General features: G+C 70.5%; 41 protein-coding genes (1 of these 41 running past the window's edge). 17 read left to right on the plus strand and 24 right to left on the minus strand.

What is annotated here, in order from left to right; translation table 11 throughout:
- The first annotated feature begins 447 nt into the window (after positions 1–447).
- Complete coding sequence (locus ACIRGA_RS16395) at positions 448–1,461, plus strand: asparaginase (protein WP_400941773.1); 1,014 nt, start codon at positions 448–450, stop codon at positions 1,459–1,461.
- Between the two features lie 46 nt (positions 1,462–1,507).
- Here ACIRGA_RS16395 and ACIRGA_RS16400 read toward each other — a convergent pair whose 3' ends face one another.
- The 3 genes from ACIRGA_RS16400 to ACIRGA_RS16410 form a co-directional block, all read right to left on the minus strand.
- On the minus strand, positions 1,508–1,987 hold the full coding sequence (locus ACIRGA_RS16400) for a cysteine dioxygenase (RefSeq protein ID WP_400941776.1): 480 nt from the start codon (positions 1,985–1,987) through the stop codon (positions 1,508–1,510).
- 260 nt (positions 1,988–2,247) lie between these two features.
- Entirely contained in the window at positions 2,248–3,261 is a 1,014-nt protein-coding gene (locus ACIRGA_RS16405; RefSeq protein ID WP_400941778.1) for an NAD(P)H-dependent glycerol-3-phosphate dehydrogenase, read from the minus strand.
- Positions 3,261–4,004, minus strand: coding sequence for a lysophospholipid acyltransferase family protein (locus tag ACIRGA_RS16410; RefSeq protein ID WP_400941780.1), 744 nt, complete (start codon positions 4,002–4,004; stop codon positions 3,261–3,263). Before ACIRGA_RS16410 ends, ACIRGA_RS16405 begins: the two co-directional genes overlap by 1 nt.
- Before the next feature lie 66 nt (positions 4,005–4,070).
- Here ACIRGA_RS16410 and cofC point away from each other — a divergent pair, with 66 nt between their 5' ends.
- The 3 genes from cofC (at position 4,071) to ACIRGA_RS16425 (ending at position 7,993) form a co-directional block, all read left to right on the plus strand.
- The gene (gene cofC / locus ACIRGA_RS16415) at positions 4,071–4,700 is read left to right on the plus strand and encodes a 2-phospho-L-lactate guanylyltransferase (RefSeq protein WP_400942003.1); all 630 of its coding nucleotides are present in this window, start codon (positions 4,071–4,073) and stop codon (positions 4,698–4,700) included.
- A gap of 66 nt (positions 4,701–4,766) precedes the next feature.
- Positions 4,767–7,061: an RNA degradosome polyphosphate kinase gene (locus ACIRGA_RS16420; RefSeq protein WP_400941783.1), complete on the plus strand. Its 2,295-nt coding sequence runs from the start codon at positions 4,767–4,769 to the stop codon at positions 7,059–7,061.
- Entirely contained in the window at positions 7,058–7,993 is a 936-nt protein-coding gene (locus tag ACIRGA_RS16425; protein WP_400941785.1) for an NUDIX domain-containing protein, read from the plus strand. Before ACIRGA_RS16420 ends, ACIRGA_RS16425 begins: the two co-directional genes overlap by 4 nt.
- Before the next feature lie 500 nt (positions 7,994–8,493).
- Here the strand turns inward: ACIRGA_RS16425 and ACIRGA_RS16430 are convergent, their stop codons facing one another.
- The 3 genes from ACIRGA_RS16430 to leuC form a co-directional block, all read right to left on the minus strand.
- Entirely contained in the window at positions 8,494–9,159 is a 666-nt protein-coding gene (locus ACIRGA_RS16430) for an HU family DNA-binding protein (protein ID WP_125691922.1), read from the minus strand.
- A gap of 253 nt (positions 9,160–9,412) precedes the next feature.
- On the minus strand, positions 9,413–10,015 hold the full coding sequence (gene leuD / locus ACIRGA_RS16435; protein ID WP_126733600.1) for a 3-isopropylmalate dehydratase small subunit: 603 nt from the start codon (positions 10,013–10,015) through the stop codon (positions 9,413–9,415).
- 31 nt (positions 10,016–10,046) lie between these two features.
- Positions 10,047–11,465, minus strand: a complete 1,419-nt coding sequence (gene leuC, locus ACIRGA_RS16440) for a 3-isopropylmalate dehydratase large subunit (protein ID WP_400941788.1) — start codon at positions 11,463–11,465, stop codon at positions 10,047–10,049.
- A gap of 79 nt (positions 11,466–11,544) precedes the next feature.
- On the opposite strand from leuC, the gene ACIRGA_RS16445 reads away from it, so the two are divergent.
- Positions 11,545–12,246, plus strand: coding sequence for an IclR family transcriptional regulator (locus tag ACIRGA_RS16445; RefSeq protein ID WP_007031477.1), 702 nt, complete (start codon positions 11,545–11,547; stop codon positions 12,244–12,246).
- A 65-nt stretch (positions 12,247–12,311) separates the two neighbouring features.
- Here ACIRGA_RS16445 and ACIRGA_RS16450 read toward each other — a convergent pair whose 3' ends face one another.
- From ACIRGA_RS16450 to ACIRGA_RS16465, 4 genes are all read right to left on the minus strand, one after another.
- Complete coding sequence (locus ACIRGA_RS16450) at positions 12,312–12,704, minus strand: hypothetical protein (RefSeq protein WP_400941791.1); 393 nt, start codon at positions 12,702–12,704, stop codon at positions 12,312–12,314.
- 104 nt (positions 12,705–12,808) lie between these two features.
- A complete protein-coding gene (locus ACIRGA_RS16455; protein WP_400941793.1) occupies positions 12,809–13,474 on the minus strand; it encodes a winged helix-turn-helix domain-containing protein in 666 nt (221 codons plus the stop codon).
- A gap of 9 nt (positions 13,475–13,483) precedes the next feature.
- Entirely contained in the window at positions 13,484–15,133 is a 1,650-nt protein-coding gene (locus ACIRGA_RS16460; RefSeq protein WP_400941796.1) for a right-handed parallel beta-helix repeat-containing protein, read from the minus strand.
- Positions 15,133–15,786, minus strand: a complete 654-nt coding sequence (locus ACIRGA_RS16465) for a LuxR C-terminal-related transcriptional regulator (RefSeq protein WP_400941798.1) — start codon at positions 15,784–15,786, stop codon at positions 15,133–15,135. The genes ACIRGA_RS16460 and ACIRGA_RS16465 overlap by 1 nt, the downstream gene beginning before the upstream one ends.
- A gap of 159 nt (positions 15,787–15,945) precedes the next feature.
- On the opposite strand from ACIRGA_RS16465, the gene ACIRGA_RS16470 reads away from it, so the two are divergent.
- Complete coding sequence (locus ACIRGA_RS16470; RefSeq protein ID WP_199750104.1) at positions 15,946–16,611, plus strand: response regulator transcription factor; 666 nt, start codon at positions 15,946–15,948, stop codon at positions 16,609–16,611.
- Positions 16,608–17,861, plus strand: coding sequence for a sensor histidine kinase (locus tag ACIRGA_RS16475; protein ID WP_400941801.1), 1,254 nt, complete (start codon positions 16,608–16,610; stop codon positions 17,859–17,861). Before ACIRGA_RS16470 ends, ACIRGA_RS16475 begins: the two co-directional genes overlap by 4 nt.
- A 14-nt stretch (positions 17,862–17,875) precedes the next feature.
- Here ACIRGA_RS16475 and ACIRGA_RS16480 read toward each other — a convergent pair whose 3' ends face one another.
- The 6 genes from ACIRGA_RS16480 to ACIRGA_RS16505 form a co-directional block, all read right to left on the minus strand.
- Positions 17,876–18,448 carry a hypothetical protein gene (locus ACIRGA_RS16480; RefSeq protein WP_400941804.1) on the minus strand — a complete coding sequence of 191 codons (573 nt, stop codon included), beginning with the start codon at positions 18,446–18,448 and terminating at the stop codon, positions 17,876–17,878.
- 19 nt (positions 18,449–18,467) lie between these two features.
- Entirely contained in the window at positions 18,468–33,191 is a 14,724-nt protein-coding gene (locus ACIRGA_RS16485; RefSeq protein WP_400941806.1) for a toxin glutamine deamidase domain-containing protein, read from the minus strand.
- A 15-nt stretch (positions 33,192–33,206) separates the two neighbouring features.
- Positions 33,207–33,533 carry a hypothetical protein gene (locus ACIRGA_RS16490; RefSeq protein ID WP_400941808.1) on the minus strand — a complete coding sequence of 109 codons (327 nt, stop codon included), beginning with the start codon at positions 33,531–33,533 and terminating at the stop codon, positions 33,207–33,209.
- The gene (locus ACIRGA_RS16495) at positions 33,530–33,895 is read right to left on the minus strand and encodes a YbaB/EbfC family nucleoid-associated protein (RefSeq protein ID WP_400941810.1); all 366 of its coding nucleotides are present in this window, start codon (positions 33,893–33,895) and stop codon (positions 33,530–33,532) included. The genes ACIRGA_RS16490 and ACIRGA_RS16495 overlap by 4 nt, the downstream gene beginning before the upstream one ends.
- A gap of 146 nt (positions 33,896–34,041) precedes the next feature.
- Complete coding sequence (locus ACIRGA_RS16500; RefSeq protein WP_400941813.1) at positions 34,042–34,344, minus strand: hypothetical protein; 303 nt, start codon at positions 34,342–34,344, stop codon at positions 34,042–34,044.
- 14 nt (positions 34,345–34,358) lie between these two features.
- Positions 34,359–34,679, minus strand: coding sequence for a hypothetical protein (locus ACIRGA_RS16505; protein ID WP_400941815.1), 321 nt, complete (start codon positions 34,677–34,679; stop codon positions 34,359–34,361).
- A gap of 130 nt (positions 34,680–34,809) precedes the next feature.
- Between ACIRGA_RS16505 and eccCa the strand changes: the two genes are divergently transcribed.
- The 6 genes from eccCa (at position 34,810) to mycP (ending at position 43,751) form a co-directional block, all read left to right on the plus strand.
- Positions 34,810–38,772, plus strand: a complete 3,963-nt coding sequence (gene eccCa, locus ACIRGA_RS16510; RefSeq protein ID WP_400941817.1) for a type VII secretion protein EccCa — start codon at positions 34,810–34,812, stop codon at positions 38,770–38,772.
- 99 nt (positions 38,773–38,871) lie between these two features.
- Entirely contained in the window at positions 38,872–39,246 is a 375-nt protein-coding gene (locus tag ACIRGA_RS16515) for a hypothetical protein (RefSeq protein ID WP_400941820.1), read from the plus strand.
- Between the two features lie 40 nt (positions 39,247–39,286).
- On the plus strand, positions 39,287–40,645 hold the full coding sequence (locus ACIRGA_RS16520; RefSeq protein ID WP_400941822.1) for a hypothetical protein: 1,359 nt from the start codon (positions 39,287–39,289) through the stop codon (positions 40,643–40,645).
- A gap of 10 nt (positions 40,646–40,655) precedes the next feature.
- Complete coding sequence (locus ACIRGA_RS16525; RefSeq protein ID WP_400941825.1) at positions 40,656–41,090, plus strand: hypothetical protein; 435 nt, start codon at positions 40,656–40,658, stop codon at positions 41,088–41,090.
- Positions 41,091–41,100: 10 nt separating this feature from the next.
- Positions 41,101–42,327, plus strand: a complete 1,227-nt coding sequence (locus tag ACIRGA_RS16530; protein WP_400941827.1) for a hypothetical protein — start codon at positions 41,101–41,103, stop codon at positions 42,325–42,327.
- 137 nt (positions 42,328–42,464) lie between these two features.
- Positions 42,465–43,751: a type VII secretion-associated serine protease mycosin gene (gene mycP / locus ACIRGA_RS16535; RefSeq protein WP_400941829.1), complete on the plus strand. Its 1,287-nt coding sequence runs from the start codon at positions 42,465–42,467 to the stop codon at positions 43,749–43,751.
- 65 nt (positions 43,752–43,816) lie between these two features.
- Here the strand turns inward: mycP and eccB are convergent, their stop codons facing one another.
- Complete coding sequence (gene eccB / locus ACIRGA_RS16540) at positions 43,817–45,250, minus strand: type VII secretion protein EccB (RefSeq protein WP_400941832.1); 1,434 nt, start codon at positions 45,248–45,250, stop codon at positions 43,817–43,819.
- A 4-nt stretch (positions 45,251–45,254) separates the two neighbouring features.
- Positions 45,255–46,637 (minus strand): type VII secretion integral membrane protein EccD, encoded by a 1,383-nt coding sequence (gene eccD / locus ACIRGA_RS16545; RefSeq protein ID WP_400941834.1) that lies wholly within the window; start codon positions 46,635–46,637, stop codon positions 45,255–45,257.
- A gap of 102 nt (positions 46,638–46,739) precedes the next feature.
- Between eccD and ACIRGA_RS16550 the strand changes: the two genes are divergently transcribed.
- Entirely contained in the window at positions 46,740–48,146 is a 1,407-nt protein-coding gene (locus ACIRGA_RS16550) for a serine/threonine protein kinase (RefSeq protein ID WP_400941837.1), read from the plus strand.
- Positions 48,147–48,190: 44 nt separating this feature from the next.
- Here the strand turns inward: ACIRGA_RS16550 and ACIRGA_RS16555 are convergent, their stop codons facing one another.
- Genes ACIRGA_RS16555 through ACIRGA_RS16570 form a run of 4 tightly spaced genes read right to left on the minus strand, consistent with a single transcriptional unit; the run spans position 48,191 to position 54,595 of the window.
- Positions 48,191–50,365: a DUF3488 and DUF4129 domain-containing transglutaminase family protein gene (locus ACIRGA_RS16555; protein WP_400941840.1), complete on the minus strand. Its 2,175-nt coding sequence runs from the start codon at positions 50,363–50,365 to the stop codon at positions 48,191–48,193.
- On the minus strand, positions 50,362–51,489 hold the full coding sequence (locus ACIRGA_RS16560) for a DUF58 domain-containing protein (RefSeq protein WP_400941842.1): 1,128 nt from the start codon (positions 51,487–51,489) through the stop codon (positions 50,362–50,364). Before ACIRGA_RS16560 ends, ACIRGA_RS16555 begins: the two co-directional genes overlap by 4 nt.
- A 2-nt stretch (positions 51,490–51,491) precedes the next feature.
- Positions 51,492–52,445, minus strand: a complete 954-nt coding sequence (locus ACIRGA_RS16565; protein WP_038509449.1) for a MoxR family ATPase — start codon at positions 52,443–52,445, stop codon at positions 51,492–51,494.
- On the minus strand, positions 52,442–54,595 hold the full coding sequence (locus ACIRGA_RS16570) for a fibronectin type III domain-containing protein (protein WP_400941845.1): 2,154 nt from the start codon (positions 54,593–54,595) through the stop codon (positions 52,442–52,444). Before ACIRGA_RS16570 ends, ACIRGA_RS16565 begins: the two co-directional genes overlap by 4 nt.
- Positions 54,596–54,723: 128 nt before the next feature.
- Here ACIRGA_RS16570 and ACIRGA_RS16575 point away from each other — a divergent pair, with 128 nt between their 5' ends.
- Entirely contained in the window at positions 54,724–56,040 is a 1,317-nt protein-coding gene (locus ACIRGA_RS16575; protein WP_400941847.1) for a type VII secretion protein EccE, read from the plus strand.
- Here ACIRGA_RS16575 and ACIRGA_RS16580 read toward each other — a convergent pair.
- Positions 56,033–56,509, minus strand: a complete 477-nt coding sequence (locus tag ACIRGA_RS16580) for a TspO/MBR family protein (protein WP_400941850.1) — start codon at positions 56,507–56,509, stop codon at positions 56,033–56,035. The genes ACIRGA_RS16575 and ACIRGA_RS16580 overlap by 8 nt on opposite strands.
- Before the next feature lie 86 nt (positions 56,510–56,595).
- Here ACIRGA_RS16580 and ACIRGA_RS16585 point away from each other — a divergent pair, with 86 nt between their 5' ends.
- Together ACIRGA_RS16585 and ACIRGA_RS16590 are read left to right on the plus strand one after the other, a co-directional pair.
- Positions 56,596–57,342 (plus strand): nucleotidyltransferase domain-containing protein, encoded by a 747-nt coding sequence (locus tag ACIRGA_RS16585; RefSeq protein WP_400941853.1) that lies wholly within the window; start codon positions 56,596–56,598, stop codon positions 57,340–57,342.
- A gap of 83 nt (positions 57,343–57,425) precedes the next feature.
- On the plus strand, positions 57,426–57,551 hold the full coding sequence (locus ACIRGA_RS16590; RefSeq protein ID WP_007031507.1) for a hypothetical protein: 126 nt from the start codon (positions 57,426–57,428) through the stop codon (positions 57,549–57,551).
- A 91-nt stretch (positions 57,552–57,642) separates the two neighbouring features.
- Here ACIRGA_RS16590 and ACIRGA_RS16595 read toward each other — a convergent pair whose 3' ends face one another.
- On the minus strand, positions 57,643–57,671 hold the end of the coding sequence (locus ACIRGA_RS16595; RefSeq protein WP_400941855.1) for a hypothetical protein. 157 nt of this gene lie beyond the right edge of the window; the window shows 29 of its 186 coding nt (coding positions 158–186); its start codon lies beyond the right edge, outside the window; it ends in the stop codon at positions 57,643–57,645.

Consider the following 57,671-nt stretch of genomic DNA (forward strand, 5'->3'; position numbering starts at 1 on the left):
AAGGCTCCTTTCACCGCATTAGACGCGGCGAAGGGAGCCTTCATCCCACCATCGGCCCGCCCAAGAACACGCCACGTTTGACCTTCGGCTCAAAATAGAACGGACCGGTATTCGTCTCCCCACGTCTGAGCAGGGCGACTGTGAAGTGTCGACGGGTCGTCGAAGGGGGCGCGGGTCTCGGAGTTCGATGACGTCGGATGCTCGCCGCGGCACGGTCGAGTGTGGAGGATTTGGGACGGTGAGTGTCCCCGATCGTCCGTTGATCAAGCTCTTACGACCCGCTTCGCAGTCGAGCGGGGAGGAATCCGGACACTCAACGTCCGAAATCCTCCCCACTCGCCGACATCGGGCCCGCCATGGCAGAACGACGAGGGCAAGGCCAGTAGGTAAGCAAATACCGGTCCATCAGAACGACACTTACCACTCACGAGTTTCTAGACTCTCCGTATGAGCGTCTCCCCTGAAAAACGGCCCCTTGTCGCCGTCGCCGCCCTGGGCGGCACCATCTCCATGGTCCCCGGTGACGGCGAAGACCACGCCGTTCCCCGGCTCACCGCCGCCGACCTGCTCGGCGACCTGGGCGAGAACCTCGAGATGGACGTCCGTGCGGAGACGCTCGCGGGGATTTCCAGCGCCTCGATGGACTTCGCGACCCTGATCAGGACTCGGGATTGGGCTGCTCGTGCCGTCGACGAAAGCGCTGAAGGCGTCGTCGTGGTCCAGGGCACGGACACGCTCGAAGAGACCGCGTACTTCTTCGAGCTGACGTGGGCGTCCGAGGCGCCGATCGTGATCACCGGCGCGATGCGCAATCCCAGCCTGCCCAGCGCCGACGGCTCGGGGAACCTCCTCGCCGCGCTGACCGTCGCCGCCGATCCCCGCAGCCGGGGCCGCGGCTCGCTGGTCGCGTTCAACGACGACGTGCACGCCGGACGCTGGGTCCGGAAGACGCATTCGAGCCACGTCGAAGCGTTCTCCTCGAATCCCGCCGGCCCGCTCGCGCTGGTCAGCGAGGGCTTGGTGCACTACTTCCACCCGTCCGCCGACCGTCCGGCGGCGTTGCCGCTGGAGAACGCGGACTTCTCCGGGCTGGTGCCGATCGTCGAAAGCGGCGTCGAGGACACCGGCGAGCTCCTGGAAACGCTGGTCAAGGCCGGGGTCAAGGGAGTGGTGCTCGCCGCCAACGGCGCCGGGCACGTTTCGGCGGGGTCCGCCGACGTGATCGAGCGCGTCCTGCCGGAGGTGCCGATCGTGGTCGCCGGCCGCACCGGTGCCGGGCCGACGTTCCGCGGCACCTACGGTTTCCGGGGTTCCGAATCGGATCTGATCGCGATGGGCGCGACGATGGCGGGCTGGCTGGACCCGCGTAAATCCCGGCTCCTGCTGCACACCCTGCTCGCCACCGGCTCTTCCCGGGAGCGCATCGAGGCCGAATTCCGCCTGCGCGGCGACCTCGCCTGACCGCCGCGTTTAGTCCTCTGAATGCGGAATGAACGCATTCAGAGGACTAAACGCGGGTGGGGCCGGAGATGGGGTCCAGGTGGTACGGCCGCATGGCGCGGGGTCGGTGCCGGTAGACGTGCACGCTGACGGCGGGATCCGGCCCGTCGTTGCGCACTTCGTGGACGTAGCCGGGGCCGAAGACGCGGGACTGCCCTTCCGACAGCGAGTGCAGCTCGGTCACGGCCCTCCCGTCGACCGCGCGCCGGGCGACGGTCTCGCTCAGCTTCCCGCTGACGACGGTGAACGCGCCCGCGGCGAATTCGTGGTCGTGCAGGTCGGTGTGCTGGCCGGGCAGCCAGCTCATCAACCAGATCTCCTGCAGTTCATCGGCGTCGACGAGAGCCGAGAAGCGCTCCTCGGGGTCGTAACGCAGCAGGTGCCGCCAGCGGTCACGGTCCGCGGCGAATTCGAGCGCGACGCGCACCGGGTGGCGCAGGGCGGGGTTTTCGGGAATGACGAGCGTGTTGTCCGGGACGGCGAACATGGGGGTGTCCTCGCAGAAGAAAGAAGGTGTCGAACTGGGCCGGGGCTGGGGTTCACCGACAACAGCGACACGCACACGCGACCGCACCAAGACCCGAGAGGCCCCGCGACACAGTCATCCCACGTGCGAACATGCGCCCAGCGAACCAGTGCGGAGCCCGGCGGTCAACAGATCTCATACCGTGGACCGTGAGTTCCGCACCCGGCGTCCATGCTCGCAGCACGAATCCGCCCCGGTCTGTCGCGATAATGCGGTCTCTCTCAGGACCACTCGTGTTTCTGCGACCGTCCGAGCAGCTCGGCCCCCGCACGCCGCGGGTCGACACCTTCGTGGCACACGCGGTGCATCGCGTCGGTGATCGGCATGTCGACACCGAGGCCCATCGCGAGTTCCCGGATCGACGTGCACGATTTGACGCCCTCGGCGACCTGGCCGCCGGTGGCCGCCAGCGCCTGCTCCAGCGTCTCGCCCCGGCCGAGCCGCTCGCCGAAGGTCCGGTTGCGCGACAACGGCGACGAGCAGGTCGCCACGAGGTCGCCGACGCCGGCGAGCCCGGCGAAGGTCAGCGGGTCGGCGCCGAGTTTCGCGCCGAGCCGGGCCATTTCGGCGAGCCCGCGGGTGATCAGCGTCGCCACGGTGTTCGCGCCGAGCCCGAGCCCGGCCGCCATCCCGCAGCTGAGCGCGATGACGTTCTTGCACGCCCCGCCCAGCTCGCAGCCGACGACGTCGGTGTTGGTGTACGGCCGGAAGTACTGGTTGAAGCTCGCCCGCTGGATCGCCTTGGCGTTGTCGTGGTCGGTGCATGCCAGCACCGCCGCCGCGGGCTGCCCGAGCGCGATCTCCTTCGCCAGGTTCGGCCCGGACACGACCACGATCTGCCCGTCGCCGACCCGCGCGATCTCGGCGATGACCTCGCTCATCCGCTTGAGCGTGCCCAGTTCGACGCCCTTCGCGAGGCTCACGAGGATCGCGTCGGACGGCAGCAGACCGGACCACTCCGACAGATTGGTCCGCAGGGTCTGGCTCGGCACCGCGAGGACCACGGCCTGCGCACCGTCGAGGGCCTCGGCCGGATCGGCCGTCGCGGTGATCCGTTCCGGCAGTTCGATACCGGGTAAATAGGACGAATTGAGATGCCGCTCCCGGATCTCGGCCGCGACCTCGGGCCGCCGGGCCCACATGGTCACGTCGCGCCCGGCGTCGCCGAGGACCTTGGCGAACGCCGTCCCCCATGATCCGGCGCCGAGCACGGTCACCCGCTGGACCTCGGCCATCAGGCGTCGTCCTCCGGCTTCTTCGCGGGCGGTTCCTCCTGGCGGATCTCCGCGAGCAGCGCGGTGATCTCCGTCATCATCAGGTCGGTGACCTCGCGCAGTTTGGACGCGCTGCGGGTCGAACCGTTCTTGTAGGCCGAAAGATCCATCGGCTCGCCGACCAGGTGCGTGATCTTCTTGCGCGGGAACGGCGTGAACTTCTTCGTGTAGCCGTTGAAGATGTGGTTCGTGCCCCAGCGGGCGATCGGGATCACCGGCACGTCGGTCTCCAGCGCGAGCCGCGCGGCCCCGGTGAACGGCTTCTTCGGCCAGCCGTCCGGATCCTTGGTGATCGTCCCCTCCGGGTAGATCACGACGACCTTGCCGTCACGCAACGCCTGGTGGGCGGCCTTGAGGCTGTCGCCGGCGGCGGCCGAACCGCGGGAGACCGGGATCTGCCCGGCGCCGACGAAGATCTTGCCGAAGATCGGCGCCCTGGTCAGGCTCTCCTTGCCGAGGAAACGCGGCACCCGCTTCTGCCGGTGCACGAACACCGCGTCCACCGCCGGATCCATGTGGGACACGTGGTTGAGCAGGAGCAGCGCGCCGCCTTCGCGGGGGATCCGCTCGGCGTTGCGGTAGACCCGCTTGCCGATGGCCGTCGCCGGGTAGAACAGTGCGGCGGCGATGCCCACCCAGATGCCGCCCTTCTCACGCCGGGCCAATTCGTCCTCCTCGAAGTCACACGTGTCGTCCCAGGCCACTGATCCTGCCGCGCGCGTACGAGCGCGGTCCAGGGAGGGTCGGGTAAGAAGAGAGATGTGGACAGTGTGGGTATCGACCTGATCGTGCCGATGAAGCGGCCCGCCCAGGGCAAGTCGCGGCTTCGTGGCGCGGTCGTGCCCGAGCGGCACGCCGAACTGGTGCTGGCGCTGGCCTACGACACGTTGTCCGCGGCGACCTCGGCGGACGGGGTCCGGCGGGTGCTGGTGGTCGCCGCCGACCCGGCGTCGGTGGCGGATCTCACCGAGCTGGGCGTCGAGATCGTCACCGAGCCGTCGCGCGGCGGATTGAACGCGGCCCTGCGCCACGGCGAGGAGCTGCTGCGCCGGGACACGCCGTCCGGTCTCGTCGGTGCCCTGCAGGCCGACCTGCCCGCGCTGCGGACCGAAGACCTCACCGCCGCGCTCGCCGAGGCCGCCGGACGCCGGGCATTCGTCGCGGACCGGCAGGGAACGGGCACGACCCTGTTGCTGGCGGGCGCGGGCCGGGCTTTGGCGCCCCGGTTCGGCGCGGGTTCCGCGCGGGCGCACACCGCGTCCGGTGCGACCCCGCTCACGATCGCCGCGGAATCGCTGCGCGCCGACGTGGACACCGCGGATGATCTCGCTCACGTCCGCGCCCTCGGTGCCGGAAAGCGCACTTCAACGCTGTTGGGGACACCCTGCGTGCCGATGTGACGAGAGTTCACCCTGGCGTCCCGCGCGCGGCGCACATAATCGCCCCGAGTGGTGAACAATGAAGCCGTGAGCACAAATGACGGCGGCACCTCGAACTCGGCAAGGAAGCGGAAGACCTCCGCCGCGAAACCGGAACCGGACAACGGCACGGCGAAACCCGTCCGGGCGCGGAAGACGAACAGCACGGTCCCGCGCGCGGCCGTCCGCGCGACGCGCGGTGGTTCGGCGAGCCGTCCCGCCCAGGAGTTCCGCGCGCTGCCCGCCGCGCCGCCGGCGGTGACGTCGGCGCCGACGGCCGTCGAGACCCTTCCCGACGACCGGTACTTCAACCGTGAGCTGTCGTGGCAGGACTTCAACGCCCGCGTGCTCGCGCTGGCCGAGGACGAGTCGCAGCCGCTGCTCGAACGCGCCAAGTTCCTGGCGATCTTCGCGTCCAATTTGGACGAGTTCTACATGGTGCGGGTCGCCGGGCTGAAACGCCGCGACGAGACCGGCCTCCCGGTCCGCAGCGCGGACGGGCTCACCCCGCGCGAACAGCTGGCGTACATCGCCAAACGCAACCAGGACCTGGTCGAGCGGCACACGAACGCCTTCGAGCTGCACCTGCGGCCGCAGCTGGCCGACGAGGACATCCACATCGTCGGCTGGAACGACCTGACCGGCGCCGACCAGCTCCGGCTGTCCAACTACTTCAGCGAGCAGATCTTCCCGGTGCTCACACCGCTGGCCGTGGATCCCGCGCACCCGTTCCCCTACATCTCCGGGCTTTCGCTCAACCTCGCGATCACCGTCCGGGACCCGGAGGCGGGCACGGAGCGGTTCGCGCGCGTCAAGGTGCCGAGCAACGTGCCGCGCCTGATGCGTATCGAGCAGCAGCCGCGTGAGGTCCGCACCGCGACCTTCCTGCCGCTGGAGGAACTGATCGCCGCGCACCTCGGCGAGCTGTTCACCGGGATGGAGGTCACCGAGCACCACGCGTTCCGCGTCACCCGCAACGCGGACTTCGAGGTCGAAGAGGATCGCGACGAGGATCTTCTCCAGGCGCTGGAACGCGAACTCGCGCAGCGCCGGTTCGGCCCGCCGGTGCGGCTCGAAGTGGCGCAGGACATGAGCGAGCACATGCTCGAACTGCTGCTGCGGGAACTGGAGGTCGACCCGCGCGACGTCGTCGAGGTCCCGGGTCTGCTGGATCTGACCTGCCTGCACCAGTTGTCCGGCGTCGACCGGAAGGAACTCAAGGACCGCCCTTTCGTTCCCGCCACGCATCCGGCGTTCGGTGAGCGCGAGACGCCGAAGTCGGTGTTCGCGACGCTGCGCGAGGGCGACGTCCTCGTGCACCACCCGTACGACTCGTTCTCCACCAGCGTCCAGCGGTTCATCGAACAGGCCGCCGCGGACGACAAGGTGCTGGCGATCAAGCAAACGCTGTACCGCACCTCCGGCGACTCCCCGATCGTCGACGCGCTGATCGACGCCGCCGAAGCGGGCAAGCAGGTCGTCGCGCTGGTCGAGATCAAGGCGCGGTTCGACGAACAGGCCAACATCACCTGGGCCCGCACACTGGAACGCGCGGGCGTGCACGTGGTCTACGGGCTCGTCGGGCTGAAGACGCACTGCAAGGTGTCGATGGTGGTGCGCCAGGAAGGTTCGACCATCCGCCGCTACTGCCATATCGGCACCGGCAACTACAACCCGAAGACCGCGCGCCTGTACGAGGATCTCGGCATCCTGACCGCCGACCCGACGATCGGCGCGGATCTGACGGATCTGTTCAACGTGCTGACCGGGTACTCCCGCCAGGACACCTACCGCAACATCCTCACGTCGCCGCACGGGATCCGGCGCGGCATCGTGCGCGCGATCGGCGAGGAGATCGAACTCGCCCGCGCCGGCCAGACCGCCGGGATCCGCATCAAATGCAACTCGCTCGTCGACGAGCAGGTGATCGACGCGCTGTACCACGCCTCACAGGCCGGAGTGCCGGTCGACATCGTGGTGCGCGGGATCTGTTCGCTGAAACCGGGTGTGGAGGGACTGAGCGAGAACATCCACGTGCGGTCCATCCTCGGCCGTTTCCTGGAGCACTCGCGCGTCTTCACCTTCCTCGCGGGCGGCACGCGGTGGATCGGCAGCGCGGACATGATGCACCGCAACCTCGACCGCCGGATCGAGGCACTGGTGCGGGTCAAGGATCCGAAACTGACGGCACAGCTGGACTACATCTTCGAATCCGCGCTGCACCCCTCGACGCGGTGCTGGGTGCTGAACTCGACCGGCGAGTGGACCCCGTTCCCCGCGTCCGGGGACGACGTCCGCGACCACCAGGTCGAACTGGCGAAGCGGCACGGGGCGGCGGGATGAGCGGGGTCGTGCGGGCGGCGGGAGCCGTTCTCTGGCGTCGTGACGGGGACCGGATCGAGGTCGCGCTGGTCCACCGGCCGCGCTACGACGATTGGTCGCTGCCGAAGGGAAAGCTCGATCCGGGCGAGACCATCGCGGGCGCGGCGGTCCGGGAGATCGAAGAGGAGACCGGATTCAAGGCGGTCCTCGGCCGCTATCTGGTCCGGACGGAATACACCGTGGCGGGAGCGCCGAAGACCGTCGACTACTTCTCCGCGCACGCGGTTTCGGGCTCGTTCGCGCCGAACGAGGAAGTCGACGAGCTGCGCTGGCTCGACGCGGAGTCGGCGGAGAAACTGTTGACGCGGCCCGGGGACGTCCGGGTGCTGCGCGAGTTCTCCGCGCTGCCGCCCGAACTCACCACGGTGATCCTGGTGCGGCACGCCAAAGCGGGTAAACGCGACGAGTGGAACGGCGACGACGACCTGCGGCCGCTGTCCGACGCGGGCCAGCGTCAGGCCGAAGCACTGCGTTCGCTGTTGCGGCACTACGCGCCCGGCAGGGTGCTCTCGGCGCCGCGGCTTCGGTGCGTCCAGACGGTGAACGGGCTCGCCGAGGATCTCGGGATCGAGATCCGGCACGAGCCGCTGCTGTCGGAAGAGGGCTACTGGCCGGACCCGGTACTCGGTGTCGCACGGCTGCTGGCCATCGCCGGTGACGGCGGGACGCCGGTGATCTCCAGCCAGGGCGGGGTGATCCCGGACGTCGTCAGCGCGCTGGCCGACCGCGACGGCGTCGACCTGACCGCCGCGCGTGGCGGTGTGGTGCCGTCGAAGAAGGGCTCGTTCTGGGTGCTGTCGTTCCGTGCCCCGACCGAAGAGGACGGGCCGGTACTGGTGGCCGCGGACTACTTCGCGTCGCCTTTGCCCACGCCCGCTCCGGCGCATCCCTGACGCTTCGCCTGCGCTTATTCACCGAACTCGCGTGTCTGGAGCCGTATCACGCGTGATGGGAGCCGTAACTCACGAGTTCGTCTTCCAATCACGCGAGTTACGGCTCCAATCACGCGAGTTCCGTCTTTGCCCACGGGTGTTCGGCGTCTGGACACAGGAAAGTCGCACGGCTCCCCCACGTGGGTGACCTGCCTTACTCCGGCAGTGTTCTGCCCATCGCTCCACTGTGGAGGGCGGCACCGGGAAATCGCGGTGATGCGTCCATCGGAGTGACCGGTCGAAGCGGATTCTTTTCCGCGACTTCGCCCACCGGCACGAGAATCGCATCACATCCGCCGCTGAGCGGCCGTGGATCCCTTCCGGGACATGAATCCCCGACGCGTCCCGCGCGACCGCGTCGGGCGAAACCAGGCGGTCGCACGGCATACCGGCCGAAAAATGCGGCAGGGCCCCGCGCTGTGCGCGGGGCCCTGCCGTTGGCTCACTCCTGGAGAGGGAGCTTACTTCTTCTTCGCGGCGGCCGAAGTCCGCTTGGCCGGAGCCTTCTTCGCGGGAGCCTTGGCAGCGGTCGCCTTGGCGGCCGGCTTCGCGGCGGCCTTGGTGGCGGTCGCCTTCTTGGCCGTGGTGGCGCGAGTCGTCGCCTTGGCGGCGGTCTTCGGCGCGGCCTTGGCGGCGGTCGTCTTGGCCGCTGCCTTGGTCGCGGTCGCCTTGGCGGCCGGCTTCGCGGCGGCACGCGTCGTCGTGGCGGCGGCGCGGGTCCGCGTGGTCGTGGAACGCGTCGCGGCCGGGCGGCTGGCGGCCGTCCGGGTCGTCGTCGCGCGGGTGGCGGTGGCGCGAGTGGCGGTGCCGGCGGTCGCGCGCTTCACAGCGGTGGCCTTCGGCAGCTTCTTCGAACCACTGATGACGTCCTTGAAGGTCGTGCCGGCGCGGAACGCGGGCACGTTGGTCTTCTTGACGCGAACGGTCTCACCGGTGCGCGGGTTCCGCGCGGTGCGGGCGGCGCGGGCGCGCTTCTCGAACACACCGAAGCCGGTGATGTTCACCTTCTCGCCCTTGTTGACCGTCCGGATGATGATGTCGACAAGGCCATCGACGGCCTCCGACGCGACCTTCTTGTCGCCCAGGCGCTCCGACAGCGCCTCGATCAGCTGGGCCTTGTTGGCCATTCCAGTCCTCCAAGAAGAACTACTTGTACACGGCCCCGTCGGCCGACTTAGCGCACACGGTATTACCAATGCAGCACAAATTCCAAACGACGCGCGGAAATTTCCCTTGTCTCGGGGGCTGTTCCGCCTCCCGAGGGACCCCTTGAGGGCCTCTCGAGGTGCCGTTCGGTGTGGTTTCGGGGGTGGTGTGGAGGACCCCGGCCGGGGTGCGGATTCCCTGCTCAGCAAGGGAATCCGCCCCCTTCGGCCGACCTCAGGAAGAGGCCGCCGGGAGGGTCACCGGCTTCCAGGAGGGGCGCTGGGTCTCGAAAGTGTCGATCTCCTCCGCGTGGCGGAGTGTCAGGGCGATGTCGTCGAGCCCTTCGAGGAGCCGCCAGCGGGTGTAGTCGTCGATCTGGAAGGGCGCGGTGAAGTCCTTGGCCCGTACCGTCTTCGACTCGAGGTCCACCGTGACCTCCGTCCCGGGCTCGTTTTCGAGCAGCTTCCACAGCAGTTCGACGTCCGCCTGCTCGACCTGAGCGGCGACGAGACCCTGCTTGCCGGAGTTGCCGCGGAAGATGTCCGCGAACCGGGAGGAGATCACGACCCGGAAGCCGTAGTCCATCAAGGCCCAGACCGCGTGCTCGCGGGAGGAACCGGTGCCGAAGTCCGGGCCCGCGACCAGGACCGACCCGTTCTTGAAGGGCTCTTGGTTGAGGATGAACGACTCGTCGGACCGCCAGGCGGCGAAGAGCCCGTCCTCGAAGCCGGTGCGGCTCACGCGCTTGAGGTAGACCGCCGGGATGATCTGGTCAGTGTCCACGTTGGACCTGCGCAGCGGGACCCCGACGCCGGTGTGGTGGGTGAACGCGTCCATGTTGGGAACTCCTTCGCGGATGTCAGCGATGTCAGCGAGCGACGGCGGGCTGCAGGTCTTCGGGGCTGGACAGCGTTCCCCGCACGGCCGTGGCGGCCGCCACGAGCGGCGAGACCAGATGCGTCCGGCCGCCCTTGCCCTGCCTGCCTTCGAAGTTGCGGTTCGAGGTCGACGCGCTGCGCTCGCCCGGCTTGAGCTGGTCCGGGTTCATGCCGAGGCACATCGAACAGCCGGCCTGACGCCATTCCGCGCCCGCTTCGGTGAAGACCCGGTCCAGCCCTTCGGCTTCCGCCGCCTGGCGGACGCGCATCGAGCCGGGGACGACGAGCATCCGCACCGAATCGGCGACCTTGTGCCCGCGCAGGACGTCCGCCGCGGCCCTCAGATCCTCGATCCGGCCGTTCGTGCACGAGCCTAGGAAGACGGTGTCCACCGCGATCTCCCGCAGCGGCGTGCCCGGCTTCAGGTCCATATAGGACAGGGCCTTTTCAGCGGCGATGCGCTCGTTCTCGTCGCCGATGCGCTCGGGGTCGGGCACCTCGGCGCCCAGCGGGAGACCCTGGCCGGGGTTCGTGCCCCAGGTCACGAAAGGCGTGAGCTCGTCGGCGTTCAGGTGCACTTCGGCGTCGAAGACGGCGTCGTCGTCGGTGCGGAGTTCGCGCCAGTTTTCGACGGCGGCGTCCCAATCTGCGCCCTGCGGCGCGTGCGGACGGCCCTTCAGATACGCGAACGTCGTCTCGTCCGGCGCGATGAGCCCGGCGCGCGCACCGGCTTCGATGGACATGTTGCACACCGTCATCCGGGCTTCCATCGACAGCTTTTCGATGGCCTCGCCGCGGTACTCGAGGACGTAGCCCTGCCCGCCGCCGGTGCCGATCTTCGCGATCACCGCGAGGATCACGTCCTTCGCGGTGACGCCGGGACGAAGTTCACCGTCGACCGTGATCGCCATCGTCTTGAATGGACGGAGCGGCAGGGTCTGGGTCGCCATCACGTGTTCGACCTCGGAGGTGCCGATGCCGAACGCCATCGCGCCGAAGGCACCGTGCGTCGAGGTGTGACTGTCGCCGCACACCACGGTCATCCCGGGCTGGGTCAGGCCCAGCTGCGGGCCGATGACGTGCACGATGCCCTGCTCGGCGTCGCCCATCGGATGCAGCCGGACACCGAACTCCTCGCAGTTGGCGCGAAGGGTGTCGACCTGGGTGCGGGAAACGGGATCCGCGATCGGCAGCTCGATGTCGATCGTCGGGACGTTGTGGTCCTCGGTCGCGATGGTGAGGTCGGGGCGGCGCAGTTTCCGGCCCGCCAGGCGGAGTCCGTCGAACGCCTGCGGGCTGGTGACCTCATGCAGCAGGTGGAGATCGATGTAGAGCAGGTCGGGCTCGGCCCCCTCGCCGCGCCGCACCAGGTGCGACTCCCACACTTTCTCGGCCAGTGTCCGGGGCATTTCCGGCTCCTCACATGCGATGGAATAGGTACTTCCCACCATCTGGACATCTCAAACTTCGGGAAGATAGTATCGGCTTGTGGGACAGCATAGCGGTATCGGAGTACTCGACAAGGCCGTGGCCGTGCTTCAGGCCGTGGCCGAAGATCCTTGTGGCCTGGCGGAACTGTGCACACGGACCGGTTTGCCGCGCGCGACGGCGCATCGGCTCGCGGTCGGCCTCGAAGTGCATCGCCTGTTGCGCCGCGGCCCCGACGGCCGCTGGCGCCCGGGTACCGCACTCGCGGAACTGGCGGGCGGTTCGACCGATCCGCTGCTCGACGCGGCGAGTTCGGTGCTGCCGAAATTGCGCGACATCACCGGCGAAAGCGTTCAGCTGTACCGCCGCGACGGCGTCCAGCGCGTCTGCGTTTCGACGGCGGAACCGCCGAGCGGGCTGCGTGACACGGTGCCGATCGGGTCACGGCTGCCGATGACCGCGGGCTCCGGCGCGAAGGTGCTCGCCGCGTGGTCGGATCCGCACACACAGCGCACGATCCTCACCGAGGCGGTGTACGGGGAGCGCACGCTGCTCGAAGTCCGCCGCCGCGGCTGGGCCCAGAGCGTGGCGGAGCGGGAGCCGGGTGTGGCGAGTGTCTCGGCGCCGGTGCGGGATTCGACGGGCACCGTCGTCGCCGCGGTGTCGGTTTCCGGGCCCATCGAACGCATAGGGCGTAAGCCGGGAGCGCGCTGGGCCGCGGATCTGCTCGCCGCCGCGGACGCGTTGCAGGAACGCCTCTGAGCCGTAGAGACGCGTGAAGGCCCCCTGCGCCGCAGGGGGCCTTCATCGTTTCCCGGACCGTCCTATCAGAACTCGTCGGCCTTGGTGAGCTCGTGTTCGAAGCTGTCGGCACGCGTGACGAGGGACTTCAGCGGGTGTTCGAACTCGTTGACCAGATTCAGGTCGACCAGCGGGATCGTGTGCTTGAGCAGCGCGACACCGTCCACCACCGCCGCGCCGCCGACCGAATCCCCGCCCGCCAGTTCGAGCAGGCGCCGCAGATCGATCTTGTCGGCCCAGCCGACCGGAGACGAGATCTCCACCCACTCCGCGCCGACGTGGTCGGGCAAGTGGTGCAAGGACACCTGCTGGCCGCGGCCGTCGCCGGTGTCGACGCGGAACCGGAGCCAGTCCCCCCGCTCTTCGAGCACCTCGTACCGCGCCCGGACGAAATTGATCACGCCTGCCCAGATGGACACCCTCGTCACCTCTCGGTTTCGCCGCCTCGTGCGCTGTCGAGCATGGCACATCCGGGGCGGGCGGGGCCCGCGGGAGGGAGCTGTGACCCAAGTGGCGTGAGTGACTACTGAAGCGGCGCCATGCGGTAACCCGACCCTCGCACGGTGTGGATCAGCGGCGGGTCCTTGAGTTTCCGCCGCAGCCGCGCGATCACGACGTCCAGCACGTTGGACGCCGGATCGGCCATCTCGTCCCACGCGTACCGGATCAGTTCCCGCCGCGAGACCGGCCGCCCGGTGGCGGCCATCAGCCGCTCCATGACGAGATACTCCTTGCGGGTCACGGTGAGCAGCACACCCGCGCGCGAGATCTGGTGCCTGCCGGTGTCGAGTTCGACGTCGGCGCAGCGCAGGACCACCGCCTGCCCGGCCATGTCGCGGCGGCACAGGCTGCGCACCCGCGCGATCAGCTCCGGCATCGCGAACGGCTTGACCAGGTAGTCACCGCCGCCGACGCGCAGGCCGTTGATCCGGTCGGCGACGCTGTCGCGAGCGGTCAGGAACAGCACCGGCATCGGCCATCCGGTGCTGCGCCGGTTGCGGACGTACGACAGCGCGTCGCCCGAAGGCAGCATCCGGTCGAACACCGCGCAGTCGTAGGCGTTCACCATCAGCGCCTCGTCCGCGCCCGGCAGGTCGGCGGCGGTGTCCACCGCGAAACCGTCGCCGCGCAGCGCGAATTCCAACGCCACCCGCAAGTTCTCGTCGTCCTCGGTCACCAGCACCCGCACGAGGGCACGTTATCGTGCGATGGCCGCCTCCACGTCGGCCACGTGCAACCCGCGCAGTTCTTCGACCGCGGGCATGCGGCCCAGCAGCCGCAAACGTTGCGACTGAGCCGTGCGCGCCTTCTCGAACAGCAGGCGCGCGTCCCGCGCGTTGCCGAAGTTGACGTCGCCGGAAACGCGCCGGAAATGGCCGGTCAGCACCGGGCCGGCGTCGGGATCGAGTTCGTAGTCCCCGGCGGACGCCATCCGCCCGAAGATGGCGAGCAGTTCGTCGGGGCTGTAGTTCTCGAACTCGATCGTCTTGCCGAACCGCGACGCGAGACCGGGGTTGGCGGCGAGGAAATCGACCATTTCGCCGGTGTATCCGGCCACGATCACCGCCACCTCGTCGCGATGTTCCTCCATCAACGGGACCAGGGTGTCGATCGCCTCCTGGCCGAAATCGCCGCCGGAACCGGCGAGCCGCGTGAGCGTGTACGCCTCGTCGATGAACAGGACACCGCCTTTGGCCTCCTCGAAGACCGTCGCGGTCTTCTCCGCGGTGTGCCCGATGTACTGCCCGACGAGATCCCGGCGCGACACCTCGCGGAACTGGCCGACCGGCAGGACTCCCAGCGCCTTCAGCAGTTTGCCGTAGATCCGCGCGACCGTCGTCTTCCCCGTGCCGGGCGCTCCCGCGAAGATCAGATGATGTCCGGCCGCGCCGACCGGCAGCCCGGCCCGGCGGCGCCATTCGTTGACCTGCAACTCGTCGACCAGCGAACGGACCTCTTCCTTGACCCCGGGAAGGCCGATCATCGAGTCGAGTTCGGCGAGCATCTCCTCCAAGGCGTTGTCCCCCACCGCGCCGGGATCCGCGGCGTCGCCGATCGTCGGCGTCGCCCCCTCGGCGATCGCGATCCCGGGTTCCGCGGTGTTCGCGACCCGGCAAGCGGAGATCTCGCCGCCGCACCCGGACGCGAACGAGATCCCCGGGCCCCGGGTGTCGGTGACCGTGCACCGCTTGATCACCGGCACCCCGTGGTGTGCGACGGCGATGCCTTCGTGGCCGGTGTGCGAGATCTCGCAGTTTTCGATGACGGGGCGGGCGTACTGATAGACGTAGACGCCGCGCAGCCCGCAGCCGGTGACCCGGCAGCCCGACAGGACCGGATCGGCCCCCTGGCCGAGGGTGATCCCGTCCCCCGTCACGTCTTCGACCGTGGTGTCGTCGATCCTCCCCGGCGAACCGTCGACGAGGATCCCCTGCTCCGCCGCCGAAATCACGCAACCGCTGACGGCGAACGCCGTCGTGCCGCGGATCGCGATCGCCGGACCGCGCCCGCCGGAGACGGTGCAGTTCCGGACGGCCAGTTCCGTGTCGTCGGACTGGATCGCGGACGCGCCGCCCGCCAGGACTTCGATCCCTTCGAGGACGAGGGCTCCGCCTGTGGTGCGGAAAACGGGCCGGTCCGCGCCCCGGCCGTCGACGACGACGGTGGCACCGTCCGCCGCGGACAGGGTCACCCGAAGGCCGGCCAGTTCGACGGTTTCGGCGTATTCGCCGCCCGCGATGGTGATGACGGCGCCGTCGGACGCTTCCACCAACGCATCGCCGATGGTCGGGTACGCGCCCGGCCGCTGGGCCACCAGCAGGACACGGCCGGGAGTCGAGGTGGTCATCAGCCCGCCTTCGCCATCAGCCAGCCGCGGTCGACGGCCTTGGCGCCCGCCTGGAACCGGCTGCGGGCGCCTAGCCGGTTCATGATGTCGGCGACCATCCGGCGCACCGTGCGCACCGACACGCCGAGCCGCGCGGCGGCGGATTCGTCGGTCGTGCCGGAGAAGAGCAGCGTCAGGAGTTCCTGTTCGCGGCAGGTCAGGATCGAAGCGTTCTCGGATTCGGGGAGATCCAGCGGGACGAGCGGGGCGGCGGCCTGCCAGATCCGCTCGAACAATCCGACCGTCGCGGTGACCACGCCGGGCAAGCGGAACACCGCGGAACCGGCCTGCCTGCCCTCCGCCGGAAGAACGACCGAAGTCCGGTCGATCACCAGCGCGTCCATCGGGACCTCGGCGTCGGTCCGCACCTCGGCACCGGCCCGCGACATCCGGTTGAGCGCGCCGGACATCCGCGCGGAGTCGGGGAAGAGCACCTTGTGGCGTACGCCGGGACGGACGTTCGCGAGCGCGTTGCGCTGGAACGCGGTGTCCGTTCCCGTGCTCATGACGAGCACCTCGCCGGTCGCTTCCGCGAGCAGTTCGCCGAGCCCCGCCCGGTCGCCGCCCGAGCCCGCTCCCGTGACCAGACTGAGCTGGCCGGTCTGCACGGTCATCGCAGGTACCTCCCTCTTCCCCCGGCGCGGTGCCGCCGACGACGTCCTGTTCATGCCAGTTCCCCGCCGTCCGGGCGGTCGCGGGCACCCGACGCGTTAGCGTTCAGGGGCACCGGGAACTGCACGCGTCTACTTTCGCTGTCCGAACATGAGGTTTTGATGACACGGGTGATGGTCGTCGAAGACGACGAGAATCTGCGGCTCGCACTGGTCACGCAGCTGCGCGCGGCCGGCTTCGTCGTCGACGAGGCGGGCGACATCGCGACCGCGGACCGGCTGCTGCGCGGAACACACCACGACTGCGTGGTGCTGGACCGGATGCTGCCGGACGGCGACGCCATCGAATACGTGCACATGCGACGGCAGCTGGGCTGGCGGGCGCCGGTGCTGTTCCTCACCGCCCGCGACGCGCTCGCCGACCGGGTGGCGGGCTTCGAGCACGGCGGCGACGACTATCTCGTGAAGCCGTTCGTGATGGCGGAGCTGACCGAGCGGGTGGCGAACCTGTGCCACCGGTCCGCGTTCGACCGGCCCTCGGTGCTGCAGCACGAAGACCTGGTGATGGACTGCGCGCGGCGCGAGGTGCGCCGCGCGGGCGTGCTGCTCACCTTGACCAACAAGGAGTACGCGGTGCTCGAATACCTGCTGACCAGGGCGGGCCTGCCCGTGCAGCGGGCGGATCTGATCGAGCACTGCTGGGACGCACAGGCCGATCCGATGTCCAATGTGGTCGATGTGGTGGTGAAGCGGTTGCGCCGCAAGCTGAAGGAACCCGAACTGATCCACGCCGTCCGCGGGCTCGGCTACCGGCTGGGCGCCCGGTGAACACCCACTCCTCGGCCGATCGGCTGCGAAGGCTGCGCTGGACGCTGACCGCGTTGTTCACCGTGATGAACACGCTCGGGCTGGTCGTCTTCGCGTGGCTGCTCATCAACGAGGACGGCGACCAGGGCGACGAACGGATCGACGCCGCGCTGACCCAGGTCACGTCGTCGGTCAGCAGGCTGGTCGAATTCGACGGCACCGTCGGCTTCGGGCTGGTCAACACCGACGTGCTGAACGACCGCTGCCCCCAGTTCGCGATCCTGTCCGGCGGAGCGCCCGCGTTCCAGCCGCACCTTTCCCGGGCGAACTGCGTCCCGATGAGCATGCAGCTGTTGAACGGCCTGGCGACGGAGGCGGTGAAGACCGGCAAGCTGGTGCAGGGGCACCAAAAGGCGACCGACGGCGCCATGGTCAAGGTCCGCGCCGAACCGCTGCGCGACGGCGACGGCAAGACGTTCGCGGCCGTCGTCGCGGTGCAGTCCACCGAGGCCGAAGACGCGGCGCACAACCGGTTCACGCTGCTGGTCATCGGCGGCACCGTGCTGCTGGTCGCGATCCTGGGCTTCGCGGGCCACCTGCTGTCCGGCCGCTCGATCCGCCCCGCGGCCGCGGCCCTGCAGCAGCAGGAGGTCCTGCTCGCCGAAACCGCGCACGACCTCCGCACCCCGGTCGCCGCCCTGCGCGCGCTCGCCGAAACCGCGATGGCCAATCCCGCGCAGTCCGCGGAACTCCTGCCGCGCACCGTCCGGCTCGCCGCGAGAATGGGCGGGATCATCGACGACCTGCTCGTCCGCGCCCGGCTGGCCGCGGGCGTGGAACAGCTGAGCATCCAGCCGATCTGGCTCGATCAGCTGGTGGTGGGCATCGTCGAGGACACCGCGACCGACGGCGCCGAAGTCACCGTCACCGCCGCGCCCACGAAGGTCAACGCCGATCCCGCGCTGCTGCAACGGGCGATCGGCAACCTTCTCGACAACGCCATGCGCTACGGCCGCCACCCGGGCGCGAAGGCGTTCGTGCACCTGACCGTCGCCGGCGGCACCGTCACCGTCGCCGACCACGGGCCGGGGATCGACACGACGATGGCGGGCGACGCCTTCGACCGCTTCGCCAGCACCGGCGGGTCTTCCGGGCTCGGGCTGTCGATCGTGCGGTGGGTCGCGCAGGCGCACGGCGGCACGCTCGCGGTGTACAACGCCGATGAAGGTGGCGCGATCTTCGAACTGCGGTTCCCGGTCAGCCCGAACTGAGAGCGAGGCCTGCCCTAGCGGGGTTCCGCTTCGATACCGGTCAGCTCACCGAACGCGGCCACAGTGGACGCTGGATCGTCGTAGGTCACCAGGTCGACGCCGGGCTCGGTGAACGGGCGCGAAGCACGCAAGGCGACCCGTTGCCCGGTGCGCAGTCGCAGGATCAGCACCCGCACGTCGCCGGCACCCGGCGGCTCCTGGGCGAAGACGCGGTTCAGCGTGGCTCCGATCTCCCGCTCGGTCAGCGGGACACGCGCGATCACGGGCGCGGCCCGCAAGGCGGCCCACTCGCCGGTGCCGCTGGTCGAGTAGGGCGGTTCGGGCCACGGCCCGCGGTCGTCGAGGGCCCGCACCAGCCGGGCGAGGAAATCGCGGGTGGCGTCCTCGTCGTCCGGTTCGCCGGCTATCCGTTCCCCGGATCCGAGGGCCTCCGTGGCCGCCCGGTGGTAGTCCGCCACGGGGAGCGTGAAGAACCGTTGACGGATCAGCTCGTCCGCGACCCGCCCGACGAACTCGTCGTCCACCCGGTGCCGCAGGTCTGCCGCGTAGGTGAGCTGATTGACGTATCCACGCCACGGGAACCGCACTTGCCTGGTTTCCTTCCGTCTAGAACTGGTGACCGATGTCCACCTGGGAGACATCCACGCCTTGCTCGGCAAGGACGTTCAGCCCGGTCGTCAGCTGCTCCTTCTCCGGCTGATAGTGCCCGCTCTCACGGGTCAGCTTGGTCAGCCTCCCGTTCACCACTTCGATGTGGCCGGCCATGGCGACCGGCGCCCCGGCGAGGAAGCTGGAATGGTGCAGCCTGCCCGAGACCCAGGTCAGTGACACGTACAGGTTCCCTTCCGGATCCATGGCGAAGATCGACTGTTCGAACGGCCCTGTGACGGCGGGCGTGTTCAGCGGGGATCCGTCCCGCGCCCAATAGAGCCTGCCGTCCCGTACGAAGACCCGATGTTCCTCCCTGCGCTCGGGCGAAAAGTACTCGACGACGTCGGGAGCGAACGCCCGGTCGGAATCGTTCGGATCGTCCTCGCCCCGGAAGGACGCGCGAAGTTCCGAGGCGGGCAACGGTTCGTCACGGTGCAGCGGGCCGGGAACGTCCTCGATCGGGATCCGGTCGGCCTCGGGTTCGGCGGGCTCCGGTTCCGGCTCCTGATTGATCACCTCGTCGATACGGGGCGGGAGCGGATGGAAGGTCGTCGGCGGCAGGTTCAGGAAGTCGGGGGACGGCCCGTCAGGATCGATCCCGGGGTCACCTGCTCCGCGTCCCGCCGGTCGATCCGGATCGTCCGCCGGTCGGTCCCCCGCTGGTCCGGGGTGGCGAATTCCAGGCCGAGGATCCGGATCCACGCGCCCGTCGTCCCGTGCCGGAGGTTCGAACCGCTCTCCAGTGTGCCTTGGCGCAACCGGCCGGTCACCAGGATCCCGTCCCGGCCCGGCAGATCGAAGGTCTTCTCCACCTCGAACATCGTCGTCGTCATGATTTCGGAACCTTTCCAGGGCGGGCGCTTCACTGGCTTCCGCCTCTTCTTCGAGACTCTCGCGCGTCTGCTCGGTCGGCGTGATCCCGGCGCGAAGCTGGCGCACGTGCGTCATCTCGTGTGCGAGCACCGCCACCAGGGTCTCGACGTCGGCGAAACTGGCGGGGCCGAGCCAGATTGCCGTGCCCCCGGACTCCGGTGGGGTGGACGCACAAGCGCCCACTTCGTCGAAGTACTCGATCACTTCGGGCGCCTCGACCAGCTGGACGTGAACGCCGGTCAGATCGATCCCGGCGGCTTCGGCCGTGCGGGCGACGGTCTCCTGGGTACGCGGCAGGCCGTCGCCGCTGTCGAGGATGTCCTGGTTGCTCCGGGCGGCCCGGCGGCTGAACAAATCGGGAGCCGGGCCGGGATCCCGGGCCGCGAGCACTTCGAATCCGGTGGAGCCCGCCTGGCGCAGCACCACGTCCGCGCCGATCCCGACCAGCCCCTCGGCCAGCCGCGGAGTGAGCCCCTCGGCGAACAGGTACACCAGTCTGGCACCGGGCGGGGCCGCCGCCCGATCCCGGATGATCCGGCCGGACAAGGCATCGAAGCTCGGGGCGCCGGATGATCCGGCGCTCACCACGTCGATCCGTACCGCCGTCCCATCGGCCAGCGTGCCGTGCAGGACGGTGGGCCGACCGGCGTCGACGCCTTCGATCACCAACCCGGGCAACGCCAGTTCGGCCAGCCTCCCGCCGTCCACTTCGCCCAGCGCCCACGCGACCTGGCCGGGATCGGTGGAGGGAACGGGCACGTCGAGCGCCGGCGGCGATTCGACCGGGCGGCCGGGCCGTTCCGGCAGGTTGTTCTTCGCCGCCTCGCCATAGGTGATCGGAAGCAGGGAGATCGAAAGTGGATGGGCCGGCAACAACATCAAGGTTCCGGGCACCGGGGACAGGAACACGACCCCGCCCTCGGTCCACCGCACCAGGCCCCACTTCTCCACGATCTCTCCGGATCGGGGATCGGCGTAGGTCAGACGCAGCGCGGCGGTCGGCGGCAGCGGGGAGGGACTCGACGCGGCCCACCACGCATCGTAGATTTCGTCGATGACACTGTCGTAGCTGTCGTGAGCTTCCCAGGACCCCTGGAGTTCCTCGGCGACATAGGTTTCCCCGTCCACCCGCCCCATGTCTTCGGGCCGGACCGGTTCGACCCTCATCTCCTGGCCGAGCATGCCTCGGAAATAGCCGACGACGGCCTGCGGACCGTTGGTCCGCCAGCCTTCCTCGTAGGCATGGGGACTGGCGAAGTTCGGATTGACCTCGCGCAGCAGCGGGTGATGGTTTTCGATCTGCCAGGCCTGCTCGGCCGGCGTCACCACCCCCGCGTGGATCGACGGCAAGGCGTTGACCTCGCTCGTCCTCGCCAGCGGCGAGAGCTCGGGCATCCGGAAGTACTTCAGGGCCTCCGGATGTTCCTGCGCCCACCGCACCAGCTCGGGATCGTAGGTCGCCCCGGCCGAGATCTGCCGTGCGCTGTGCACCATGCCGTACGCCGTCTCGATCAACGACATCCAGCGCGTCAGGCCGGACGCCGGACGCGGCGGGCCGTTCACGATGTTCGTCGCCGCCGTCACGATCCCACGGGTATGCCGGTGCCACGTGGGCTCGACGCTGGGCGGGATCATCCCGCGGGTCAGCGCCGCGACATCGCGGTACACCTTCCAACGGCGACCGGCCGCGGTGGTGCCGCGCGCGGGCGGGGCGCCGGTCGCCGGGTTCGGCGCGGGCACCGCGGCGTCCGCTCTCCCCGGACCGTCCTGTTCGGACGGATCCGGGTTGATCACGTCGTCGATGCCTTTCGGCGCGGCGGGATCCTTGTGGAGCCGGGCGAACTGCTCACGGGCCGAGGCGATCGCCTGCGCGTAGGCGTTGCGCAGCAGGAAAGGCACCGGACGGCCGGCCCACCGGCGAGCCTCCTCACCGTTGTCCTCGGTGATGAGCACCCGGAATCCGTCGCGGTAGCCTGCCAGGTCGGCGAACAGGGTGACCTGCCCGTCGATGAAGTAGACCTCACCGTCCAGATTGGCCACGTTGAACAGATGCGTGACGCCCGCACGCTCACCGTGCACGATCGCGCGGGCACCAGGCCCGAGATCGCGCAGCCGTCGCGCCACATCGTTGGCCGACGCCATCGGGACGAACCGCGCCCCGGCGACCCTCGCCGCCATGGCGACCCGGTCGGCCCAGCCCTCCCGGCCGGTCAACCCGGCCAGCGTGCGCGGCGGAATCGCCCGTCCCGGCGGCCTGCCCGCCGCCCGGTCGGCGAGGTGCCGGTCGGTGAGCACGGCCGCCACCTGGCAGGGCACCATCTCGCCGGGTTCGCCGCCGACCGCGTCCTGCAGGCCCGGCAGCAGCTGACGCACCTGCTGCGGGGTGCTGTTGCCCTGGTGCACCCCGTCGAAGAGGTCATCGAGCCGCAGCGGGTTCTCGGCGAGCTCGTTGTACTGCTGGATCGCCTCGACGAGTTCGTTGCGCGCCATCACTTCCGGGCGGGTCTGCCCGGTCGCGGCCGCCCAGTCCCCGGCCCTGGTCAGCCGGTCCGCGGCGGCACCGATGGCCTCCAGTGCCACCAGCCGGTCCGGCAGTGTGGTGAGCTCGCCCGGTTGTTCCAGCAGACGCAGATAGGCCGCGTCGGCGGCGGCCTTGAGCTGTCCTGGCACCGAGAACGGAGCGGCGTCGGCCGACGGTACGGCGGGCGCCATCTTCCTCATCAGGCCGGCGATCTGCCTCGGATGCCACCACTGCCGCTGCCCTCCGGGCTGGTCCGGGGACTCGGCGAGACCACGGTCCAGCAGCCGGAACAGGTATCGCTCGAGCGCGTCGGCCCTGGCCCGCGCCTCGGCCCTCCGCAGCTCGGCGGCGGGCCCGGCGGCGGCGTCCTCGGCGGCGAATTCCCGTTCCGTCAACGATCGGTGGAACAACGGGATCAGCGTTTCGGCCGCCGCGGCCACCGCGTACGGGCCCAGTCCGCCGATGCCGAACAACGTGAAGCCCGCGGTGGTGGCGCCGAGGGAGGCGGAGGCGATCACCATGTCGGCGGTCAGCCAGGTTTTCGACGCGAGCCACGGCGGCGGATTCCCGTCGGGCTCGGCGTCCGGCTCCGATTCGGGCACGGGCATCCCGTGCTCGTCCAGGCCGTGCTCGTCCAAAAAGTGGCGAAGTCGTTCGCGGTCCGCCCGCTGTGGCGCGGTTTCGGCGAGCCGGTTCAGCGCCGCGTGCAACACCCGGGTGCGCAGCTCGCTGTGCTCGTCCACCTTCTCCAGCAGGTCGTGCAGCCTGCGGGTGTGCTCGGCCTCCTGCGCCGCCTGATACGCGCTGTGCCCGGTCACCCCGCCGGCGATGGTGCCGACGATCGCTTGGATCACCCCGAGCCCGAGGTATTCCAGGTAGCCGGTGAACATCGCGGACAGCCAGGTCGGGTCGGACGTGTCCGGCAGATTCCGGTCCGGGAGGCGGTAGCCGATCGGCGGTAGCGCCGAGTCGTTGCCCACGCCGGAGAAGGTCGCCAGCGGGCTCGCCCGGTGCCCGGGTCCGCTCGACTCCTCCGGTTCGGGCGCTGGGACGTCCGCCAGCCTTTCCTCGATCAGATCGAGGAAGGCGTGACCGAACTCGGCCAGCTCCCGTTCGTTGTCCGCGGTCGCCTGATCGGCCGCGTCCAGCCGTTCCGCGGCCCGTGCCACCCGCTCGTCCTGGCGATGCCGTCCCCGGAACGCCTCGGCGAACGCCCCGAACACGGCGGGCGCCCAGAGCGTCGCGAGCAGCGCGCCGGCCATCATCGGCTGCATACCGATCGAGGCCATCGCGAGCGTGCCCAGTGATCCGGCGGAGACACCGGCCGCCCGGCGCACCGCGTACGGCGTCAGCCCGACGTACTCGGCGTCCGGGCGCTCGATTCCGGACGCTTCCGGCTGTGCCGTGGCAGGGGCCTCCGGCGACGATGTTCCACTCCTAAGCCGGCCGGAAATCGCGGTCCAGCGGTCGAAAAGCGGGCGGAAAAGGGCCTCCCGCCTGGCCGCGGCCCGCTCGGCGACCGCCCGCTCGACGGGGGCTTTCGCCGCGTTCTCCGCGTTGACCTCGCGGGCCACGACCGACCGGTCGTAGAGGCCGGCCGCCAGCGAGCGCGCTGCCGCGCCGCTGATCATCGCGGCCGCGACCACCGGCGCGGTAGCCACGATGGCGCCGCCGAAAGCGACCGACGACGTGCTGCCGGCGAGAAGCCGGGTGATCGCGTAGTCGAGTCTGCTCGCATAGCCATCGGGCGCCGGTGCGTACCGGCGCACCACCTCGCGCATCCGCTCGTCCGGGAGCGCGGCAAGCCGCCGCGCGGCGCCCGGGTCGCTCGGCCGCAAGCCCATGTCCGCGATCAGCGCCCGTAGTGCGGTGCTCAGCCCGGATCGCCGCAGTGGCAGTGGGTTGCCGGCCAGCGCGCTACCGAACGCCAGCAGCTGCGCGGCCCGCCCGTGATCGGCCGGGCTCAGCAACGGGTCCGCGGCGGGATCGGCGGTGGCGCTGAGGAAGTCCTCGCCGTGCGGCGTCCCGGCCAGCTCGGCCGCCGCCGCACCCAGCGCCCTCGCGACCGCGTCCCGCGTCACGTCCCCGGTGGCGAACTCGGAGATCTCGATCTCCAGCGAATTCTCCGTGCTGTCCACTCTGTACTCGGCGACCTGGCCAAGACCCGGCGTTCCCGCCAGCACGGTGACGTCGAACGTGTTCCCGGCCGGGCCGGTGACCACGTACCTGCCGCTCGCGGAGCGCTCGACCGCCCGCATACCGGCGTCGGGCACCGCGCGCCCCAACGCGTGCCGAGCATCGGCGCGCACACCGACGGGATCGGGATTCTTCTGCGACGGCAACGAATCCGAGGCCGGCACACCGACGGGACCGGCGCCCGGCGGAGGCGTGCGGGGAGTGGTCGTCCCGCCGTGCGGATCCGGTGGATTCGTCCCGGGGTCCGGCCGGTTCGACGGGCCTGCCGGACGTGGGGGCGTCGGTGGCGTCGGCCCCGGCGACGGCGCGCCGCCTGGATCGTCATCCGGTGTATCAGGATCGTCGGGATCGTTTTCGGGATCACTACCCGGATCGATAAGCTTCGGTGCCGGTGGCGTGCGCGGCAGGCTCAGGTCGACGGCCGCGCCGACGCCGAGCACCGGGATGCTGGACGTGTAAACGATTCCCGAGGGAGTTCGCGCCTCGTACGCCTCGTACGCCCGGTTCAAGGCGGCTCGCACGACGTAGATCACCGGGCCGGACACGGCGAGCGCGGTGCCCGCGGCGGCGACCAGCGGCGCCGAGGACAGGCCCATCAGGCCCAGCCCGACCAGCGAGGACGCGGTGATCCAGAGGGCTGCCGGGCCTTTGCGGGCGGCCTGGCGGCCGAGCCGGAGCTCCAACTCGGCACCGAGTTTGGAGATGTAGAGGGTGGCGCCGGTCAGGGTCGTCGCGGCGAGTGCCTTCAGCCACTCCCCCTGACTCGCCTCGAGCGCGACCAGCATGCCGTTGGCCACGGTCAGCACCGGGAACGCGAGTGCGTTCTGAATCCTGCGGTACAGCGGCCGGAGCGCGTTGTCGTAGCCGGCGATCCCCCCGATGGCGTTGGACAGCGCGGTGGAAAGGAACAGCCCGTCCGCGATCGCGTAGGTCCCCGCGACCGCGGCCGCCAGCCCGGTCAGGCTGGTCGCTTGGGCGAGGTGGACCGGGAGATTGACCAGGAAGGTGCCGGCGAGGCCGGCGGCCATCAGCTTGCCGAGCTTGCCCGCGTGCGGGTTCATCTTGTTCATCGACTCGGGTGCGGCGCCGTACGGCCTGCCGACCTCGTTCAGGTAGCGCGAAACCTCGAGGCTCACGTCTTCCTGGCGCTGCGACGGGCGTTCGCCGATCGCCAGCGGGGTGTGGATGATGGCCTGCAGGTTGATCAGGAACTGCCGGGTTCTCACGTCGACTTCGCCCCGCACCTCCTCAAGGACGGTGTCGAACCAGCCGAGCGGATTGACGTCGTACTCCAGGTAATCCCGGATCATCCTGGCGAGTGCCTCGGCCGACCGCTGGTCCAGCCTGCCGCGTTCGAGCATCCCTTCCAGGCTCACTCGGTTGCTCTGGGCGTGCCCGGTCTTCGCGATGTTGAGCATCCCGCGGACGACGAAGGCCGCGTTGCCCGCCACGATGCTCACCCCCGCCGACAGCGCGAAGGGAACGCCCATCGTCGCGCCGACCCCGAGAATGGTCGCCGCGGCGGCCCCGGCCACCGCCCAGCCCTTCAGGTCACGTCCTAGCCAGGCCGAGCGCAGCCCGGCGATCTTCTCGAGCGCCGCGAGCTGTTTTCGTTCGGTCCTCTCCACGCTCTCGATCAGCGACGCGAGCATGGCGTCCCGTTCGGCGGGCGCCAACGGCAGCGTGGCGAGCCGGCCGGGGGTCATGGCAAGTCGCGCACGGGAGATCTCTCCCGCGGCCAGGGCCGCCCTGATGCGCTCGCCCGCCATCAGCGCCTGGGTGGTGACCGGGCGGCTGAGCAGCTTGTCGGCACCGCTCACCGGTCGCAGCCCACCGCGTTCGACCCAGCGCTGCTTCAGCTTCTCGAAAGCGGATTTGACCCCGGCCGCGGTTTCCGTGGCGGAGATCCTGGCCGCGGCCGCCTGCAGTCGCAGCGGATTGGCGTTCGCGTCGCGTCCGGGATCGGCGGCGGTGTACCAGAGTTTCATCGTCCGCAGTTGTGGATTCGCCAGCCATGGCTGGTCTTTCGCGCGTTGTTCGTCGGTGAGGTCCAGCCCGGACAACGGGCCGCGCGGCTGATAGGCGGGGTCCGCGACCCAGCCCTCGGCGATTCTCGCCTCGACCCATTCGTCCACCTTGCGCTGCCAGTGCGGGCCGAACGACTCGATGAACCCGTCCCAGGCGCCGGACAGGAGCTCGTTGAACACGAACGCGGTGACCCGCTGCCCCGCCTCCTCGTGCAGCCGGGCGAAGTTGCCGTGCAGGATCTTCGCGACCGCCGCTTCCCCGCCGGGCCTGCGCGCGGCCTCGGCGAACAGTGGATCCATCTCGTTGCGGTGGCGGACATAGTGCGCACCGGGTTGCGGATTCACCGTGTCGGTACCGAAGATGAGCCGATCCTGGTTCACGATCAGGAACCGGATCAACGCCTCCCGGACCTCGGGAGCCGCTTTCGCGTGCTGCGCGAGGACGTTCCAGGAGATGTCCATGGCGGTGTTCGTGGTGTCGAGCAGCCACTGCAACCGCTCGATGTGTTCGACGGTGAGGGTGGTCCAGTGCCCGAGGCCGAGATGCGCCCAGATCACCTTCGCGCCGGCGAGGCTCTCCTGCTGGAGGAGGTAGGCCATCGGGCCGAGGTTGCGCCCGTCGGACGGGCTCGCCACGTACATCCCGTTGCCGCGCAACCTGGCCAGGCCCATGTCGTCGTGCAGGATCAGCACCTGCCCGGTGGCGGCGATGGTCTCCAGCAGTTCGACGGTGTTCGGGTTGTACATCTCCGGCGCGTTGTCCGGCAAGCTCCGCAGTTCGGCGTGCAGCCCGGCCGCTTTCAGCAGCGCCTTGATCCGACCGGCGTTCTCGATGAGCGAGTCGTAGAAGTCCATTTCGGTCAGAGCGTTCGGGCTGCCGTCCACCGGGAACAGCTCGGCCATCGTCGATCCCTCGGCCAGGTACGCGGCGAAGAACTCCGGCCCGATCCGTCCCTTGTGGATCGATTCCTGCACGAGTTCCGCCGCGGCGAGCAGCTTCCCGAAGTAGTCGACCCACTCCGGGTTGATCACCTCGCTCGCCTGCCGCCCCAGCATCGACTGGACCATTTCCTTCACGAAAGTGGTCTCGGCGAGGTAGCGGGCCGCATCGCCGAACAGGACCGCCATCGCCATCAGGTAGCCGCCGACCCCGGGAATGTCCACCCTGGCTCCGGAGACACCGGGGAACCAGTGTGACTTCTGCTCTTCCGACATCCGGTCGCGCGCGGAGAAGAACCGCAGGTCGGAGAGCTGGCCGTGCAGGCCCAGCATCTTCTTGCCGAAGACGGTGGCCATCCGGACCACGTTGGTGAGGGCGTAATAGAAGGAACCGCTGGAGCCACCGATCACGCCGAGCCCGCTCTGCGGAATCGGCGACGCCACCAGGATGTTCGGCAGTCCCTGCCCGATCAGCCAGTTCACCAGCTCCCGATAGTCGACGTTGGCGGCGTCATACCCCTTCGGATGCATGTGGACGTCGTGGAAGAAGTGGACGGGGCGGGGCTTGCCGAGTCGAAGCGCGAGTTCCTCCTCGACGCCTAGCTCCATGGCTTTCGCCACGTAGTCCGGGCTGTCCGGATCGAGTGCGGCGAACTGGGCGCCCCGGCTCGGGGCGAGGGCGTCACGGCCCACGACCCGGTCACCCACTCCGATCAGCCAGCCGCGGGCGTCGACGTAGGCGTCCACCACCGGCTTTCTGTTTCCGGGCAGGTTCTCCGCCCGCCGGGTGATGCCGGCAACCTCGCTGTCGAGGAGCTTGGCAATCCTGCCTATCTCCACATTGGACAGTCCTCGACCGGCCGCGCGTTCGATCGCCGGAACCAGCGCCCGGACGTACTCGGCGTGCGCCTCGGTGCGAGCGGCGTCGGCCACGCGCATCCGCTCGATCGCCCGCTCCAGCCGGTCCTGCCGCGCGGCGACCTCGGCCCGCACGTCCTCGGTGGTTCCGTTCGATGAAAGACCGGGCTCGGCACCCGGCAGCAGCCGGTGCGCGGCCGCGTTCTCGACCGGCAGGCCCAGCGCTTCGGCGACGTCGGCCCGGTCACCCGTGGCGAGCAGATGCGGCACCCAGTCGGTCAGCGCGCGCATGTCCTCCCTCGCCGCCCGCAACTCGGCCATCGCGGAGTGGTAGACGACTTCCGCCGCATACCGTGGTTCCTCCACCGCCCGGGTCGCGGCGGCGAGCGCGGCACGGACCCCCATGAGATCCCGAACGCTCCGGCCGCGCGGGCGCGCCGGTTGCGGTACCGCCGGATCGCCCTCCGGGGCGACCCGCGCCCTGGTGGCCACCGACCACAGCTCGGCGACCTGCCGGGCGGCGGCCCGGCGGCGTGCCCATTCCGGTAGCCCGTTCGCGACCGCCTCGTCACCGATTCGCGTCATCTCGGCCAGCGCGGCGTCTCTGGCCCGCTGCCATTCCCGCTCCGCGAACTCCAGTTCCATCGCCGTGTCTTCGGTCTGCCTCAGCAGCTCCTCGTAATGTGTTCGCGCCTTGGCGAGGATCTCGGAGAAATCGTCCAGTTCCTGGATCGACGGCATCAGCTCACGCGGCACGCGCGAGCGCACCGAAGGATCGGCCACCATCGCGGCGACCATCGCCGATGACATCCCGTAGGCCGCCGCCACGGCGTCGATCAGCTGGTCCTGCCCGATGCTCGTGAGCTCGATTCCACGCTGGACAAGCCATTTGACGTCCGGAAGCCGGTCATCGAGGCGTGCCGCGGCCCTGGCATACCGCTCCAGTGCGTGTGTCAGGGCCAGCTTCTGGGGCCGTGAGGCGCGGCCCACCTCGATCAGCGCGTCGATCAGCGCCAGGCCCTTGCGCAGGTGCAGACCGGTGAAGGTGATCCGCGCGAAGGTGAGCCGGCCGTTGCGCTCGGCGGGCTGGTGCCGCGTTTCGATCGGCGGCGAACCGGTGGTGGGCAGCAAGGTTTCCGGTTCGAACAACGCGCGGGTGAAGGTATCGTCGCGGTGTACGTCCAGAGCGGACGGTTCGGTGCCCGCGGCCAGGTGGTAGCTCTGCACCACCACCGGCGATCCCGGTTCGTCCGAGGGATTCAGCTCGAGGGTGAGGGCCGGGACCGTCGACCCCGCGTAGTGGGACCGCCCACCACCGTTCTCGCCGCGCCCGTCGAGGCTGAACGGAACACCGGCGCGGAGCTGGTACCGGCCGAAGTGATCACCGAGAATCTCTTGCTGCCGGGCGAGAACGTCGTCCGCGAAGATCTCCCTGACGAACCGCTCGCGCCTGCCGGGAGTCATCGTGCCGTCGCGGATCTCCTTCCGGACCTGCCAAGCCCGGTTCCGCGACGACTCCGAATTCATCGTGGGTGCTTCGCCACGAGCCAGCCGTTCGAACTCTTGGATCGCGTTGTCGAACGCTGCCCGCAGCGCGGGGGCGATCCGGGTCCGGACCCGGGCGCCGTCCAGGATGCGTTCCACATCGCGCGGGCGCAGCGGCCTCGAGTCGGCGGGCAGCAGGCCGTGTTCGAGCAGCAACAATCGGAGGTCGTTCCAGGCCAGCCGCGATTTGCCGATCAACGCCCGCAGTGCGCGCTCGCTGTGCCTGCTCGAAGCCAGCTCGGCATCGGTGAGGTCGCCGCCCGGGCTCGGATGGGTATCCCGCGCCGGGTTCTCCGGATGGTAGAAGCGTTGTGCCGCGGCCGACGGCGGTTCCGGCGCGGGCGGCCCCTGCCGGGTCCCGGGAGGTGTCTGGTCCGGCGGCGGCGCGGGTGGCGTCCGTGGTGTCTGCGCGTCCTCCGTTCCCTTGGCCGCGACCTCGATGAACACCTGGAAACCGTCGTACTGGATGACCAGGTCGGCGCCGTTCTCCACGGCTTTCGCCGCGAACCCGGGTTCGACCCGGTTGGTGGCGAGCAGAACGATCTTCGGGCCGGGCCCGGCAAGTTCCCGTTGTTTCGCGGTCTGATCGAGGTCGTGCTCGACCAGCGCGGTCCTGTCCTTGACCTCGAAGCGGACCTCGGTGCCGTTCCCGAGCTCGCCGCGAATGTCGATGTCGGTGCCGTCGCTGTTCCTGGCCTCCGTACCGGCCCGTCCGTCGTCGTCCACCGGCACCTCGAGCCCGGTGATCCGCAGTCCGGGCAACCCGATCTGGTCCAGCAGGTGCCCGTCCAGCTTGGCCAGCGCCAGCGCGACGTCGGCCGCGGCGTACTTCGCGCGGACGTTCTCGTAGTTGGAATCGAGCGCGGTCTTCGGGATCTGGGTGTTGCCGTCCAGCAGCCGCCGCGCCTTGCCCAGCTCTTCCCGCAGCCCCTCCGCGGCGGCCCGGACGTCCACGCCGAGCGCGGCGAGCTCGTCCAGCTTGGCCTGGATTTCCGCGGCTTCGAGCAGGAGGCCCTTGCCCCGGCCCACCTTGGCCAGTTCGGCCGGAGTCGCCGCGCCTTCGAGCCGTTTCCTGGCAGGGATCCGGTCGGCCAGCGCCGCCACCTGCTCGGCGAACGCGGCGAGCTGGTCGGCACTCATCGCGGAGACGCGCTCGGCGAGCGAAGTCCCCTTCGGCCCGGCGGACACCCGTGCGGCGAGATCGGTCAGCCGCTTCACCAGTTTGTCCGGATTCATCTTGGCCGCGAGACCCGCGACCGCTTCCCGCGCCGAGGGCGACAACGCGTCCCATGCCTCGGCCAGTTCGGGCGGCCTGGCCAGCAGTGGTACGAGGCGGGCCAGAGTGGCCGAGGCCTCCGCCGGGTGCAGGCGGCCGAGCAGCTCGGACATCGCCTCCCTCGAGGCCGGGACCGCGCCCCACAACCGGTGCACCGTGGCCTCGGCGGCCAGCCGTTTACCCAGCTCCTGCCTCGCGACATCCGACATCTCGCCGAGGATCTCGCCGAGCGAACGGTCCATCCGGCCCGGCGAAAGGCGTGCCGCGAACTCATGCACTTGATCGGCCAGCGCGTCCGGATCGACCGAGCTCATCAGCTCGGTGATCGCCTGCCGCGCGGCCGGCGGCAACAGGTCCCACACGGCGGCGAGCCGCGGCGGCACACCGTCCGGGACGTCCGGCGATTCGCCGGTGCCTGGCGGCGGGCCGGGTGGCCGCCGGGGCGGCTCGGCGGGCGGGTCGCCCTGCGTACGCAGGGGTTCGGCGGCACGGCGCATCGTCGTATGGGCGGGCGCCGGGACCGGTTTGGCGGGCTGGGCAGGATTCGGCAGGCTGGGCTGCTGAGCCTGCTGGGCAGCCGCGGCGGCCGGAGCGGCGGCCAGCACCTGCCCAGTCTCGTTCGCGGGACGCCCACCGGCGTCTCCGGTTGGATCGTCCACTGTGGGCGCGGGCGCTTCCTCCTGCTGTTCCTCCGGTTCCCGAGTTTCGGATTCGGGCGGATTCGGGCCGTTGTCGCCGGGTTCCGGTGCGGTTTCGGCTTCCGGCTCGCCCTTGGCGGGCTTCGCGGTAGTGCCGTTGTTCGAGCCCACCTGCGTCGCGGCCTGCTGCTGAGCCGAACCGGAGTGAGGTGTAGCCGGTTGCGCCGCACCGGGTTGCGAGCCTGCCTGGGGCGTCGCGGCAGGCGTCGACGCGGTCGAAGCGCTCGCCTGTGCCGAGCCGGTCGACGTGGGGGCCGCCGCCGGTGCCGCGGTGGTCTGGGGCGTCGATGCGGCTGGAGCTGAGGTGACGGTAGCCGACAGCGTCGCACCGGGAGCGGCGACCGAGGCCGTGGCCGGAGTCGCACCGACGGTGGTCGCCTGCGGCACCGAACCGGCCCCCGGCTGCGACACCGAAGAACCGATCGTGTGCTGCCCCGTCGAGGAACCCACTCCGGCGTGCTGTCGCGCACCAGCGAGCGAATCGTCCATTGTGGACGCTGGGGTGGACCTGCCGTGGCCACCACCCTCCGCGCCAGGGGTACCGCCCAGTTCCGCCGTGGAGCCGGGCTGACCGGACGCGGTCCCGGACTCGCCCTGTCCCAGCCCGACGCCGCTGTCCCCTTGCCCCACCGCGGTGTCCGCGCCCTGCCCCGCACCGACGTCGGCCGTCTCAGGCGCTTTCACCTCGCCCGGCGGATCGATGGGTGGCGGACCGTCGGACGACGTCCCCATGTCCATCGGCGTGGCCGGCTTCTGCAGCCCGAGCTTCTCCCTGCCGAATTCCATCACCTGCTCGCCGGCGAGGTGCGTGTTCCCCCGGATCGGGCCGATCGCGGCCGAAGTGAGCCAGTTGTCCTTGATGGACTGGCCATAGCCGGCGAGGTCGGTGGGGATCCCGTTCCCGTCCATGACGCTTTGCGCGGCATAGCTGGAGATCGGCGAGGACACCGCGTTCGTGCTCGCCGAGCTGACCGCCGTCGTGGCGTGTTTGCCGAGGCCGCTGTTCAGTGCGTTCTTGACGCCCGGGTTCTTCCTGGCGAGAGCGCCGATGGCCTTGCCCGGCGCGCCGACGATGCCGCTGACCGGGGCGCCGATGGCACCGCCGAGCGCGTTGGTGGCGCTTTCCTTCCAGCTGAACCCGTCCTGATTGCCCTGCCAGATGTTCAGGCCCTGTTCGATGCTGTTGGTGATGACCTCGTCGGCCGCCTCGCGCGCGACGATCGTGACCAGCTTGCCGATCTTGCCGAATTTGTTCGCCGCCTGGGCGATCGACTTGGCGGTCGCCACCAGCTTGGCGATCCGCATCGCCATTCGCCCGGCGAACAGCCACTGTCCACCGGGGATCGCGGCCATAAGGGCGAACTCAACGCTGGCGTGGATGATCTCCGACCAGATCTGGTTGCGCACCCGCTCGATCTGATCCGCGTAGTTGTGGCAGAACGTCGCCATCTTCCGCATGCTCACGACGAGATCCCGGTGGCCGGACCCGCCACCGCCGTACTCGCCGTCGTTGGCCTCCTTGATCCGCGCCTGGACGAATGCTCCATTGGCGTCCGGCCAGGTCTCGCGAAGCCGGTCGTGGACGGCCGACGATCTGGTGATCGCGCCCTCCAGCAACGTCGCGGCCTTGTCCCACGCGTCACCGAGGTCGTCGGCCGCGTGCGGGTTGTCCGGCGGCCAGATGTCGTCGACGACGCCACCCATCCACTCCCACGCGGCGACCGTCATGCTCCACAAATCGGCCATCGTCGGTGTACCCGCTCAGGAACCGAGCTGGTCGGTCGCCTCGGTCTGCGCGCTCTCGTAGATCTTGACGCCCTTCTCCGCGTTGTCCGCCAAGTTGACGAAGTTGTCGTCGACCCCGTTCGCGCTCTTGATGAGGTCGGGGGTGTTGTCCGCGCAGTCCTGGAACGCCTCCCCCAGCTTCCCGAAACCCAGCAGCGGGGTGATGTCTTCGATGGCCTTGCGGCATTTCGCCCACTCGGTCTCGAAGTCGGTGCCCGCGGCCTTCAGGTTCGCCAGCTCCTGCCGGGTCGGCTCGAAGAAGATGTCGACCTTGCCGTCGTTGTTCCTGTCCACTCCGCTCATCGGCCGTAACCCCTCTCCGGCCGGTCCAGCCGGCGCAGCACCGGGTCGAACCGGAGATCGGCGGCGTCGGCGTCCATACCTGATGGGAGGAAACCGGCCGCGATGGCCAGTCCCTGTTCGGTCGACGACTCGACCGCCTCGTGGATGGTGTCGGTGATGTCCTTGGCCAGCGCTGCCGAGTCGGCCACGCGGTAGATGCGCGGATCGAGCGTCAATTCGAGAAGTTCACCGGCGCCACCGACGGTCGCGCTGATCAATCCGTCGTCGGATTCAGCGGTGGCCCGGATCTCGGCCATGCGCCGTTGCATGGTCCGCACATCTTCGGCCAGCTGTTCGTAGTCCGCGTACATGTCCGGCTCCACGGTTCCTCCCTTGACACCTAAGGCCAGTCTCGCCCGGGCGTGGGGGCTCGGGGCACGCCTGGCCGCTTCCGGCCAAGCACGAACCCTGCCGCCCCAAAGGAAACCCCGGCGGACCATGGCCCGCCGGGGTTTCGTCGTCTCGGCCGCTAGATGCCGATGATGTTGCTGACCTGCGTCTCGCACGTCTGCCCGATGTTCACGACATTGCCGTACGCCCCCGCGGTGCCGTGCGCGTCGTCCGCGTAAGAACCGGTGTTCTTGCAGACCTGAGCGTACTTGAGGCTCATCTCCTCGCTGTTGCTGCCGTTCCAAGCGAACCCCGCGACGTTGCGCATGGCACTCAGATCGTCCTCGGCCGCCTGGCCGAGGCCGGTGGCCATCTTGTTCATGTCGTCTTGGGCCGCGCTGACGATGTGGTACACGGTCTTGTAGTGGTCGTCCATCGACATGGGAAACCTCCTTGCTAAGACGGGTTGATGGCCTTGGCGATCATCGCCTGCTGGGCTTCGGCCGCGAACCCGCCCGAAACCTTGACGACCGAGTTCCCCGAGTCGACGAGTTGCTGGGCGAACGGCTGAACCTGATTGTTGAAGAGGTCGACACGGCCCATGTTCCCGGTGATACCTGCCTGCTTCACCCCGCCGCCCAGCCCCTCGCTGAGGGCATCGAGATCTCGCGCGGCGTGCGCGCGATGCGCGGCGAGCTGTTGCTGGATGCTTTGATCGGTCTTGTTGACCAGGTTCTGCACGACCGGTAATTGGATATCGACGCGACCGTCGCTCATACGTCCCTCTCTTCTCTTCCGAAGTGGACCCTTGCGCCTCAAGCTAGCCAGCGAAGCGGCGCGATCGGCAGGTTCGGCACGTTCCTGCCATCACTCCCTGACCACGCCATGACCGGCGGACGATCGTGGTGTGACGACCATCGTGGTGAAGAGACCGGCCAGGAGGCCCGCACCGGAGTTGCCCGCCGGCGAGCTGATCCTGCAAGCACCTCCGGAGATCCCGCCGCCGCCCGCGCGGCAATGGCTGCAGGTGCTGACGGTGGTGCCGATGGTGGCCATGATGGCCGGGATGATGCTGATGTTCTCCGGCAGCATGAACGGATCGATCCGGTTCGTCGTGTACGGCCTGATGGGCGTCGGCATGCTCGGCATGGTGGTGACCGGTTTCCTGCAGGGCGGCGGTCCGAGCAAGCGGGAAATGGGCCATGCCCGGCGCAAATACCTTCGCCAGCTGGCCCAGCACAGGCTGCGGCTGCGGCGTTCGGTGCGCGGGCAACGCGACGCCATGGACTATCTGCACCCGGATCCGGAGTCGCTGTGGTCGCTGGCCGCGAGCTATCGGCTGTGGGAGCGGCGCAAGGACGACCCGGACTTCGGCATCGCCCGCATCGGCACCGGCGCGCAGGCCCCGGCGACCACCCTGGTCTCGCCGGACACCAAACCGCTCGAAGAGCTGGAACCGTTGTCCGCGCTGGCTTTACGCCGGTTCATCACCACGTACACGACGATCGACGGGTTACCGCTGGGGATCGCGATCAACGGCTTCAGCCGGATCTACCTGCGCGGTGACCGGGCGCGGCATCTCGGCATGCTGCGCGCGATGCTGGCTCAGCTGGCCACCTTCCACTCGCCCGATGACCTGCGGATCGCGGTGTGCGTGGGCGAGCGGGAGCGCGCGGACTGGGAATGGATCAAGTGGCTGCCGCACGCGCTGCACCCGGAACGCACCGACGCGCTCGGCCCGCTTCGCCTTGTCGCGCCGACGATTCCGGCGCTGGAGGCGATGCTGGAAGAGGAACTCGCCAGGCGTCCGAGGTTCGATCCCGAGGTGGACACCCGGGTCTCCGGACCGCAGCTCGTGGTCGTGCTGGACGGCGGGTCGATGGCCGGGTCGGACCATCTGATGACCGGCGGCGGCGTCGAGGGGGTGACGGTGGTCGACCTGACCACGATGCCGCCGAGGGCCTTGGACCGGACCACCGTGGTGCTGGCCGTGGACGGCGACGGCGATCTGGTCAGCGAGACGATCGACGGCGAGATCCCGCTCGGCCGGGCGGACGCGCTCGGCGCGGTGGCCGCCGAAGGGCTCGCCCGGCAGCTCGCCCCGCTGCGGCTCACCGCGGGCGTGCGCGGTGACGCGCCGATGACCAGCGAACTCGGCCTCGCCGAACTGCTCGAACTCGGCGACCCGTACGAGTTCGATCCGGCCGACACCTGGACGCCCCGGCCGAACCGGGACCGGCTGCGGGTCAAGATCGGGATCCACCCGGACGGGGCCCCGATCGAGCTTGACCTCAAGGAATCCGCGCAGGACGGCATGGGCCCGCACGGCCTGCTGATCGGCGCGACCGGCGCGGGCAAGTCCGAGCTGCTGCGGACACTGGTGCTGGCGCTGGCCGCGACACATCCACCGAGCTCGCTGAACTTCGCGCTGGTCGACTTCAAGGGCGGCGCCACCTTCACCCGGCTGGACTCGCTGCCGCACACCAGCGCGGTGATCACCAACCTCGCCGAGGAACTGCATCTCGTCGACCGGATGACCGACGCCATCAACGGCGAACTGATCCGCAGGCAGGAGCTTCTGCGCGCGGCGGGTAACTTCGACTCGCTGCGCGACTACGAGAAGGCCCGCGCGGCGGGCGCGCCGCTACCCGAGGTGCCGACCCTGCTGGTGATCTGCGACGAGTTCTCCGAGTTGCTGTCCGCCAAGCCGGATTTCATCGACATGTTCGTCCAAATAGGCCGGTTGGGCCGGTCGCTCGGGGTGCATCTGCTGCTCGCCTCGCAACGCTTGGACGAGGGCAGGCTGCGCGGCCTCGAAGGACATCTCTCCTACCGGATCGGGCTGCGGACCTTCTCGGAGATGGAGAGCCGGACGGTGCTCGGCATGCCGGACGCGTTCCGGCTGCCGAGGGCGCCCGGCCACGGATTCCTCAAGGTGGGTACCGAACAGCTCGACCGGTTCCGCTCGGCCTACGTTTCCGGCGTCTACCAACGTCAGACCGGACGCGCGGCTTCCCTCACCCCGCAAGAACAACTGGTGCTCCGCGAGTACACCACCCACTATCTGGCCGCCGAACCGGACACCGGCGACGAGCCGGAGACCCCCGAACCGGATCAGGACACCGCGGTCGGCGAAACCCTGCTGGACATCATGGTGGACCGGTTGCAGGGCCAGGGCACACCGGCACATCAAGTGTGGCTGCCGCCGCTGGACGAGTCGCCGACGCTCGACGCGCTGCTGCCCGCGCTCACCACCGATCCCGTGCGCGGTCTGACCACCGAGCGACCGGGCGGGCTGCGGCCGGTGATCGGCATCGTGGACCGGCCCTACGAGCAGCGCCGCGATCCGCTGCGGCTCGACCTGTCGGGCGCGGCCGGGCACGTGCTGGTGATCGGTGCGCCGCAGACCGGCAAGAGCACCACGCTGCGCACGCTGATCAGCAGCCTCGCGCTCACCCACACCCCGCGCGAGGTGCAGTTCTTCTGCCTCGACTTCGGTGGCGGCACACTCGCCTCGATCGCCGGCCTTCCCCACGTCTCCGGGGTGTCCGGGCGGCTGGACACGGGCGCGGTGCGCCGTACCGTCGCCGAAGTGGCCACCGTGCTGGCACAGCGGGAACGGCTGTTCGCCGAGCACGGGATCGACAGCATCGTCACCTATCGCAAGCTGCGTGCCGAGGGCCGGTTCGCCGACCAGCCCCACGGCGACGTGTTCCTGGTCGTCGACGGCTGGCAGACCCTACGCGGCGAGTTCGACCAGCTGGAGGAGTCGGTCGGGGACATCGCCGCCCGTGGCCTTTCCTACGGCGTGCACCTGCTGGTGAGCTGTTCCCGTTCGTTCGACCTGCGCATGAACGTGCGGGACCTGTTCGCCAGCAAGCTGGAACTGAAGGTCGGCGACCCGATCGACTCGCTGATCGACCGGCGCGCCGCCATGGGGGTGCCCTCGGGTGCCCCCGGCCGGGGAATTTCGATGAGCAAGCACCAGATGCTGGTAGCGCTCCCCCGGATCGACGGGTCCGCGCGCACCGAGGACCTGGTCGGCGGGATCGGCGCTCTCGTCGACGCGGTCCGGTCGGCCTGGCCCGGTGAGTCCGCGCCACCGGTCCGGCTGCTGCCGGGAACGTTCCCGTTCGAGGAGCTGCCCGAGACCGACGAGCTGACCGGCGCCGACGCCGGGCTCGCGGTCGGCATCCACGAGAAGGACCTTTCCCCGATGCGGCTCGACTTCACCGCCGATCCGCACTTCTTCCTGCTGGCCGACACCCAGTCCGGCAAGACGACGTTCCTGCGCACGCTGGCTCGCCGGATCGAGGGCGCGTACACGCCGAGCGAGGCCCGGATCATCCTGATCGACCATCGGCGCGGGCTGCTCGGCGAGGTCGGCGAGGACTACCTGCTCGGGTACGGCACCAACGACGCGCACAGCGGCGAGCTGCTGGCCGAAGTGGCCGCGTCGATGGCGAAGCGGCTGCCCGGCGCGGACGTCACACCGGAACAGCTGCGGGCGCGCAACTGGTGGCACGGACCGGAGATCTTCGTGCTCGTCGACGACTACGACATGGTGGCCACGCACGAAAAGCATCCGCTGATGCCGTTGCTGCCGCTGGCGGCGCAGGGCTCGGACATCGGCCTCCACGTGGTGCTCGCCCGCCGCTCCGGCGGCGCTGGCCGTGGGCTGTTCGAGCCGTTCCTTTCCCGGCTGCGGGAGGTCGGCACGCCCGGGCTGATGATGTCCGGTGACCGGGACGAGGGCCCGCTGCTCGGTGGCATGCGCGCCCAGGTGCTTCCGCCCGGCCGCGGCTGGCTGGTGGATCGCCGTGGCCACAAGGGTTTGGTCCAGCTCGCCTGGCTCCCATCGCAGGCGTAGCAGTCCGTGGCCGGAACCTGCCGGAGCCGCCATCGCGGCCGCCGTCGCTGGTTGGCTTGGGGTACCACGAATATCCGGGAAACGGCTCTGGAGGTGTACATGGGCAGCAAGGTCGACGTGTGGATTCCCGCGCTGGAATCGTTCGCGAGCGAAGTGCAGAGAATCAGGGCCGCTCCGAAGATCGATCGAGAGCCGATCAAGGAATGCGGTGGCTTGCCGGAATGCGCGGCCCTGGCCGGAGCCGATCAGTACATCACCGACGCGCTGAAGTCCTTTTTGGAGAAGGCCAGTCCCGGCGTACAGATCCTCGGCGCAATGGCGGGGAAGAGCGCGAGCGCTTACCGGGCCGCGGGCGAAGCGGCGCAGTCGGCGGTGCTGGCGACCACCAGCCGCCCGCCGAAGGCGGAAACGGGCCCCGCGGAGGTGCCGCCGGACATCCCGTACCTGGGGAACCCGTCGGGACCACTCGTGTGACCGGACATGCCGCCCCAAGACACCCCGACAGGACTTGACGATGACCTACAAAGACGTCAATTTCGACGTGCAAGTGAAAATGTTCCGAGCGGAGATGCAGAACACCTACCCCGCGCTGACCGCGGCCAGGGACATGTGGGCACAGGCACGGATGTGGGTCGACGACACGCACGCGACCCTGCGGGCGGCGACCAACAGCATCCGGGGGCCTTCCTGGGACGACGAGGTGGGCCGATCGTTCGTCAACTGGGTGGACGAGGTCTCCGAGGAAGGGCTCGGTTCCTGGGGAGGGCGGGAACAGCCCCCGGAAGGCGAGCCGAAAAGGTCCACCGGCAGCATCGACGAATCCCATCTCTTCCAGCAGATAGGAGTGCTGCTGGCCGAGATGGAAGCGACCGGGCCCATCATCAACACGTGGGTCGGGATCGTCAACGCCAAAACCGACCCCGACGAGCAAACGCAGGAAGCCAAACGGGCCCAGGAAAAGGTGGGCGGGCTGCTGGACCTGGTCGCGCAGCAATACGTGCGCACCGGGCACGCCATGCTCGCCGCTCGGGGCCGTCCCTGGAACGGACCGACCCAACTCGGCTCGGGACCGGGCTACGACCCGGACTCCGGGCTCGGCAACGGCTCCGGTGTGCCGAACGCCGGAGATCTGCCCGGGGAGGATCCGGGAACACCGGACCCCACGACGCCTGAAAAGCCCAGCGAACAGAATCCCACCACCAACCCGGTGGAAGAGGCCACGGAAACCCTCAGCGCGCTGAGTGACGCGTTGTCGGCAGCCGAGCAACTCCTCGGTGGATCGGGCAGCGAGACTCCCCAGCTTCCCGATCTTTCCGGCATCGACCCATCGAAACTGGGCGACTACTCCGACTATGCGGATTACGCCGGTTACGCCGGCGCCGACACGTCCGGACTTCCCTCGCTGGCCGGGATGCCGGACACGGCGGGGCTTTCCGGTGCGGGCGGCGCCGGTGCGGGCGGTGGTGCCGGAGCGATCCCCGCCACGGGCGGCTCGATGCCCGGAGCCGGGCTGAACGCGGGCGCCGCACCGATGGTGTCCGGGCTGGGCCGCGGTTCGGCCTCCGCCGCGGGCGCGGCGGGCGCGGGTGGGATGCCACCGCCGATGATGCCGAACAACGGGGCCGGGAAAGGCGAGAACGGCGGCATCAAACCCGGCGACGCGGAACGGCCCGTCGGACGGCAGCGTGGCAAACCCGCGGGAACACCCGGTGTCCCGCTGCTCGGACGGGCGGTCAACGGGAAACGGAAGTCGCCTGCCGCCGCGCCGCAACGCCAGTGGGACCCGGAGAGCACCACGGTACAGCTGCTCGACGAGGAGCTGTGGCAAGTGAACCAACAGGACAACGCGGCGAAATACCGCTCCGGACACTGAGGAGGGGCATATGCCCGGAACAGAGATCAACGGCAATCCCGACGCGATGAGCGCGTTCTCCCAGCATCTCACCGCGCCCACGATGCCGCCGTCACTGATGCAACGGCTGGGCACCATGCCCAGCCTTGCCGGTTTGTTCGAGGGTGTCGCGATGTCCTTGCTGGACAAGGCGGCGACCGCGAGCATGCTCGCGCTGCTGACCAAGATGACAGAGGAGATGGTGACCTACTCCGGAAAGGTCGGCGCGGCCGCGGGCGCCTACTCCGCCGCCGACGTGGCCAGCGCGCTCGAACTGGCGAGCGCGACGGTCAAGGTCGCGAACCAGGGGTTGTCGATCCTCAAGCAGACCGCGAGCTCGCTCAACCAGGCGGACTCCGCCACCGGCGGCACCGGTGACACCGGCGCGGCCGCGCAGTCGTCCACCGTCCAGCCCGACTCGGTCTGAGGAGCGAACCGTGATCCCCTACAACATGCTGCCCATCGAGATGCACGTGGAGATGATCAAGGCCGAGAACGGCAACATCTCGGTGCTCACCGACGCGGCGCGGATGTGGACCGAGGTACGCGGCTGGATCGACGCGGCCCAGGTGGAGTTGCACACCAGAGTGGCCGAGCTCTCTCCACAGTGGACGGACGAGAACGGCCGGGCGATGGAGGAGAAGACCCAACGAACCCTCGCCGAGCTGAAGATGTGGGGCGAGCGGATCGACGCGGCGCAGCCCGCCGCGGCACTGAACGCGCTCGCCACCTCGATCCCGGCGACCGCCGCGGCCGTCGCCGGTTTCTACAGCAGCTACCTCGCGGTGGTCGGACTCCCGTTCGGCGTCGGTGCCGCGGCCGCGGCGGGCTTCCAGCAGTTGTCGGCCACCGCGATGAACACGCTCGCCACCGAATTCGACGTGTCGATCGGACAGGTGGTCGCCGCGTCCGGCGTGCGGAACCCCGCCGAAGTGCTGCCCGCGCAGCAGGTTTCCACGGAGGGCAACTCGCCGACCGATGTGCTCAAGGCGGCCACCGCGGGCATGACGACGCTGCAAGAGCTGCAGGACCTCAGCTCGTCGCTGACCTCCGGCGGTTCCGGTGGCGCGACGGGACTCGATTCGTCGGCACTGGGCCAGAACATGCCCGGCTGGTCCGCCGGTGGCGGCCCATCGCTGGCAGGCCTCACGTCCACCCTGCCGCCGGTCGTCCCCGGCCTGCCCGCCGGTGTTCCCGGAGCGGGCCTGTCCCCGGTCGGCAGCGCACCGGTCGCCTCGGGTCTCGGCCTGCTCGGTGCCGCCGGGGCGGGCGCCGGCGGCCTGCCGATGTCGAAAGCGGCCGTGACGAAACGCGCCGCCACGCAGAACATCGCCGAAGGCGCCCCGACCGCGGCCGGAACGAACACCGGCGCGGCCGGGAAAGCGGCCACCGGTGGCGGCGCACCGCCGATGATGCCGCCCGGGTCCGGTAACGCCTCCCCTCCCGGGACCCTCCAGCCCGGATCCGCGAACCAGCCGACCGGCCGCGCCGGCTCGTCGAGGAAGACGGCCGAGGGAACCGAGGGTGTGCCTGCCGAGCTTCGCGGCCGTTCCGGCAACGGGGATCAGGCTTTCGGTCTCCGGCAACCGAAACGCCCGCGCGCCGTCGAATCGGAGTCCGCTTCGGTGCAGCTTCTCGACAAGGAGTTGTGGCACACCACGTGATGAGCTGATCGGGATCGGCGACGGCCGAGGGACGACGGGCACCGGAAACCGCCCGCCGCCCTCGGCCGTCGCCGTTCGTGTGGCCGGTTGCGGCCAGGAACCTGTCTCCGGGCGGCATCCGCGCGGACGATTGCCTCATGAGACGACACCGGATGTCCGCCGTCGCCGCCGTAATGGCCGCGGCGGCCGTTCAGGCCCTCAGCGGCGGGGGGACGGCGCACGCGGCGCCGCCGCCCGGCGTCTGCCACGATCCGGACCCGGCGCGGCCCCCGGTACGAGCACAGCCGTGGGCCCAGCAATCGCTGGCTCCACAACGGGTATGGCCGTACAGCAAGGGTTCCGGCGTCCTGGTCGCCGTGGTCGACTCCGGCGTCGACGTCGATCACCCGCAGCTCGCCAGACCGGGCAAGATCCGCGCGGGCCGCGACTTCCATCTGGGAGGTTCCCTGCCCGGAGCGTTCGACTGCGTGTCGCACGGCACCGGTGTCGCGGGGATCATCGCCGCCGATCCGGCCGCCGGTATCGGATTCCACGGGGTGGCCCCGGACGCGGAGATCCTGCCGGTACGGATCAGCGACCGTGACTTCGACGACCGGGGCGGTTCCCTCCGGATCGATCCGCAGGTGGTGGCCAACGGCATCCGCTACGCGACCGATCAAGGCGCGAAGGTGATCAACCTTTCCCTTGCCGGTCAAGACGACTTCGCCGTCATCCGGGACGCGGTCGCGTACGCGGTGTCCAGGGACGCGTTGGTGATCGCCGCGGCGGGCAACACCCAGCGCGAATCGACCGCCGAGCTTCCGTCCTACCCGGCCGCGTACGACGGAGTCCTCGGTGTCGGCGCCATCGACATCGACGGGGCGTTGATGCCCGGTTCCCAGATCGGCCGCTACGTGGACATCGTCGCTCCCGGTGCCAAGGTGCTGGCTCCGACGCGGGCCGGCGGCCACGTGTACGCCGACGGCACCAGCTTCGCCGCGCCGTTCGTTTCCGGTACCGCGGCGCTGGTCCGGTCGGCTTGGCCGCAGCTGACCGCTCCGGAGGTGGCACGCCGCCTGATGGCGACCGCGAACCCGGCGCGCGGCGGTCTGAACAGCCGGGCGTTCGGGGCCGGTGTGGTCGACCCCTACCGGGCGGTGACCGACAGCATGGACACCGAGACCCCGGGAGCCTTGCCCGCCCTCGTTCCCACCCCACCGGACCAGGCGCGGCTCGATCGAGCCGCGGCCCGTGAGCGCAGCGCGACGGCGGCGAAGTGGCTCACCGTCGTCGCCGCGGGCGCGATCGTGGTCGCGTTGCTCGTGGCGGTGCTTCAGCCGCGGGGACGCAGGCGCGGCTGGCGTCCGGGCCGCGCGGCGGCGGTGGCCGCCGAACCGGCCGTCATCGAGCCACCCGAACAGATCTTCCTGCTCTCCCGGGAGTGACCAACGGAATCAGAGGGGTCCGGCATCGGCCGGGCCCCTCTGATTCGTGCACGTCCCCGGCCGGGTCAGCCGCCCAGCGTTTGCCTCCTGGCGGCGGCGGGATCGAGGCTCGGTCCCTCCGGCAGCCGCGCCACCAGACCGGCGGGCAGCCGCACCGGACGCGCAGACGGGTACCCGAGCATCTTCAGCACATCGGGTGAAGCCAGCGGATATCGGCGCCCCATGTCGGTCACGACGGTGAGCGTTCCCACGGCCGCGGAAGGGGAGGGCATCGCCTCGACCAGGATCGCGCTGCCGGGCGGCACGTGGACGCGGTCCGCGAGCGGGGTCCCGGAGGCGGTCCGGCGGGCGGTGGTGGACATCGGGTCCGCGGGCGGCATCGAGGGGGCGACGGTCAGCGAAGGGGCCGCGGAACCGTCGGCGAAGGACGCGCACACGGTGGTGTCCTGGTCGCGCAGGCGCGCGATGGCCGGGCGCGTGGCGGGTGCGGCGCCCGCTTCGGCCTGGATTGGGTCCAGTTGCCGGGACATCGTCGCCAGCGAAGGCGGCAGCGGCACGGTTTTCGGTTCGGTACCGGGATAAGCGGCGAGCATCTGGGCGCTGGCGCGCTGGACGTCGTACTGCAGCTCGGTGATCGGCCGCAGGGCGTCCCGTTCGGCCAGGTAGTGCTGCTGTCCGCCGCCGGAGGTCTGCACCATCAGCAGCATGCCGTTCCGGATGTCGGTCCGGCCCGGCACCGCGGTGGACACCTCGCCCGCCGCCGCCACCGGCAGCGGGCCGATCGGCGCGCCTTCCGGGAGCACGTCGAGCCACGCCCGGCCTGCCCGCGCCCACGGTTCGGCGGTGAGGGCGAGACCGGTACCGACGGCGCCGTAGTCGTCGATCTTGTGCCGGTGCCCGCGCCACACGACGAACCGGTCGCCCGTCGACGTCGATTCCACCAGCAGCGCCTGGTCCCCCAGTTCCGCGCCGCCGGACGGCGACGCACCCGCCAGCAGTACCGATTCCTCGATCCGGCTGCCGGCCAGGTCGCTCGCGGGCGCGGAGCACAGCGACCAGGACCCGGTGAGCAGTTTTTCGGGACCGGGCAACGAGTCCGGCGCGTCGGCGATACCGATCCGGGGGCCTCGCGGGACTCCGGCGAGCGATTCGCGCGAAACCCGTTCCGTGGTGCCGTGTTCGCCGAGCAGCAGCAGCGCGGACGCGTAGTTCGCGACGGGATGCAGCCGTTCGTCCAGGTAGACGTAGCGGGTCCCGCTCTCCTTCTCCACGATGACGGCGGCGTTCTTGCGCCAGGCGTTGTTCCCGCCGGGCACGATCATCCCGTAGACCCCGACGCACGCCAGCGCCACGATCGCCAGTGCGACACCGGCGAAAGCGGCGCCGGACGGACGGCGGAACGGCGGCTGCTCCGGGTCGGTCTCCCTGGTCACGAGCGCGGAGATCGCGCGCTGCACCAGGAATTGGTACGCCTGCAGCTGATCCCGTTTGGACGCCATGGTTTCAGCCCCCCAGTCCGCGCACGTAGCCGTACAGGCCGAGCACCGAGCACGCCACCGGGACGACGGCGATCGTCACCAGGATCTCGAAGTACTCGGCGATCCTGCCGAGATAAGGGTTGGCGGCGCGGGTGCTCAGCACGACACCGGCGGCGATCACGCCCGCCGCCACCGCCAAGGAGAGCGGCCCGGCCAAAACGAGCAGCAGTGAGCGGTCCGCCATGAGCGGGCCCGCCAGCAGGCAACCGGCGCCGAAGATCCCGGTCACCAGGATCGGCGACCGTTGCCGCAGGATCGGGTACAGCCGTGCCCGCACCAGGAATCCGGCCGCGAGCAGGGCGACGAGGACGACCGCGGCCTCGCTGTCGCTCGAGATCAGCTGCACTTGGCAGTACATGGCGACGATCGCCGCCCCGCCCAGCATCCCGGTCAGCAGCGCGTCCGCCCTGGCGACGGCGGCGTGCACGAGGTCCAGCGGCGGCTGGGGATCGTCGCGGACCAGATCCGCGGTCGACCGCGGCAGCACCGGCATCGGCACCCGGCCGAGCCGCAGCGCCAGCGGCGCGAACGTGGTCGAGAGCACGAGCACCCCGCCGCCGATCACCGCCGCAGACCGGTAGCCCGCGAGATCGTCGAAGGTGGCCAGCCAGCCGCCGAGCACCCCGAGCAGGCCGACGGTGGCGGCCCCCGCGAACAGGGCGGGCGCGGCGGTCACCCCCAGGTGCCCGACGACGGCCGCGAGCAGCAGCGCCGCGCTCGCCAGCAACAGGTGCCCGGCGGACAGCGCGCCGATCGGGTCGTCTCCCGCCAGCAGCAGACCGCCGCCGGCGAAGGCGAACGGGAGCGCGACGGCGGCGAGCACCGCCCCGGCCCCGGCGTCGCGCAAAGCCCGCGCGAGCAGGACACCCGCGGCCAGCAGCAGCGCCGAGACCGCCAGCGCCCACGACGCCGGTGCCGTCCACGGCGGACCGGCGCGCAGCACCGCGAGCAGACCGAAGGACATCGCCACCGCGCCGACGGCCAGCCCGGTCTGCCGCGTGTGCCGCGGCCCCCAGGCCTTGCCGGTGCGACCGGAACCGGTGGCGATCGCGTCCACGAGGTCGTCGTACTCGGGCTCCGGCCATTCGGCGCGGCGCGGCGTCAGATGGAGGATCTCCCCGTCCCGGACCCGGTGCGCGCCCAGCGTCCGGTCCAGATCGAAGGCGGTCCCGTCGGCGCGGCGCAACTGCCAGCCGCCGCCGGCGACACCGTCGTCCGCCATTCCCTCGCCCGCCCGCGCGAGCAGGCCGGGGAGGATTTCGGCGACGGACGCGTGTTCCGGCAGCGCCATGTCGATGCGCCGGTGCGGAGTGGTGATGGTGACCCTGACCAGGCCGGCAGTCTGCATGGGAAAAGGGTCGGCCAGCGACCGGCCCGCCGGGCACCGGCGGCAGGAACCTGCCGCGGGGAAAGTACTCCGGATCCGGACTTCTTGCGCGACAATGGGGTCATGAGCATCGAGACAGGGCTGCTCGCCCAGGGCCCCATCGCGACCGTGTACGCGGGCAGGGATCCCGCCACGGGCAACGACTTCGCGATCAAGATGTTCCCAGGCACCTTCGACCGCGAGACCTCCGCGTGGCTCGAACGCGAGCGGAAGGCGCTGGCCGCCGTGCGCTCGACGCGCTCGATCCTGCCGATCGACGACGTCCTGACCCATCCCGACGGCCGGTCCGGTGTCCGCCGCGAACTGTGCCCGGGTTCACTCGCCGGGGTACTGGATTCCGGTACCCGGCTGGGTGTTCCCGACGTGCTCGCCCTCGGCGCCGCGATCGCGTCGGCACTCGCCGCGGCGCACGGCGCGGACGTCCTGCACGGCGGAGTGAGCCCGCACAACGTGTTGTACCGCGCCACCGGCGAGTTCGTGCTCGCCGACTTCGGTGTGGCCCTGCGGCGGCGATTCCCGCGCGACCCGATGTACGCGGTCGAGTACACCGCCCCGGAAACCCTGCGCGACGACACGCTTTCCCCCGCGTCCGACCTTTATGGACTCGGCGCGGTGCTGTACGTCGCGTTGACCGGGACACCGCCGTTTCCCCGCCACACCGGGCAGCAGCCCGGCGAGCGGATCCTCCAGGTGCTGCGAGAACCGGTCGCGCCGATCCAGGATCCGGCCGTCCCGAGGGAACTATCCGCCACGATCCTGCGCTTGCTGGCCAAGGAACCGGCCGATCGGCCACAGGACGTCGCGTCGCTGGCACGGTTGTTCACGAAGCTGAGCCGGCCGGGCGGCGAGGTCGTCACCGGCGATTCCTCCGACGTGCCAACCGAAGAAGAAGAGCCCGAGGTCGAATTCGACGACTTCGCCGAAGTTCACCGGCCCGCCGCCCCGGTCCACGCGGCCCCGGCGCCGCCGGTCCAGGTGACGCAGGCGCCGGCGCCGGGCGGCCGCACCCTGATCCGGGAGTTCAGCGGCCCGCTCAAAACCGAGCGCGGACTACCGTGGAAGCCCATCGCGCTGGCGGGCGCCGGGGTGCTCGCCGCCGGGCTGGCGGTGCTGCCGCTGGTCCTCGGCCCGGCGGAGATCGGCGGGCAGGCCGTCCCGGTGGCGGCCGCGATCCCTTCCCCCGCACCGGCTTCCGCGCCGGCGCCGGACGTCAAGCTGGCGCTCGCGCCGCCGCAGGACCAGAGCGATCACGTGCAGCTGAGCTGGACCGCGGAGGGCGAGCTGGACTTCGTCGTGATCATGGCGGGCGAGCGGCTCGAGACGAAACAGCTCATCGCCCACCGTCAGCGCAGCCTGGACGTCCCCGTCGACCCGGCGCGCCGGTACTGCTTCCAGCTCAGGGCGACCGACGGCCGCCACATCTACACCACCGAGCCGGTCTCGATCCGCGGCGCCCGCTGCAACCCGTGAGCCGAAGGGAGCTTTCCTCGCATGGCATGCGGGGAAAGCTCCCTTCAGCCCTCTTCACGGCCCTTGATCGGCACCAGGGTCCGCGGCTCGAGTGCCGCCAGCACCCGAGCCGCGAACGGTCTGGTGGCCAGCCCCCGGCGCACCTCGCCGACCTCCTGCCACGCCCTCCGGACGGCACCGTCCCCCACCGGTACCCCGGACCACAGCGTCACGTCCAGCACCTTCGCCAGCCGGGCGACCGGCTCGCGGATCCCTTCCCCGGCAAGCGATCCGGCCGATTCGGCGAGATCGCGCGGGGTCATCCCGATCCGGAACGGCACGCCGTGCGCGCGCAACCGGTCGCGGATCTCGTCCCACGCACCGAGCACGCCTTCGGCACCGGATCGGCGACGCCGCCGCCGGGCACGAACGACCTTCGCCGCCGGAACCCCGAAGAGCCACAGGAGTCCGAAAAGGACGATCGCGGCGACGAGCGCCGGCCACCCCCAGCTCATTCCCGCGTCGGCGCTCTGGTCCTCGGCGGAGTCCGACGGCGTGCCCGGCGGGAGCTGGGGCGGCCGCAGTTGCTGTTCGGCGGGCAGCTGGGCCCTCGCGCGGGCGACCGCCTTGCCGGGGCCGGCCTGGCTCCGCTCCGCCTTGCCCGCCGCGGCGGTCGGGTCGAGTGCCACCCAGCCCGCACCGGCGACCGCGACCTCGGGCCACGCCAGGACATCGCGGTTGCGGACGACGTGCATCCCGCCGTCGGTCTCGGCCGAACCCCGGAACCCGACGACGAGCCGGGCCGGGATACCGCTCATCCGCGCCAGGACGACGTACGCGGCGGCGAACTGCTCGCTCGTCCCCCGCTTGCTCTCCAGCAGGAAATGCCTCAGCTGCGGCCAGCCATGCCCGGTCGGCAGCTCCTCGGTACCCGTCGCGACCTGATAGTTCGTGCTGAGGAAGCGTTCCAGCTGCAACGCGGACTGGAACGTCGGGCGCAGATCGCGCACGGCGTCCTTCGCCACCTTCTCGACGTCGGGCGGCACCGTGCCGAGCCCGCCGAGCCCGCCCGGCGCACGCGCGTCGATCTCCCCGGAACCGAGATCGATCTCGGGTGAAGACCAGCTGAGCCGGTAGTTCCGTTCCGGGCCCGTCGACGGCGTTTCCAGCATCAGGGTGCCCGCGGACTGGTCGACCAACGGCGTCAGACCGTCCACACCGGTCAGATCCTGATGGCTCGGCAGCCAGGGCCCCGAAAGCCCGCGCACCTTCAGTTCGGCGGTGCCTCCCGCGCCGCCAGGAGCGCCGTCGAGACCCGCGCCGAGCCGGCGGAGCCGGGAGTCGGACAGCCAGTTCGCGCCGTCGAAACCGTTCAGCACGATCAGGCGCCACTGGTCGACCGGGGTGTCACCGCGGTAGCGGAACACCTCCTCGCCCGGCCGGATGAGCCGCTGGGCGATCTCGTCCAGCGGGTTGCCGAGCCGGCTCCTCGGTGGTGGCGCGGCCTGGGTGTCCTTGAGCGTCAACGGATCGCGGCCGGCCGGGTCGAGCGCGGCGAGCACGGCCGCCCCGGCGACGAGAGCGACCACAGTGGACAGTGCGGGCCAGATCGCCGAACCGGTCACCCGCCAGGAGAACCGGGGTCCGCCGGGGGCCCGGCTCACCGACCGGACCCGGCGGCCCGACCACAGCAGGAGCCCGGCGGGCAGCGCGTACCCCAACGCCGCCGCCACCGCGACGATCCCCGTCAGCGCCTGATACGCCTGGGCGAGCCCGGCGACGGCCAGGCTGGGCACGAGCGCCACGAGCGGCTTCTTGAGGCGCAGCAACAGTTCCACGCCGAGCACGGCGGCGAGCAGCACCGACAGCGGGACGAACAGCAGCTGCTCGGGGACCGGCCGCGCGGGCCAAGTGGACTGCAGCGTGAGCCGCCAACCTTCGGTGAGGCCGCGCGCCAGCCCCTGCACCGAAGCGCCGGTCGGCAGGAAGGCGAGCGTGGTCGACGTCAGCACGGTCTCGATCAGGCCGAGCAGCCCGAGCAGCGCGACGAGCAGTGGCCGGTAGGCGGTCAGCTTGGGGAACTTCGCGGTCAGTTCGACGCAGCCGTACGCGACGACGACGACCACGAGCACCGGGACGAGCAGCGCCGCCCAGCCGAACACGGGCGCGAACAGCAGCCCGGCGACCCCCGTCGCGCCGAGCAGCGCGGCGACCGCGATCCGGTCGAATCGGTCGCTCATGCCTTCGCCACCAAGGAATTCCACTGTGCGGCGGCACCGGCGGCGTCGACCGCGACGATCAGGCCCCTGGAGCCCGCAGACGGCCTGAGATCGCCGAGCCGGACCACGGTGTCGGGCCGCCAGCGGGCGGCGTGACCGAGATCGGCGTCGGGGCCGGTGATCAGCACCAGCACTCCGCCGGGGCGTTCGGCGGCGGCCAGCGCCGACGGCAGCAGCGGCGCGTCGTCCGCCGCGTCCTGGGTGACGAGCGCGAGTTCGTCCAGCAGTGTCCTCGCGGCGCGCACGCCGCTGTCGGTCGGCGTGTCCGCGCCCGCGGCGGTGATGAAGCGGCAATGCTGCCCCGCCGACGCCGACGCGTAGAACAGGGAGGCCGCCACCTCGACGGCTTCTTCGAAAACGGCCGGGCTCATCGACGCGGGCCGCGTGTCGAGCACGGCGGTGAACCGGGGCTGGGCGGGATCGGCGTACTCGCGCACCATGAGCCGTCCGGTCCTGGCGGTCGCCTTCCAGTGCAGATGCCGGACCTCGTCGCCGACGACGTACTCCCGCACCGCGCGCAGATCCGCCGAACCGCGCAGCGGCGGATCGGTGATCGGGCCTTCGTGGTGGTGCCGCGGATGTCCGGCCTGCGCCGCGCGCACCGCGTGCCGTCGCGGGTGCACCCACAACCACGCGGAGCTCCCGACGGTCTGGTCGCCGCGCGCGAGGTCGAACAGGTCCGGGCGGTGCACGACGAGCGGGCCGACCCGGAGTTTCCCGCGTTTCGTCGTCGGAAGTTCGTAGTGGTACGTCGCTTCGGCACCGGGAGCGAGCGGGCGGACCCGCAGGCCGTGCGTTTCGCCGCCGATGCCGTCGGCCGCGGCGAAACCGCCATGCCGTCGCGCGCCGGTGTTGCGCACGACGAGCGAGGCCAGCGCGGGCTTCCCGCGTTCGACCCGGTCCGGCTGGACGGTGCGGCCGATCTCCACCTTCGGCCGGAACCTGGTGGTGGCCAGCGCGATCAGCACCGCGCCGGCCGCGATCCCCGCGAAGGCACGGAAAAACGTGTACCCGGCCAGTTCGCCGAGTACGTAGAACCCGGCGGCGAAGGCCAGCACGATGACGCCGCGGCGGGTGAGCCGCACGCCTACCTCCCCATCGCGGCCATGGGAGCGGCCGTCGCGCCCAGGAGTTCGTCGACGATGTCGGCGGTCCGCCGCTGGTTGAGTTCGGCGTCGGGGGTCAGCACGAGCCGGTGGTCGAGCACCGGATGCGCGACGTCCTTGACGTCGTCCGGGGTGACGAAATCGCGGCCGAACGTGGCCGCGAGCCCTTGTGCCGCCCGGATCAGCGCGATGCTGCCGCGCGGGCTCGCGCCGTAGCGGACGTCGGGATGCGATCGGCTCGCCGCGGCCAGCCGGACCGCGTAGTTGACGATCTCCGGTGCCAGATGGGATTTCCGGACCTCGTCGATGACCGACTGGACGTCGGCGATGCTCAGCACCGGCTTCAGTTCGTCCGGCGTCACCCCGGCGCAATCCCCCATCACGACCCGCATCTCGGATTCCAGATCCGGGTAGCCGACCGAAATCCGCATGAGGAACCGGTCGAGCTGCGCCTCGGGCAGCCGGTAGGTGCCCTCCAGCTCGATCGGGTTCTGCGTGGCCACCACGAGGAACGGCCTCGGCACCGCCTGGCCGACCGAATCGACGGTGACCCGGCGTTCGGCCATCACCTCCAGCAGCGCGGCCTGTGTCTTGGGCGTGCCACGGTTGATCTCGTCCGCCAGCACCACGTTGGCGAAGATGCCGCCGGGGTGGAACTGGAAGCGTTCGTTGTTCTGGTGGTAGACCATCACGCCGGTGATGTCGCCGGGCAGCAGGTCGGGGGTGAACTGGATCCGGCTCCACCGGCCGCCGATGCTGGCGGCGACACAGCGCGCGATCGTCGTCTTCCCGACGCCGGGCACGTCCTCCATCAGCAGGTGCCCTTCGGCGAAGAGCGCCGCCACGGTGAGCCGGACGACCTCCGGTTTGCCGCGCACCACCGATTGCACGTTCTCGGCGATCTGCTCGAAGGCGACCCTGGGTGTGAGCGTCACAGAAGTTCCTTTTCCTTTCGTCGGCGCAGGCCGACCATCGCGATCGGCCCGAGCCAGATCAGCGAGCCACCGGGGGCGCCGCCACCTCCCGGGGCACCGCCGCCCGCGCTGGGCACGCCGGTCCAGCTGTCCGTGCCTGTCCCCCCGGACGTCTTGATGGTGGCCGTCACCGTGATGGCGCCGAAATAGACCACGTTGTTGATGGGCAGGCTGGTGGCGCCGGAGCAGGCCTTCGAGGCCGAGCGGGCGCCGTTGAACTCCGCCTGGCAGGTCGCCGGCGCGCCCTTGCCGTTGGCCGTGACGTCGACGATCAGGCCGGTTCCCACCCGGACACCCGTGATGGTGATCGTCGGCGGATCCGACGGCACCGGCACGGTGACCTTCCGGCTGCCGGTGGCGCCGTTGAGCGTGGCCCCCGAACCGAACTTCGTCACCGCGCGGACCGTGACGGTCGCGGTGCCGGTGACCCCGGTGAACTCCGCGGACGTGGCCGAAACCGTGCGCTGGCCCTTGCCCGTCACGCTCACCAGGTAGTGCACCAGCGTGCCGCCGCGGAGGTCGGGCTGGGTCCAGCTCACCGAAACCTTGCCGTCGGCGGTGGCGTTCGCGGTGACGGCCGGTGCCCCGGCGGGCCGGTTCGCGGGTCCCGGGATGACCGCCTTGGCGCTGGCGCCGGCCCCGATGCCCGCCGAGTTCTCCGCGATCACGGTGACCACGTACGGGGTTCCGTTGGTCAGCCCGGAAATCGTCGTCCCCCGGGACGAGCCGTCCACCCGGGTCGAACCGCCGGTCCAGGTCACCCGGTAGGCGGTGATCCGCGCGCCGTTGTCGGCCGCCGGACTCCACGAGACCTTGATCGAGCCGTCACCCGAGCTCGCGCTCACCTTCCTCGGCGCGCCGGGCGGAGTCGCCTTCGCCACCGGCGGGGGCGCCTGCTGGGTGTTCGGCGGCGCCTCCTGCCGCTGCGGCGGCGCGGGCTGCTCGCCGGACGGTTCCGGATCGGCCGACGGCGCGCCGGCCGTCTGGGTGTTGGCCGCCTTGTCGACATCGACGTCGACCACCGTGCCGTCGTCACCGTTGACGACCAGCACGTGCGAGCCGTCGGAACTGTCGACGTAGATCCGGTTGTCCTCGCCCTTCGCCAGCCTCGGCGGGGTGCCCTGACCGGGCACCTTCGCGGTGGACTTGAGCTTGCCGTCGGCGTCGTAGGTCAGCACCTCACCGCGGGTCTCGTCGACCATGGCGACGACGTTCGAGGACGAGAGCGGGCCGTTGAACCGGCTGCCCTTGGTCAGCTCGACCGAAATCGGCTTCGCGGAAGGGTGATCCTGGTCGAGGCCGCTGATGTCGATGAGGTGGAGCTGGTTGCGCTCGGGGTCGGCGATGGCCAGCCGGTCGCCGACGGCGCTGTTCGCGACCTGTGCCGACGGCGAGAGCTTGATGCCGAGCGGAAGGGCTTCCCCGAGCCCGTCCGGGCCGACCCGGTGGAGGCTGTCGCCGGTGGTGTCGAGCACGACCGGACGGTCGCCGACCAGCGTGAGCCCGCCCCCGTGCCCGGGCGGGAGCTGCGCGGGGCAGGTCATCACGGCGGCGCCCTTGGGCAGATCGCAGATCGCGCCGTTGTCGACGCGGTGCGCCCACACCGTTCCGTCGGTGGTCGCGACCGGCCGGGACAGTGGCCCCCCTGCGGGCACCGTCGCGGCCGGGTCGCCGAGGCGCACGATCTGCCCGGCGTTGCGGTAGACCAGGTACGGACCGCCCGCGATCTCCATCACGAACGGCGTTTCCGGCGCGGGCGGCGGCAACGACTCGGCCACGCTCAAGGTCGCCTTGTCGAACTCCGTGATGCGGTTCCGCTCGACCACGTAACCGGAACCGTCCCCCTGCGCGACCTGGCTGCCGTTCGCGCCGGGCACGTCCGCGCGCGCGTCGACGCGGTTCGTCGAGCCGTCGACGTGGAACGCGGACTGGGCGGCGTCGTTGTAGACCCAGTGGCCGACCTGGACGAATTCCAGCCGTTCCGGGGTCGCCGCCTGTCCGGTCACGGCCAGGCCGACGAGCGCCAGGCAGCCCGCGACCACCAGCGCCACGGCCATTCTCGTCCTGGCGACCACGCTGAACCGCTTCGTGCCCCGCTCGTCGGTGTTCACGCGATCAAGCTAGAGAGCCACCATGAAATTTCGATGAAACAGCCTGTCTCGGGCTCGCGGACGCCGTGTCATCGAAACCTCATGTTCGCCGGGCACGCTGAGACGACCCGGTTCGAGGAGGCAGGAAGATGACCGATCTCGGCGCGGCGAGGACGGACGGGCGGTACCCCGTACCGCCTCCGCCGCTTCCCCAAGCCGCCCCGGCCGTACCGCGGGCCCAGCCCGTAGCCGATCCGCTCGCCTACGCCGCGCCCGCCGCGCGGGCCGCCGCACGGGAGGCGGCGCTGGCCGCGCTCACCGCGGCTCGGCAGGCGGAGCAGCGGCCGCGATGGTCCGCCGCGACGCCCGTTCCCGCCCCGATGTCCGGTCCGCCGCAGCCGAATCCGCCGTCGCCCGCACGAGGACGGCGGCCCGGCCGGTTCGGCGGGATCGGGGTGGCGCAGATCGTCTGCTGGCAACTCGTCCTCGTCGCGCTCGTCCTGGTGGCGGGGCGGCCCTGGCCGCTGGCGGCCGCGGTGGTCACCGCCGCCGTGGTGGTCCTCGCGCTGACCGCCGTGCGGATTCGCGGACGCTGGCTCTACGCGTGGCTCGGTTCGGCGTCGGGTTACCTGACCCGCGACCGCGACCGGGATCTCCGCAACGCGGGCGAGGCGGGCCGGGCGCTGCTGCACCTGCTTTCGCCGGAGGCGACGGGGATCACCGGCGAGATCGGCGACGAGACGGTGTTCATGGTCAGCCGCGCCGACGGGGTCACCGCTGTGCTGCAACCGAAATCCGCCGCCCGAGAGCAGCCGATGCCGTCGCCGCTGTCGTTGCTGCCGCCGTCGCTCGAGCAGAGCTTGGACGTCGCCGCACAGGTCATCCACCACATCGGCGCCGACCGCTCCCGGCCGCCGCGGGGCTGGGTCGCGCTGCAGGCCCTGCGCACCGTCGACGTCCACCACGACGCCGATATGCGGCAGGCACTCGGGAACACGGTCCGGCGCGTGCGGCGGCAGCTTCGCCGCGGCGGCCTGCCGGTGCAGGCACTCACCGAAAACGAGGTCCTCGGCACGCTCGCGTCGCTGGCGCACGTGACGGCGGGCCGGGCGCGGATCCGCGAGGACTGGCGGTTCTGGCACAGCGGGCCGATCTGCCAGGCGACCTTCCGCCTCGACGGCTGGGACGCGCTCCCACCGGCGCTCGCGGGGGATCTGTCGCGCCGCCTGCTCGCCGCCGCTCCCGGATCCGCGGTGACCCTCGCCGTGACCGCGCGCCGGAGCGCCGCCGAGACCGAACCCCGCGTCAGCGCCGCGATCCGGATCGCGGCCGCGGGGGCACACGCGGTGGACCACGCGGTGCGGGACCTGGAACTCGCCGCCCGCCGGGGCGGGATCACGCTGGACCGGCTCGACGGCAGGCACGCCAAGGGAGTGGCCGCCACGCTGCCGATCGGGATCAGTTGAGCACGACGATCGCGGCGGTGAGCGCGGTCGCGTACAGCGTCCAGGCGAGGTACGGCACCAGCAACGCGGCCGAGGCCCGGGACGACCGGCGGAAGTACAGCGCGGTGACGACGACCGCGACGTCGAGCAGGACGATGTCCGCCAATGCGACGCCGTACGCGCCCGCCGCGAAGAACAGCGGCGTCCAAGCGGCGTTCAGGACCAGTTGTCCGGCGTACCAGGCCAGGGCCCGACGTTCGCCGCCGGATTTCCAGTACAGCCAGCCCGACGCCGCGATCGCGAGATACAGGACCGTCCACACCGGACCGAAGAGCCAACTGGGCGGCGCGAACGACGGCAGTTCCAGTCCACTGTAGACAGAGCGAGCGTCGGCCGCGGCGAGCCCGCCGACGACCGCCACCACCGCGACCGCCGCGAGGAACGGAAGGAACGCCAGCGGGGCGCGGAATCTTCCCGGGATCGTGGTCATCGTTCGAGCGTACGGGCGCGGATACGGGCTCGCGCGCTCAAAACATGTCGCTCCCACGCGGGGCACGGCCTTACGATCTTCACGCCATGAACGACGACACCTTCCTTGCCCACGTGGCCGACAGCCTCGCCGCACTGCCCGCCGTGCACGCCGTCACCCTCGGCGGATCCCGCGCCCAGGACACCCACGGTCCCGGCAGCGACTGGGATTTCGCCGTCTACTACCGCGGCGGCTTCGATCCGGCCGACCTGCGCTCCGTCGGCTGGGACGGCGAGGTCTCCGAGATCGGCGCCTGGGGCGGCGGTGTGTTCAACGGCGGCGCCTGGCTCACGATCGACGGCAGGCAGGTCGACGTCCACTACCGCGATCTCGACGCCGTCGAACACCATCTCGCCGAAGCACGGCAGGGCCGGTTCCATTGGGAGCCGCTGATGTTCCACCTCGCGGGTGTCCCGAGCTACCTGCCCGTCGCGGAACTCGCGGTCAACCGCGTGCTGCGCGGCGACTTGCCCCGGCCGGACTACCCGGAAGCGTTGCGGGAGACGGCTCCGGGGATGTGGCGGGGCCGCGCCGAACTGACGCTGCGCTACACCCGCGGCGCCTTCGTCCCCCGCGGGCAGGCCACGGAGGTCGCGGGCGCGCTGGCCACCGCCGCCATGGAGACGGCGCACGCGGTTCTCGCGGCCCGCGGCGAGTGGGTCACCAACGAGAAACGGCTGCTGGGGCGCGCGGGATTGCGCGAGATCGACACGATCCTCGCCGGTTTGCGCGCGGATCCCGGCGCCCTCGCGAAAGCGGTGGACGACGCGGAGACGCTGTTCCGGACGGCCTGAGCCGCTGTGGCGCGGGTCACGGAATGACCGGCGATCTTCAGCGCTACAGAGAAGTAAGACCCGTTCCATACCGAGGGAGAGACATGTCCGCCACCGCCACGCCGGAAGAGACCGCTCTGGCCGTCCCCGCGCTCGACGATTTCGACTTCCCGCTGACCGACGGCGCCGCCTGCCGCATCGACGACCCGGACTGCGAAGCCTGCCAGTAGACACTGGCCGCTGGTCCCGGCTCAAGTCCGTGAAGGCCTCCTTGAGGGACTTTGGGTCCCTCAAGGAGGCCTTCACGGACTCGGTGAGAGGTCAGTTCACCCGGCCATCGACGGCCGCCA

It is taken from the genome of Amycolatopsis sp. NPDC102389 (assembly GCF_044765885.1).
Classification (GTDB): domain Bacteria; phylum Actinomycetota; class Actinomycetes; order Mycobacteriales; family Pseudonocardiaceae; genus Amycolatopsis.

What these genes read in the sequence shown, in the direction of transcription:
- ACIRGA_RS16395 (WP_400941773.1), top strand. Translation starts at nt 448, where the DNA reads ATGAGCGTCTCCCCTGAAAAACGGCCCCTTGTCGCCGTCGCCGCCCTG.
- ACIRGA_RS16400 (WP_400941776.1), bottom strand. Translation starts at nt 1,987, where the DNA reads ATGTTCGCCGTCCCGGACAACACGCTCGTCATTCCCGAAAACCCCGCC.
- ACIRGA_RS16405 (WP_400941778.1), bottom strand. Translation starts at nt 3,261, where the DNA reads ATGGCCGAGGTCCAGCGGGTGACCGTGCTCGGCGCCGGATCATGGGGG.
- ACIRGA_RS16425 (WP_400941785.1), top strand. Translation starts at nt 7,058, where the DNA reads ATGAGCGGGGTCGTGCGGGCGGCGGGAGCCGTTCTCTGGCGTCGTGAC.
- ACIRGA_RS16430 (WP_125691922.1), bottom strand. Translation starts at nt 9,159, where the DNA reads ATGGCCAACAAGGCCCAGCTGATCGAGGCGCTGTCGGAGCGCCTGGGC.
- leuD (WP_126733600.1), bottom strand. Translation starts at nt 10,015, where the DNA reads ATGGACGCGTTCACCCACCACACCGGCGTCGGGGTCCCGCTGCGCAGG.
- leuC (WP_400941788.1), bottom strand. Translation starts at nt 11,465, where the DNA reads ATGCCCCGGACACTGGCCGAGAAAGTGTGGGAGTCGCACCTGGTGCGG.
- ACIRGA_RS16460 (WP_400941796.1), bottom strand. Translation starts at nt 15,133, where the DNA reads ATGACCACCTCGACTCCCGGCCGTGTCCTGCTGGTGGCCCAGCGGCCG.
- ACIRGA_RS16465 (WP_400941798.1), bottom strand. Translation starts at nt 15,786, where the DNA reads ATGACCGTGCAGACCGGCCAGCTCAGTCTGGTCACGGGAGCGGGCTCG.
- ACIRGA_RS16470 (WP_199750104.1), top strand. Translation starts at nt 15,946, where the DNA reads ATGACACGGGTGATGGTCGTCGAAGACGACGAGAATCTGCGGCTCGCA.
- ACIRGA_RS16485 (WP_400941806.1), bottom strand. Translation starts at nt 33,191, where the DNA reads ATGGCCGATTTGTGGAGCATGACGGTCGCCGCGTGGGAGTGGATGGGT.
- ACIRGA_RS16490 (WP_400941808.1), bottom strand. Translation starts at nt 33,533, where the DNA reads ATGAGCGGAGTGGACAGGAACAACGACGGCAAGGTCGACATCTTCTTC.
- ACIRGA_RS16500 (WP_400941813.1), bottom strand. Translation starts at nt 34,344, where the DNA reads ATGTCGATGGACGACCACTACAAGACCGTGTACCACATCGTCAGCGCG.
- ACIRGA_RS16505 (WP_400941815.1), bottom strand. Translation starts at nt 34,679, where the DNA reads ATGAGCGACGGTCGCGTCGATATCCAATTACCGGTCGTGCAGAACCTG.
- ACIRGA_RS16515 (WP_400941820.1), top strand. Translation starts at nt 38,872, where the DNA reads ATGGGCAGCAAGGTCGACGTGTGGATTCCCGCGCTGGAATCGTTCGCG.
- ACIRGA_RS16520 (WP_400941822.1), top strand. Translation starts at nt 39,287, where the DNA reads ATGACCTACAAAGACGTCAATTTCGACGTGCAAGTGAAAATGTTCCGA.
- ACIRGA_RS16525 (WP_400941825.1), top strand. Translation starts at nt 40,656, where the DNA reads ATGCCCGGAACAGAGATCAACGGCAATCCCGACGCGATGAGCGCGTTC.
- mycP (WP_400941829.1), top strand. Translation starts at nt 42,465, where the DNA reads ATGAGACGACACCGGATGTCCGCCGTCGCCGCCGTAATGGCCGCGGCG.
- eccB (WP_400941832.1), bottom strand. Translation starts at nt 45,250, where the DNA reads ATGGCGTCCAAACGGGATCAGCTGCAGGCGTACCAATTCCTGGTGCAG.
- eccD (WP_400941834.1), bottom strand. Translation starts at nt 46,637, where the DNA reads ATGCAGACTGCCGGCCTGGTCAGGGTCACCATCACCACTCCGCACCGG.
- ACIRGA_RS16550 (WP_400941837.1), top strand. Translation starts at nt 46,740, where the DNA reads ATGAGCATCGAGACAGGGCTGCTCGCCCAGGGCCCCATCGCGACCGTG.
- ACIRGA_RS16555 (WP_400941840.1), bottom strand. Translation starts at nt 50,365, where the DNA reads ATGAGCGACCGATTCGACCGGATCGCGGTCGCCGCGCTGCTCGGCGCG.
- ACIRGA_RS16575 (WP_400941847.1), top strand. Translation starts at nt 54,724, where the DNA reads ATGACCGATCTCGGCGCGGCGAGGACGGACGGGCGGTACCCCGTACCG.
- ACIRGA_RS16580 (WP_400941850.1), bottom strand. Translation starts at nt 56,509, where the DNA reads ATGACCACGATCCCGGGAAGATTCCGCGCCCCGCTGGCGTTCCTTCCG.
- ACIRGA_RS16585 (WP_400941853.1), top strand. Translation starts at nt 56,596, where the DNA reads ATGAACGACGACACCTTCCTTGCCCACGTGGCCGACAGCCTCGCCGCA.
- ACIRGA_RS16590 (WP_007031507.1), top strand. Translation starts at nt 57,426, where the DNA reads ATGTCCGCCACCGCCACGCCGGAAGAGACCGCTCTGGCCGTCCCCGCG.